Below are 54,558 nucleotides of genomic sequence, written 5' to 3'. Positions count from 1 at the left end.
CGCTTGGTGTCGAGACTGAGAGATATCCTTTGAAGAAATAAAAGTTTTGCACCGGCTTCGAGCTGGTGCCTGTTCTGCATACATTGTGAAGAGAAGATTGATCTGGAGGCTTCCAGGTGTTGTGGGTTTTGCCCATGATGTCCGAGCCCAGTTCCTGTGAAACCATGGATGGCCTAGCCGGCCGGATGTGGTGGAGGGATTGGAGGTAGGTAGGAAGCTTGTCGCTCTGGATCGTCAGCGTAAACCGCGTAGCGGTTTATCGCGTGTTGTTCGTTGCCTTTGGGCAACGTCTGACGGACGATCGGATTACCGTTGCCTGACCGCGCGGTATCGGATCCAATCTCGAGAAGCTGGTCTTAAGACAGGCTGCAAGCGAGCTGCTCGGCGTAGCTCCAATAAAGCAGACCTGTCGAACACGTTAATGGCATTGTTAGAAAGCGTGATTGTAAAAGGTAATCACGCATGTTTGGCCCGACTGCACGGCAATCGCAAGGTTGTCCGGATGGTCGGATTTGGCACCCCGCGAGGCGAAAGCGAAGCGGACAAGGTCTGCCAAATCAAACAAAGACGATGAGCATTGGCAATGAGAACGATTAAGTGTCGTAAGGGCATTTGGTGGATGCCTTGGCATGCACAGGCGATGAAGGACGTGATACGCTGCGAAAAGCCGTGGGGAGCTGCGAATGAGCTTTGATCCATGGATCTCCGAATGGGGCAACCCACCTTAAATACCTAGAAAATCTGTTTTGTTGCTTTGGCTGCGAGGGACTTCCTTCGTAGCGCAAAGCGCGTCGCCGGTTATCCGGCGCGCCGTCCGCAGGCCTTTGGCCGTGAGGACAAAACAGGTTTCTAGGTATTGTGATAAGGTATCTACACCTGAATACATAGGGTGTAAGAAGCGAACGCAGGGAACTGAAACATCTAAGTACCTGCAGGAAAGGACATCAACCGAGACTCCGCAAGTAGTGGCGAGCGAACGCGGACCAGGCCAGTGGCAATTGTGATTAAAGTGGAACGCTCTGGAAAGTGCGGCCGTAGTGGGTGACAGCCCCGTACGCGTAGATATCATGATTGTCCTAGAGTAGGGCGGGACACGAGAAATCCTGTCTGAACATGGGGAGACCACTCTCCAAGCCTAAGTACTCGTGCATGACCGATAGCGAACAAGTACCGTGAGGGAAAGGTGAAAAGCACCCCGACAAGGGGAGTGAAATAGAACCTGAAACCGGATGCCTACAAACAGTCGGAGCCCGCAAGGGTGACGGCGTACCTTTTGTATAATGGGTCAACGACTTAGTGTAACAAGCAAGCTTAAGCCGGTAGGTGTAGGCGAAGCGAAAGCGAGTCTGAATAGGGCGATTTAGTTTGTTGCATTAGACCCGAAACCGAGTGATCTAGCCATGAGCAGGTTGAAGGTTGGGTAACACCAACTGGAGGACCGAACCCGCATCTGTTGCAATAGATTGGGATGACTTGTGGCTAGGGGTGAAAGGCCAATCAAACTCGGAAATAGCTGGTTCTCCGCGAAATCTATTTAGGTAGAGCGTCGAGCGAATACCCCCGGGGGTAGAGCACTGGATGGGCTATGGGGACTCACCGTCTTACTGATCCTAACCAAACTCCGAATACCGGGGAGTACTACTCGGCAGACACACGGCGGGTGCTAACGTCCGTCGTGAAAAGGGCAACAACCCTAACCTCCAGCTAAGGTCCCCAAGTCATGGCTAAGTGGGAAAGGATGTGAGGATCCCAAAACAACCAGGATGTTGGCTTAGAAGCAGCCATCATTTAAAGAAAGCGTAACAGCTCACTGGTCTAAATAAGGGTCTTTGCGCCGAAAATGTAACGGGGCTGAAGCCATGCACCGAAGCTGAGGATTTGCGAGCAATCGCAAGTGGTAGCGGAGCGTTCCGTAAGCTGATGAAGGGAGACCCGTGAGGGCTCCTGGAGGTATCGGAAGTGCGAATGTTGACATGAGTAACGATAAAGAGGGTGAGAGACCCTCTCGCCGAAAGACCAAGGGTTCCTGCTTAAAGTTAATCTGAGCAGGGTTAGCCGGCCCCTAAGGCGAGGCAGAAATGCGTAGTCGATGGGAACCACGTTAATATTCGTGGGCCTGGTGGTAGTGACGGATTGCACAAGTTGTTCATTCTAATTGGATTGGATGGGCAGCGGAGCGGTTCCAGGAAATAGCTCCACCGTATAGACCGTACCCGAAACCGACACAGGTGGTCAGGTAGAGTATACCAAGGCGCTTGAGAGAACTATGTTGAAGGAACTCGGCAAATTGCACGCGTAACTTCGGAAGAAGCGTGACCCCATGCTAGGCAACTATTATGGGGTGGCACAGACCAGGGGGTAGCGACTGTTTATCAAAAACACAGGGCTCTGCGAAGTCGCAAGACGACGTATAGGGTCTGACGCCTGCCCGGTGCTGGAAGGTTAAGAGGAGAGGTGCAAGCTTTGAATCGAAGCCCCAGTAAACGGCGGCCGTAACTATAACGGTCCTAAGGTAGCGAAATTCCTTGTCGGGTAAGTTCCGACCTGCACGAATGGCGTAACGACTTCCCCGCTGTCTCCAACATAGACTCAGTGAAATTGAATTCCCCGTGAAGATGCGGGGTTCCTGCGGTCAGACGGAAAGACCCCGTGCACCTTTACTATAGCTTTACACTGGCATTCGTGTCGGCATGTGTAGGATAGGTGGTAGGCTTTGAAGCGGGGACGCCAGTTTCCGTGGAGCCATCCTTGAAATACCACCCTTATCGTCATGGATGTCTAACCGCGGCCCGTTATCCGGGTCCGGGACAGTGTATGGTGGGTAGTTTGACTGGGGCGGTCGCCTCCGAAAGAGTAACGGAGGCGCGCGATGGTGGGCTCAGACCGGTCGGAAATCGGTCGTCGAGTGCAATGGCATAAGCCCGCCTGACTGCGAGACTGACAAGTCGAGCAGAGACGAAAGTCGGTCATAGTGATCCGGTGGTCCCGCGTGGAAGGGCCATCGCTCAACGGATAAAAGGTACGCCGGGGATAACAGGCTGATGACCCCCAAGAGTCCATATCGACGGGGTTGTTTGGCACCTCGATGTCGGCTCATCGCATCCTGGGGCTGGAGCAGGTCCCAAGGGTTTGGCTGTTCGCCAATTAAAGCGGTACGTGAGCTGGGTTCAGAACGTCGTGAGACAGTTCGGTCCCTATCTGCCGTGGGTGTAGGAATATTGACAGGATCTGTCCCTAGTACGAGAGGACCGGGATGGACATATCTCTGGTGGACCTGTTGTCCTGCCAAGGGCATAGCAGGGTAGCTATATATGGACGGGATAACCGCTGAAGGCATCTAAGCGGGAAACCCACCTGAAAACGAGTATTCCCTATCAGAGCCGTGGAAGACGACCACGTTGATAGGCCGGGTGTGGAAGTGCGGCAACGCATGAAGCTTACCGGTACTAATAGCTCGATCGGCTTGATCGTTCTCATTGACTATGCTCATCTCAAGGCGACCGCAAAGCGGTCGTCCGGATCGATGTGCCAGAAGGGAATAGGCAGTCGGCAATAGCCACTCCGCATTCGCTTCAAAGACGTGTTCAAAATGCGATGACAATATCACTTCTGCCTGTTGGCAGATGCCTATTGCCTCATCCTCCAGCTTCTCAAAACATATAGTTGCGCTTTGCCGACCTGGTGGTTATGGCGGGGTGGCTGCACCCGTTCCCTTTCCGAACACGGCCGTGAAACGCCCCTGCGCCCATGGTACTTCGTCTTAAGACGCGGGAGAGTAGGTCGCTGCCAGGTCTGCAAAGCGCAACTAATCAATCTTCTCATCACTAAACAAACGGCCCAAAGCCGAAACAAAAGGGCCGCTCACAAAGCGGCCTTTCGTGTTATAATACACCAGCAAATCCCAGCGATTTGCTCATGGCGCGGGGTGGAGCAGCCCGTTCGGCCTGAAATCGATCCACCGGATCGATTCCTTCACGGCCTCACCTCGTCAGGCTACGCCTGACAGCGCTCCCGGGCTCAAACAGCTCGGAATACATTAACGCGGGGTGGAGCAGCCCGGTAGCTCGTCAGGCTCATAACCTGAAGGCCGCAGGTTCAAATCCTGCCCCCGCAACCAAATCCTTTCCTTCGATACTCCAAAGTCCCTGTTACGCATGGGCTTTTTGCGTTTCTGCTGGGTGTCCAGCTCCCCGGACGCCAGCTGACCTGCCACGGACTTTCATCAGGCGGCGATGAGAGCCTCGGCGGTTTTGGTACGCAAAGTGGCGCGATGCAACCGGCGGAAACGCGAAGCTTTCATCTTGCACAGCGAAACCACTCGTCTCAAAACGTCCTGAGGCCGGACACATCATTAGCCAGCGACGACATAACTGCGACGGCATTGTATGAGGTGCGTCGCCGTTGTACCATGTAGTCTGACAAGTGCGCGCAGTGCTCATTGTATAGCCGGAGCCAAAGTCTGGTCGTGCGCTTCAACCCGATGAATAAGTAGCCGGGATCATGGAACTTATCGTCGCCCTTGGCCTGATCGTCTTGAAGGTCGCGTTGCTGATTGCGATCCTGCTGTTGCTACCCTTGCCGCTAACCTGGCTGGAACGCAAGATCGCCGGGCACATGCAGCAGCGGATGGGGCCGATGCGCGTGGGATGGCACGGGCTGTTGCAGCCGGTGGCGGACGGAATCAAGCTCCTGACCAAAGAGGATCACATCCCGGCCGAGGCCGACCGGTTCCTGTTCAAACTGGCGCCAATCCTGGCGCTCGCCCCGCCCTTTGTGGTGTTCGTCGCGATCCCCTTCGGCGAAACTGTCTCGGTCCTCGGCCACGAGATCACGCTCTACGTCTCCAACATGAATGTGGCGCTCCTTTTTGTTTTCTCGGTGATCGGGATCGAGGTCTATGGCGTCATCTTCGGCGGCTGGGCCTCCAACAGCAAGTACGCTGTTCTGGGCAGCCTCAGGACCTGCGCGCAGATGATCAGCTACGAGATCCCGATGGGGTTCGCGGTCATCGGCGTGGTCATGCTGGCGCAATCCATGAGCCTGGTCGAGATCGTGCGGGCGCAGGCCGATGTCTGGAACATCGTCTACCAACCGGTCGGATTCTTCGTGTTCTTCGTCGCCGGGCTCGCCGAAGCGCAGCGCATTCCCTTCGACCTGGCGGAGGCGGAGGGTGATCTGGGGGCCGGGTTCCATACCGAATACAGCGGTATCCGCTTTGCCTTCTTCATGGTCAGCGAATATGCCATCGTATTGCTTGTGTCGGTCCTGGTGGTGATCCTGTTCTTCGGCGGTTGGAACGGAGTTCTGATTCCCTTGCCACCGCTCCTGTGGTTTGTGCTGAAGATCGCGTTCTTCGTCTATGTGTTTATCTGGTTCCGCTTCACTTTCCCCCGCTACCGCTACGACCAACTGATGGCGATCGGATGGAAAGTCTTGCTTCCTCTCTCAATGGCGAACATAATTATAACCGGTGTACTTTTAGGGGTCGTAGCGGCTCCGTAGCGAGGCGGCGATGTCGCGCGCGCAGGACAGAGTTGGAACATGGATTGGTTGGGCGTTCTTTGCCGATCTGGCGAGCGCCTTGGCTCTGACCTTCGGCTACATGTTCTCCAGATCCGTGACCATGCAGTATCCGGACAAGGAAAAATGGCTGCCCTACTCCCGCTATCGCGGGCATCACTTCCTGACGCGTGATGAAGAGGGCGAGATCAAGTGCGTGGCCTGCGAACTCTGCGCGCGGATCTGTCCCTGCGACTGTATCGAAGTCGTCCCCTACGAGGACGAGAAGGGCAAGCGGCACCCGGCCAAATTCGAGATCGACACGGCCCGCTGCCTGTTCTGCGGGCTGTGCGAGGACGCCTGCCCGGCGGACGCGATCGCGCTTGGCCAACAATACGAATTCTCGAGTTTTTCCTCAGCTGACCTGGTGATCGGGCGCGATGATCTGCTCGCCAAGCCGGGTAAGGCGGCGACCGGCGGCGGCGTGGTTGCCGCGCGCCTGAATACGAAGAAGGACGTACTTGTCGAGACGAAAGAGACGCAGGGCTACAACTGGTGGCGGAATATCCGGCGAACATGAACGCGTGCCAGCTGTCAAACCGAAGCGCTCGGAAAGAGAGGCTCAGATGTTTGTCGGTGAAATCATGAAAAACAAGGGTGTCGGGGTCATCGCAGTTGCTCCCGATCAGACGATGGTGGAGGTACTGCGGCTGTTTCGAGACAACAATATCGGCTTCGTCGTCGTCAGGCGATCGAACGGCAAATACCTCGGTACGCTGTCGGAGCGGGACTGCTGCAATGCGGTGGCGGAATACGGGGCCGAGGCGGCGGCAAAGCGGGTCGCGGACATCATGAACCGCAATGTGGCGACGTGTTCGACACAGGATTTGCTGCCCGTCGCGATGGGGATCATGACCCAGCGGCGTACACGCCATGTGCTGGTCACGGATGGAGGCGACGTTGTCGGCGTGGTCAGCATCGGCGACGTGGTTAAACACAGGCTCGACGAAGCGCAGCGTACAGAGCAGGATCTGCAGGATTACATATGCGGGACCAGGTATCACTGAAGACGCCAGGGCGGGCAGCTTGCCCCGACCCCAAATCTTCAGACCCCACGCCAGATCCGGCCGGGGCGGTCGACCTCAAGAGTGGCATGCGCCTTCTGAACTTCCACCGCGCATGGATATTCGCCCCGCCGCAGCAGGCTGTTGAGACGCAAGGCTCTATAGTTTTCCGGAACGAAGACGAGGCCCTTGGGAAACTGCCTGTCGACCTTGAGCTGCGCCGTCAGTTCGCCCTGGCCGGAACGCACGATTACCTGATCGCCATCCGAAAGGCCAAGCTCCGCGGTATCCTGCGCGCTCATCGCGACATAGGGATCGTTGGCGACCGTGTTCAGGATGTCCGACCGTTCGGAAAGATATCCGTTGTGGAACAGGCAGTCGCCGGTGATCAGCATGAGCCGGTCGGCTGCTGTCGGGACGGGCGGCGGCGCAGGGAGCATGCCAGCCGATAGTGTCGGCACCGCCTTGGTGAAAGCGCCGTCGGCGCCAAGCCCGTCCTGCGTCAACCCCTGATAGGCCGGAACCAGCCGGGCAATCTCGTCGAAAATTTCGGGTTGCGTCGATGGCCGCAGCGCCTGGTTGCGTAGCGCCGCGACGAAGTCGACAATCGCCAGATTGCCTCGCGCCTCGAAAACGGGCTCACGGAATTTGCGAACATTCTGGATCCGACCCTCGTTGTTGGTGAACGTTCCGGATTCCTCGCCGTAGCCCGCCGCGGGCAAGACGACCTCGGCCATGCCCGCCGTATCCGTGAGGAACGCGTCCTGCACGATCAGGAGATCGGCGGCGCCAAGCGCCCGCGTCACAAAGTTCCGGTCGGGATAGGCGACCAGGGGGTCGGTTCCGACGATGTAGAGCGCGCCCATCCGCCCACCGACACAGAGGTCCAGCATGGCGTCGAGATCCGCGCCGGGTTCAGACGGGATTTCGGCGCCCCAGTTTCGCGCAAGAGTTGCGCGCGCCGCGTCATCGGCGACCGCCCGCAGCCCCGGCAGAGCCGCCGGCAGGACCCCCATGTCCCAGGCGCCCATCTGGTTGGCACGGTCGAAGAGAAACTGCATCGCCGGGCCTTTGCCGAGCAGGCGGAGAACGTACAGCAGGTTGTTGAGCTGCTGCAGCGTCGCGCGCGCTTCGGGTGATCTCAGGAGGTCGACGCTGACAAGCACGGTGACGCTGCGGCCTTCCTTGAGCGCGGCGGCCAGGCGATCCGGCCCGTCACTGCCGGCGCCCGCCGCAGGCCTGTCGATGTCCGCAAAAGCGCCGCCCGGCAAGGCCTGACCAGCTGCCGCCACAAGACCGGCCACCACCGCCGCAAGGCTTGCCGCTTCTCCGCCCGGAGGCACACGAACCACCACCCTTGCATCGGCGTCCAGACGCGATGGCCGCGCCGATAGCATGAGCAATCCGGTCTGCCGCCGCCGCGCCCCGTCCCGCAGCAGGTATTCGGTGACTGGGTTCTCCTCGGTTATATTGCCTCCGACGACGAGCACGCAGTCGTTGCCGATTACGTCGTCCAGCGGCGTGCGGCTGTAGAAAGTTCCCAATAGCGGGCCGAGCGTATCGAAGGGTGCGGCCCAGCGTGACGAACAATCAATGTTGTTGGTCCGGAATACCGTTCGCATCAGCTTCTGGAACTGATAAAGCACCTCGTTGGGCAGGCGAGGCGAGGCTAGCCCGCCGGCATCCTTGCTCTCGACGGCCAACAGTCGCCGACGCAGATAGTCCCCCGCTTCGTCCCAGGAAACCGGAACCAGGGCGCCATCCTGACGGATCATTGGCTGCTTGATCCGGTCCCGGCTTGCAACGAAATCGAGGCCGAAGCGTCCTCGCACGCAGAGAGTTTCGTGGTTGACACCTTCGTCCCACTTCGAGCGCACCCGCATGAACTCGCCCTTGCGCGTGCCCACCGTCAGCTGGCAACCGGTGCCACAATGCGGGCAGACCGTGTCGGTCTCTACGAGGTCCCAGGGGCGCGCCTTGTAGCGGTAGGGGAAGCTCATCAGCGCGCCGACCGGGCAGACCTCGACGCAATTGCCGCACTGGTCGCAACTCGCCAGACTGCCCTCGAAGCCGGTGACGGCGGTATCCATGCCTTTTTCGACGGTGCCTAGCGCCACCGCACCGACGACCTCCTCACACATCCGGACGCAGCGCTGGCACTGGATGCAGCGGTTGACGTTCATGATGATGACCGGGCTCAGACGAATGTCCTCGGAGTGAAACACACGTTTGTCATCGCGGAATTGGCTTTCGCGTGGCCCGTAGGCCATTACCATGTCCTGAAGCTCGCATTCGCCGCCCTTGTCGCAGATCGGGCAGTCGAGGGGGTGGTTGGCGAGCAGCATGTCGAGCATGGAAGAGCGCGTTTCCTCGATCAGAGGCGTGTTCGTCCGCACGACCATGCCATCGGTGGCCGCAGTGGCGCAGGACGGCTGCAACCGCCGCACGCCCTCGATCTCCACCAGGCACATGCGGCACGAAGCCAGCGGCGGCAGCCGCTTCAGATAGCAGAAGGTCGGGACGTCGATGCCCAAACCCTGGGCGGCCTGCAGCACTGTCGAGCCAGCCTCAACTTCCAGCGTTTGTTCGTCGATCGTGACTTTAAGCATGGTTTCCTCACAACCCTGATCCAGCACACTTCTTCAGTGAAACGGGCACCTCCGCTCCTCGACATGGGCGACGAATTCATCTCGGAAATGCGCGAGTGCTGCACGCAATCCCATCGCTGCACCGTCACCCAAGGCACAAAACGTATTGCCGAAAATGCCCTTGCAGAGCATCTCCAACTGCTCCAGATCGCCGGGTGCGCCATCCCCGCCTTCAACCCGGCGCAGGACCTTCACGACCCAGTTCAATCCTTCCCGGCAGGGCGTGCACTTGCCGCAGGACTCATGGTGGAAGAACTCGATGATCCTGGTGGCGACCTTAACCATGCAGGTGCTATCGTCGATCACGATAACGCCAGCCGAACCGAGCATCGAGCCGGCGGCAGCCAGCGAGTCAAAATCCATCCTCACGTCCAGCCCGTGCTCAGGGATGACCGGCGCTGAGACCCCGCCCGGGATCACCGCCTTGATCTTGCGTCCCGGCAACGCCCCGCCGGCATGCTCCTCGACCAGTTCGCGTAGCGGTATGCCCATTGGCAACTCGTAGAGGCCGGGTTTGCGCACCTGCCCGCTGAGGCAGTAGAGCTTCGGGCCGGGGCTTTTGTCCGGGCCGATGTTCCGAAACCAGTCCGGCCCTCGGACAACGATATGCGGCACGCAGGCCAGCGTCTCGACATTGTTGATCACAGTCGGGCTGGCGTAGAGCCCGGCCACGGCCGGAAACGGTGGCTTCAATCGCGGCTGCGCCCGCTTGCCCTCGAGCGACTCGAGCATCGCAGTCTCCTCGCCGCAGATATAGGCGCCTGCGCCGCAGTGGATGTGGACGGCGAAATCGAAATTCGAGCCCAGAATGCCCGTTCCCAGATAACCCTTTTCGTGTGCCTCGGCGATCGCCTTCTCCAGGCGACGGATCGCCGTCACATATTCTCCGCGGATGTAGACATAGGCGGTTTTGGCCCCAATCGCATAGGCGCTTACCGCCAGCCCCTCGATGAGTTGATGCGGATCGCGCTCCATGATGATCCGGTCCTTGAAGGTGCCTGGCTCGCCCTCATCGGCGTTGCAGCAAAGATATTTCGGCTTGTCGACCTGCTTCGGCACGAAACTCCATTTCATGCCCGTCGGGAATCCGGCACCGCCGCGACCGCGCAGGTTGGACTGTTTGACGAGGTTAACGACCTCGTCAGGCGTGTATTCGCGCAGCGCCTTCGCCAGTGCCTGGTAGCCGCCGCCAGCCTCGTAGGTCGACAGCAGGTGACTGTCCGGCACGGCGACATTCTTCAGGAGAACCGGCTCGAACATAGCGCTACTCTCCCTGCGGTCGCGCAGAGGGCTCGATGCTCGCGACCCGTTCCGTCGTAGCCCGCAGGTTGTCCAAAAGTGCATCTATCCGCGCGACATCAAGGGCACCATGGTAATCGTCGCCGACCTGCATCACCGGAGCCATCTCGCAGGCACCGAGGCACTCGACGGAGGAAAGCGTGAACAGCCCGTCCGGCGTGGTGTCGCCCTTCCTAATCGCCAGCGCCGTTTCCAGATGCTTCAGCAGGTCCTCGGCTCCGCACAGCATGCAGGAAACATTGTCACAGAGTTGAAGGTGGAACATGCCCACCGGCTCGGTATGGAAGAGCGTATAAAAGGTCGCCAGCTCGTAGACCCAGATCCGTTCGACTCCGAGAATGTCGGCGACTTCTTCCAGCACCTGACCAGGCAGATGGCCATGCTCCCTCTGCGCGATCAGAAGCGCGGGCATGATCGCAGAGCGCTGGTCGGGATACCGCGCCGCTGCCTCTTTTATCCTTTCGCGCATGGTCATTGCATTCAAATCCCTGCTACTTGTCCACCTCCGCCATCACTGGGTCGAGACTGCCGAGCACGGCGATCATGTCCGCCAGATAGCGGGCGTTGGTCACCCCGAACAGTCCCTGAAGGTTGACGAACGAGGGTGCCCGCACCTTCATCCGGAATGGTTTTGGCGACCCGTCGCTGATGATATAGAAGCCAAGCTCGCCCTTTGGCGCCTCGATCGCCGAATAGACCTCGCCCTTCGGCACCTTGAAGCCATAGGCCGACAGGTCGAAATGCTGGATCAGCGCTTCCATCGAGCAATGCACCTTGTCCTTGTCCACCGGGAAGGCGATTGTTGGCATGTCGATCTGAAACGGCCCCTCGGGCATCTGGTCGAGGCATTGCTCGATGATCCGGACGCTCTCGCGCATTTCCTCGACCCGACATTGCCAGCGCGCATAGCAGTCGCCCTCGTCGCGCGTGATGACGTTGAAGTCGAGCCGGTCATAGATCTCATAGGGCTCGTCGCGACGGATGTCCCAGCCGACGCCCGAAGCGCGCAGGTTCGGACCGCTCAGGCCAAGATCGATGGCGTCCTCGGCGGAGATCACGCCGATCCCCTGCGTGCGCTTCAGGAACACCCGGTTGTTTTCGAGCAACCGCTCATAGTCGCGGATCCGGTTCGGGAAGATGTCGCAGAACTCCCTGATCTTGGGAAGGAAACCGTCAGGCAGGTCCTCGCGCACTCCGCCAACCCTGCAGAAGGACGTGTGCATGCGTGCACCGCTGATCATTTCCAGGAGGTCCATGATCATTTCGCGCTCCCGCATGGCGTAAAGCAAGGCGGTCATGGCGCCGAGGTCCATCGGCAGCGCGCCGGTGATCAAGACATGGCCGGAGATCCGCGCCAGCTCGGCCATCATCACGCGGATATATTGTGCGCGGATCGGTGCTTCAATGCCGAGGAGTTTCTCCACCGCCAGCGCGAAGGCGAGGTTGTTCGACGGTGGACAGAGGTAGTCGAGCCGGTCGGTGAGCGGAAAAATCTGGGTGTAGGTGAAGCTCTCCGCCAGTTTTTCGGTGCCGCGATGGAGGTAGCCGATATGCGGGTCCACGCGCTTGACGTACTCGCCGTCCAATTCCAGGACGAGCCGAAGAACCCCATGCGTGCTGGGGTGCTGGGGGCCGAGATTGAGAAGCACCTCCTTGGTGTCGAACGCTTCGCCTTGCGGCCTGATCAGTTCGGTGACTTCGGTCATTTTAAGTTCCCGGCGTGGAGCGGCCTCCCTTATGGAATGTTCTTGGTGGCGAGGTCGGGCTGCGTCGGTGGCGTGCCTTCGGCGCCAAACGGGTTCAGCTTGTCCTTGTAGCCACGGAGCGGAAAATCCTTGCGCTGTGGGAAGCCCTCGAACCCTTCCCACATGTAGATCCGGCGCAAATCGGGGTGGCCCTCGAACCTGATCCCGTACATATCCCAGGCTTCGCGCTCATGCCAATTGGCGGTTCGCCAGATCCCCGTCACCGACGGGACCCGCGGCGGATCGGCGAGGCGGCATTTGATGCGAACGCGCAATTTGTTCGGTAGCGAATAGAGGTGGTACACCGTCTCGTAGCGTGGCATCTCAGGATAATGATCGACCCCGCAGATGTCCGACAGGAAGTTGAACCGCAACGCCGGGTCTTCCTTCAGAAACCGGCAAAGCTCGACGATCATGTCAGGCGGAGCGGCGAAGGCATGTACACCATGCGCGAAGCCAAGATCGTCGATTGCCTCGCCGAAACGCTCCGTGATCGTAGTGCGGATGAGGGGCGTCTCCACACTCATGACGCTGCAACCCGATCCAGAGGAGTCCCGGCCAGTGCTCGGGATTTTTTGATCTTCTCCTGAAGTAGCAGGAATCCATGCATCAGCGCCTCGGGCCGCGGCGGGCAGCCGGGCACATGCACGTCCACCGGCACGAAGGTTTCCGCTCCCTGCACCACCGCGTAGGTGTTGTAGACCCCGCCCGAGATGGCGCAGGTGCCCATGGCGATGACCCAGCGGGGCTCCGGCATCTGGTCATAGAGGCGGCGTACCACGGGCGCGAACTTCCGCGTTACTGTGCCGGCGATGATCATCACATCGGACTGGCGCGGCGAAGGCCGGAACACCACGCCGAACCGGTCGAGATCATAGCGGGCGCACCCCGCCGAGATCATCTCGATGGCGCAGCAGGCAATTCCGAAGGTCTCGGGCCACAGCGCCGAGCTCCGGCTCCAGTTGATAACGCTCTCGGCCGTGGTGAACAGCACGCTGTCGCGGATCGCGTTGTTTACGCCTCCCATTCGAGTGCTCCCTTCAGCCAGGCATAGGCGAAGCCCACAAGAAGCAGCACTATGAAGACGAACATCTCGACAAAGCCGACCAGCCCGATGTCTTTCAGGACGGCGGCCCAGGGAAACAGGAACATCGTCTCGACATCGAAGACGACCAGCAGGATCGCAAGGATAAAGAACGGCACTCTGAAGCGCCCCGCGGCGGCCTCACCCGCGGCGTCCATGCCGCACTCATAGGGCATGTTCTTTTCGGGATAGGGATTGGACGGACGCAGCAGCGAAGAGACAAAAAGCGTCGCGCCCGTCACCAGAACGACTCCGACGATCATAAAAAGAACCGGCAAGAATTCCATCGCAGCCATATCGCACTGCACCGGTTACCCACTGAGTGCTTTCCTCAGGCCGCGACCGTCCTGTTCAGGACCGTAATGCAGTCGCCCCGGGAAGCAACTTGGGCAATCCTTTCTTGAGCTTTGAGTTTATTCCGTCGGACAGATCATTGCAAATTCAATCGGTCAGCCGCCAACACGGAATGCTGGGCAAGTCTTAAAAACCAGGCGGGAAACAGGCCGATGCCGATGGTGCCCGCAGCAGTGAAGGCGAGCGTCGCGCGCACCAAGGGCGTCAGCGCCGGGTCGAACGTCCTTTCCGGCTCGCGCATGTAGATCACCATGACGATGCGGATATAAAAGTAGGCGGCAACAGCACTCAGCAGCACTGCGATCACCGCCAGCATGACGAACCCTCGCTCGACGAGCGCGACCAGCACGTAGAACTTGGCGAAGAACCCGGCCGTTGGCGGAATGCCGGCGAGCGAGAACAGATAGAGCAGCATCAGAAGCGCGAGCCCGGGACGGGACTTGGCGAAACCCGAGTAGTCTTCGATAACCTCGCCCGAGAAATTGCCGTTCCGCATCATGATGACAGTGGCGAAAATGCCGAGATTCATCAAAGAGTATATCAGCAGGTAGAGCATCACGCTGGCGATCCCGTCGGCACCGCCGGCCACCACGCCGAAAAGGGCGAACCCGGCATGGGCGATGCTGGAATAAGCGAGGAGCCGCTTGAAATTATCCTGCACCAGCGCCACGAAACTGCCGAGCGCCATCGTGACCACGGCAATGACCGCGACGATGATCCAAACGTCCGAGGCTGCTACCAGCGGGTTGAGGAACACCCGCAGGATCACTGCGAACCCCGCCGCCTTGGGGCCGACTGACATGAAGGCGGTGATCGTCGTCGGCGCGCCTTCATAGACGTCCGGCAACCACATATGGAACGGCACCGCGCCGACCTTGAAGACCAGCCCCGCGACGATGAAGACCACCGCCAGCAGCAATCCGGGATCGAGCGGATCGCCGGTGACCGCCGCAGCCATCCCGTCCAGCTGCGTCGTGCCGGTGAGCCCGTAGACCAGCGAAACGCCGTAAAGGAAAATCCCGGTCGAGACCGCGCCAAGGATCACGTATTTCAGCGCCGCTTCGTTTGACCGCCGCTCTCGCCGCAGGAATCCGGTCAGCACATAGGTGCAGAGCACCATCAGTTCGAGGCCCACATAGATCGAGAGGAGATCGGTCGCCGAGGCCATGACCATCATTCCCGAAAGCGCAAAGAGCAGCAGGACATAGTATTCGCTGCTCCCGATCCCCTCGATATCCGCATATTTTCGCGAAAGGAGGAATGTCAGGATGGTGGCCAGGTAGAACACGAACTTGAAGAAGACCGCGAAGCGGTCGGCGACGAACATGCCCGTATAGGCCGGCCGCACCTCGCTCGAAAGAATGAGTGTCGCCAAGGCGGCAATCAGCACGATCGCGACGGAAGCCCAGACCAGGAAATATTCCTGCCCCCTGCGCACAAGCTGTCCCAGGATCAGCAGGATGCAGGCTCCAGTGATCACCACGATCTCGGGCAGGCTTGCGAGAGCCGACTGGAAAAGTGCTGCGGCGGTCATGGGCCGCTCCCCTTATCGTGCACCTGAGCCAGCAGATGCTTCACCGAGACGTCGATGATGCCGAGAAAGGGTTTCGGATAGAGCCCGACCCACAGCACTAACACGGCCAGCGGCAGGGTCGCTGCCAGCTCGCGGGCGTTCACGTCGCGTATCTTGAACCGGACGCCGACGCTGGCCGGACCAAGCGCGACTTTCCTATACATGCCAAGCAGATAGGCCGCGCCAAGCAACGCGCCCAAAACGGCGGCCGCGCCGATGGCCAGGTTGGCCGCAAACCCGCCCGACAGGACCAGCAATTCGCCGACGAACGAATTTGTTCCCGGCAGCGCCATCGACGACAGAGTGAACAGCGCAAGAAACGCGGTATAGACGGGTGCTGCCTTCATCAGCCCGCCATAATCAGCGATGCTGCGGGTATGGGTCCGCTCGTAAATCAAGCCGACGAACAGGAACAGGGCGCCCGTCGTCACGCCATGATTGAACATTTGCAGGATACCTCCTTGGAGTCCGCGGAGGTTCAGCGCAAAAATCCCCATGGTCACGAAGCCCATGTGGCTGATGCTGGAATAGGCCACCAGTTTCTTCAGATCGTCCTGTGCCAGCGCGAGCAACCCGCCATAGACGATCGCAAGCGCTGAAAGCGAAAGCATCAGTGTCGAATAATATACCGACGCCTCCGGCAGCATCGGCAGCGAGAACCGCAGGAACCCATAGGCGCCCATCTTCAGGAGTACGCCCGCGAGGATGATGCTGCCCGCGGTCGGCGCTTGCACATGGGCGTCCGGCAGCCAGGTATGGACCGGCACCATCGGCACTTTGACGGCGAAGGCGATCAGGAAGGCGAAGAACAGCCAGGACTGGACCGGGAACGGCAAATCCTGCGCTGTCAGCGCGAGGATGTCGAAGGTCTCGCCGCCGTTGAAATAGAGCACGATGACACCGATGAGGAACAGGAGGCTGCCCGCCAGCGTGTAGAGGAAGAACTTGAACGCCGCATAGATCCGGCCTTCGCCACCCCAGACGCCGATGATCAGGTACATCGGGATCAGCATCGCTTCCCAGAAAACGTAGAACAAGAACAGGTCGAGCGCGCAGAACACCCCCAGCATCAGCGCCTGCATGGAGAGCAGACTGACCATGAACGCCTTGACCTTGCGGTCGATCGCAACCCACGAGGCGAGCACACAGATCGAACCCAGCAACGCGGTCAGGAACACGAAGAGCGCGCTTATCCCGTCGATACCAAGCGCATAAGTGATCCCGAGCGCGGGCACCCAAGGGCGCTTCTCTGTGAACTGCATCTCGTGGGTCGTGGTGTCGAATCCGGCCAGCATGGCGATGCAGAGGGCGAGGTCAAGGATTGTGACACCCAGCGCTGTCCAGCGCACCGCATCGTCGCCGCGGAGAAACATCAGAACCGCTGCCCCGGCGACGGGCGTGAAAATTATGAAGCTCAGAAGCGGCAATCCCATCGCGCCCCCTACCGCCATACCACGGCGAAGACCACGGCGGCTGCGATCACACCAGCGATCATCGCCAGCGCGTAATGGGTCACGACGCCGGTCTGGAGCCGCCGGAGCCCCCCGCCGCCGCGCAGGATCGAGCGGGCGACGCCGTTCACGATGGCGTCAACGCCGGTGACATCGATCCGCAGTCCCATTCGCGCCGCCCCATGCAGGAAAGGCAACACAGCAGTCTCGGACACGTCGCTCACCGCCTTCTCGTAGCGCGCCAGCGGTTTTCCGGCGATCCACATGAAGACCCGTGCGCCCTTGCGGTAGAACCAATCGGTGTCGATGCTGATCGTGTTCTCGGGGTCGAGCGCCCTGAGGAATATGACAAAACCCAAGGCGGTGAACATCAGCACGCCAAGGCTCTCGGTGACATGGACGCCGGTGTAAGGTTCGTAGTCCACCGGATAGGGCAGAAGATCGTAAAGCGGCTGAGGGAACACCCCGATCGCGATGCAGAGCACCGCCGCCATGCCCATCGCAACCAGCATGTTGCGGGGCGGCTCCCGCGCCTCCAGCCCACGGTCGGTGCCAAAGAACATGTAGTACGGCAGCTTCAGTCCGGTGTGCAGGAACGTCCCCGCCGACGCCATCGTCAGCGCGAGCACCATCACAGCGCGGTGATCCTGTCCGGCGGCGGCCACCACCATCGACTTGGTGACGAAGCCCGAGAAGAATGGAAATGCCGAAATCGCGAAAGCGCCAACCATGTAGAGCGCCACGGTCACCGGCATGGTCTTGTAAAGCCCACCAAGCTCGGTGAGCTTGCGCCGGCCGGTGACGTAAATCACCGCCCCAGCACCCATGAACAAGAGCGCCTTGTAGAGGATATGTGCGAAGGCATGACTGGTGGCCCCGTTCACCGCCATCTCGGTGCCGATGCCGACGCCCGCCACCATGTAGCCCACCTGGCTAACGATGTGATAGGCCAGTAGCCGCCGGCAGTCGTTCTCCAGCACCGCGTAGACGACGCCGTAGAGCGCCATCGCGGTGCCGAGCCAAACGAGAAGTTCAGTTCCCGGAAACGCCCGCGCCAGCACATAGACGGCGGTCTTGGTGGTGAAGGCGCTCATGAACACCGCGCCGGTGACAGTCGCCTCCGGGTAAGCGTCGGTCAGCCAGGCGTTGAGCGGCGGCACAGCGGCGTTGAGCATGAACCCGGCAAGGATCAGGTACGCGCCGACGCCCATCTCGCCTGCGATCGGGCCGAAGAGCAGCGAGCCAGTCGAGAGCCCGTAGAGAATGACGCCGCCAAGTAGGACGACGCCGCCAGTGATATGGACTATGAGATACCGGAACCCGGCGGCGATCGCCTGTCGGCCGCCCTGGGCGAAAACCAGATAGGCAGAGGCAAACGCCATGCCTTCCCAGAACAGGTACAAGGTCAGGTAGTCGCCGGCGAAAACCACGCCAAGCGCGCTGCCGACATAGACGAACGCAGCGACATGCTGGCCGGGGCGCGTCAGGTGCAGAGCATAGACCGTTCCGATCAGCGCCATAATGGTGAAGACCGTTGCGAAGACGATGCTCAGCTTGTCGACCTTCGCGATGAGGATTTCCTGCCCGATGAACGATGCCGCGCCGTAGCTGCCTGACTGCATCGTGAGCACGGTGAGGATCGCAAGTATCGGGATCAGCAGCAGATAGGCCTTGCGGATCGATCCGTTCAGAAAGGGGATCGGCAGGGCACCGAGAATGAACAGCAGGGCGGGATGGACGAAGTCAGTCATAATAGTCCTCGTGCCGCATGAACCCAGCCCGATGGCCGAGGAACTTGGAAACGAAAATCAGCAGCACGCAGGATAAGAAGCCGTAGACGGCCGACCAGCCCGGCAGACGGTCCCACGGGTATTCGGCGTGCTCGCGCGGCACCAGGAAGTCGGCGATGACGATCAGTACGAGCACCAGATAGAAAAGCCGACGCCGTTCGGTCGCATACTTTCCGTCGCCAAAGAAATCGACCAAGCGCTTTATCACCTGACAACTCCTTCCGCCAAGGCGACGAAATAGTCGGGGAAGATGCCCATCGCCACCGACAGGATGGCGGTCGCAACTAGCGGGATCGTCACCATCGGAATTTCACGGACCGTTGCCGGGCTCCCTTGCGCCTCCGTCCCGAAAAAGGCGACATAGCTCACCGGCAGGAAATAAGCGGCGTTGAGGACCGAACTCGCTAGGAGCACGATCAGGAACGCGATTTCCCCCGCCTCCACCGCGCCTCGCGCCAGATACCACTTGCTCACGAACCCCGCAGTCGGTGGCACGCCGATCATGCTGAGTGAGCCGACGAAGAACGCCCCCATCGTCCAGGGCAACCGGCGGCCGATACCAGCCATGTCGCTGATGTTGCGCTTGCCAGACGCGCAATAGATCGACCCGGCGCAGAAAAACAGTGTGATCTTTGAGAATGCATGCGCCGCGATGTGGATGATCCCGCCGACCATCGCGACCGGCGAGAGCAGAACCGCGCCCAGCACGATGTAGGAGAGCTGGCTGACCGTCGAATAGGCGAGCCGCGCCTTTAGGTCGTCCCGCGTCAGGGCGTAGACCGACGCCATCAGAATCGTGAAGGAGACCAGATAGGCCGTGGCGATGCCCAGTCCTAGCCCGTCCACCAGCCCCGTGCCGAACACATGGAACACCAACCGCAGCACGCAAAACACGCCCATCTTGACCACGGCCACGGCATGCAGGAGCGCACTGACCGGTGTCGGCGCCACCATCGCGGCAGGCAGCCATGCGTGCATCGGCATCACCGCAGCCTTGGCGAAGCCGAAGAGGTAGCAGAAATAGACGACGGTCAGCAGCGCCGCCGAAGCATCGCTCCCTGCCAGCAGGCCCCCCGTGACAAAGTCGAGCGATCCCGCAATGTGGTAGGTCAGCGCCAGCGCGGCGAGAAGCAGGCTTTTCGACGCGCCCATCAAATAGACCAGGTACTTGCGGCTGCCCGTCCATCCCTCTTCGTCTTCGTGGTGGTAAACGAGCGGATAGGTAACGAGGGTGAGCATCTCGTAGAAGATCACCAGCGTGAACAGATTGGCGGAGAAGGCGCCTCCGACCGCTGCCGCGAGACTGGCGGCAAAGCAGGCGAAGAACCGGGTCTGTGCATGCTCGTTCAGGTGCCGCATGTAGCCGATGGAATAGATCGCCGCGACAATCCACAGCAGCGACGAGACGGTGGCAAACACCATGCCGAGCGCATCGACCCGGAAAGCCAAGTCAATCCCCGGCAGAACCTCAAACAGGCGCAATTCGACCGTCCCGCCCGCCAGCACCGTGGGCGCCATCGAGGCGACAATTGCGAACATGGCGATTGCCGCCAATGGCGAGACGATATCGCGGAGTTTCTCGCGGTTGTTCAGGAGAAGAACTGCAAGGGCCGCCAGGCCCGCGACGGCGACGGCAAGTAGCGGCCGGATCGATACCACCGGGTCCAAGCCTCTATCCTTTCATCATGGTCACGTCGTCGACCTTGAGGGTAGATTTGTTCCTCACGAGGGCGACCAGGATTCCGAGGGCGACGGCAACCTCCGCCGCGGTGATTGCGATGACGAAGATCGCGAAAATCTGACCGCGGAAATCGGCGTAGTAACGTCCGAAAGCGATGAAATTGATGTTGACCGAGTTGAGCAACAGCTCCAGCGACATCAGCACGACCAGAATGTTGCGCCTGAGCAGCACGCCCGCCGCTCCGATCACGAACAGCGCCACTCCGAGCAAAATATACCACCAGAGCGGAACCATCACCGCTGCTCCTTCTGCGCCAGCACGATGGCCCCGATCAGGGCGGCCAGCAGGATGACGGACGCAACTTCAAACGGCAGGAGATAGTCGGCGAACAGCGTTGTGCTGAGCTGCCTGACCTGATCGCCACCGCGCACGGTGACGGGCTGCGTGAGCGAAAAGCGGCCGCTCCAGAGCACCAGCGCAACCATCTCGATCCCAAGCAGGACGAGCAACACCAGAGCCGCCATGTTGCCGCCCGGCAAGAACCGTTGCAAGACCGCTTCGCGCACATCGATCATCATGATCACGAAGACGAACAGGACCATAATCGCGCCGACATAGACAAAGATCTGGATGACCGCGAGCAGCGGCGCCTCGAGCAAGACGAAGATTGCCGATATCTGCAGGAAGCACGCCATCAACGCCAATGCGCTGTGAACCGGATTGCGCGCCATGACCAGCGTCAAGGCGGTGATCACGGACACCGTAGCGAACAGAAGAAAGAACCCCTGATCCATCGACGCCGACCCTCCGACGCGAACTGCTACCCGGCGCGAGACGGCCGGATTTGAGATTGCGCCGCAACTTCCGATGCGTTCAAAAATTGTGCCCTAAAATCGGATTTTTCACAAGATTATTGTCATTGGCGGAGCAAGACCGGGTCGGTCCGGATGTGGCGAAGGTCGCTTGCGAAGCGCGCGCTTTCGATAGCGCCGTACCGATTTCATTGTTCCATAGGCAAATGGCTTGAGCCGGTCGGTACCGACGTTTTGTTACGGCGTAGTGGGAAATTTCTTCCAAATAACACCGGCTGTTCCGCCGAAGTTACAAGTCTCTGTGGCTTCAGGCCCCCGCACCCAAATCTTTCCCTCCAAAAAACAAAACGCTCCTCGTGGAGCAGCCCGCTCGGCGGGCAATCGAGTCACTGGATCGATTGCTTATTGGAAGCCGCTGGCAAACACGCATGCCCGTAGGGCCGCCGGCAATGAGATCGAGGACGAACATCGCTCCGCCGCTGCGGCCCGACTCTCGGAGATCAATCTCGCGAACTGCCGCGTCTTTGCCTAGCCAGCCGTCCGGGCGGCCATTACGCCGCCGGTGGCCGATGCGGCATCCCCACCCCTTGCGCCTCGGCTACGAAAGTCGTGCCAGCGCAGGTCGATTGACGCTGGCTGGGTTCAAGACGATGATGCGAGAACAGTATTTCGTCCTCTTGATCGACGAGCCCGGGTCCTTGGGACAATTCCGGCACTCCTGCCGGCGGACATGGACGAGCGCCGAAAGGCCTTCGAGGCCCTGCGCGAGCTGCTGGTGTCGTCGGGCGTTGGAAGCCGGCGGGAGCCGATTGCCTCGATCGTGTGGCCGAGCTGTTCAGCCTCGGCAAGGAGGAATTCGGCAGCAACCCAGTCCGCGGACCGGCAAGCAAGAGCGCTCGCGTTCGCAACGCATCCTGATCGAAGCAGAGGGAGCTTCCCAATGACCGACCTTTCCACGACCAAACCTGAACAATCAAAATACGACCGACTGATTGCCGCTGCACGGGAGGTTGCGCCTGCCGTCACGATCGTGGCGCATCCCTGCGACGAGACGTCATTGCAGGGCGCGCTTGACGCCGAGAACAGACTGATCGTACCGGTCCTGGTGGAGCCCGCCGCAAGAATTCAGACGGTGGCCGCGGAGAATGGGCTTGATCTGAAAGAGCACGAAATCGTCGACGTTCCAAATAGCCACGCCGCTGCGGCGAAGGCAGTCGTCCTGGTACGAGAGGGAAAGGGCGAGTTCCTCATGAAGGGCAGCCTCCATACGGACGAACTGATGCGCGACGTCACGGCCCCCGCCACCGGCCTGCGCACCGAACGCCGCGTCAGCCATATCTTCGTGATGGATCTGCCTGACCACGCCGACACGCTCTTCATCACCGACGCGGCGATCAACATCTCTCCCGACCTCGATGTTAAACGCGACATCGTGCAGAATGCAATCGACCTCTGGACGACGGTCGGGCTCGGTCAGCCCCGTGTGGTGATCCATTCCGCCGCCCGGCGGCGTGTGACACAAGTGGCGGCCTGAACCATGGACGCGATCCTTGTCGTCAACGCCGGCTCGTCAAGCCTAAAGTTCCAGATCTTCGAGATCGCCGACACCGGCCCCAAATGCGGCATTCGCGGCCAGATGGATGGCATCGGAGTACGGCCCCGTCTCGCGGCGAGCGCCGCCGACGGGACGGTCCTGGTTGATCGTCGATATGCGCCGGAGGTAGTCGACCACCTGCCGGCGGCAATCGCTGAAATCCGTGCGTGGTTGCTGACCCTTAAGGGTTTCACGCTCCGTGCCACTGGTCATCGCGTCGTTCATGGCGGCCCGGACTATGCGAAACCGATCCTCATAGACCGCGACACACTCGACAAGCTTGCGACTTTCCAGGAGCTTGCTCCGCTGCACCAGCCGAACAACCTCGCGCCGATCCGCCTCGCGATGGAAATCAATCCGGATGTGCCGCAGGTCGCCTGTTTCGACACCGCTTTCCATCGCGGCCACGCCCCGCATACGGATTGCTACGCCTTGCCCTGGGACTACTACGAGCACGGAGTACGACGATACGGCTTTCATGGCCTGTCCTACGAATACATTGCCGAGCGGTTGGCCGAAGTCGCGCCCGGAATCGCCGGTGGACGCATCATAGTTGCCCACCTCGGCAGCGGTGCGTCCATGTGCGCGCTGATGGACGGACGCAGCCTTGAGACTACGATGGGCTTCACTGCACTCGATGGCTTGCCGATGAGCACCCGCCCGGGCCAGATGGATCCCGGCATCGTGCTATACCTGCTCGATCACAGAGGAATGACCATGGGGGAGGTTACGGACCTTCTCTACAGGGCGTCCGGTCTGAAGGGGCTGTCAGGCATTTCGGCCGACATGCGCGATCTTCTTGCCAGCGATGACCCGCGTGCGGCCCTCGCCATCAATCACTTCGTCCATCGCTGTGCGCTCAGTGCCGGCATGCTTGCCGCCGCGCTTGGAGGTCTTGACGCTTTCGTCTTTACGGCTGGCGTCGGGGAGAATTCGCCGCCAATCCGCGCTCGCATCGCCGAACGGCTTGCCTGGCTGGGAGCCGAACTCGATCCCGCGGCCAACGAAGCAGGCGCGGTGCTCATTTCCACTTCTGCGAGCCGCGTCGCGCTCTACGTCCTGCCGACGGATGAGGAACTGATGATCGCCCGCCACACGCTTGCACTCATAGCAGCACCCTGAAACCAATGTAATGCGCATGATCAACCCTTTCGGCCCGAACAAAACAGCCGCCGACCCCTTGATCCCGCCAAGTTGAAGTAATCCAGCTCGCCTTCGCATTCCCGGAAGAAACCAATTGACAACGAAGGCGAGAGTTGGCATCCGCGGGCGTGAGGCGATAGAATCCAAGCGGCATCCAATCTAAAGCCAGCCCCCTGAAAATCCCGCACGTCTCAACCCGGTCACGATGGGCTTGCATTGGCGCATGATGTTCCAGAGCAAGCCGGTCCGATAGTTTTCGATCATCAGCACCACCGGTCCTTGGTCGATGCCGAAGTGATAAGGGCTTACCCACCATCCGGCTTGACTGTTTTCCACCGCATATGTCTGGTTAAACGACGGTTTGAAGCCGTAAAGCCGCGTCATACCGAGCTTCATCCGCGCAAAGTTGCGGACAGTTGGCACGACAATCTCCGGCGCGAACGGCAGCGAGGCGACAACGACCCATGGCGCGATAGTCCCATCGTCAGGTCCGAAAGGAGCCCCGCGGGCAACGTAGTCGAAGAACTCCCGATCGACCCCAGCTATCGTCCGCTTGCCCCAACCCGGGCCGTCGCATGCGGTGAACCCCCAACAATGTTCGCCATACCCTACAAAGTTCATCGGGTTGCGGATTGCGTATTGTTGCTGGATATATGTCGCATGCCGACTGTTTTCGAAATAGTCGGTGCCATGGTGGCGCATGAACGCATCGCGGATGCCTCGAAAGTCTATCCACATGTGCGACAGTTGATGGGTAAAAAGCGGTCCTGAATACAACAATTCGCGGCCGTAGATATTCCGCCATTCGTAGGTTTCGGTGTAGGCGGCATAGCACTCGGGCGGCAAAGGGTGAGTTGGGGATCCCAGACCAATGATGTAGAGCAGCAGGCCTTCATCATAGCCACGCCACCGATAGGGGATGAAGCCACTCTCTGGACGCCAGCCATGCGTTAAAGTTGCACCGCCATCGCAGGCCCAATTCCAGTCGGCGCGCTCGTAAAGCGCCATCGCGAGCTGGCGGATTTCAGCCTCAGCGGCCGTGTCGCCATCAAAGTAGGTGGCAACGGTCAAGGCACCTGCGAACAGGAAAGCCGAGTCGATTGTCGACAACTCGCATTGCCAAACCCGGCGCCCCGTTTCGATGTCTAGGAAGTGATAAAAAAACCCTTTGTAGCCGGATGAATCCGGCTCCGGCCCCTGCGGGCATGCCATCAGGTATCTCAAGCGATTGCGGGTGATCTTTGCCGCAAATTCGCGTATGAGGACGCCGCGTTCTACAACCACGGGGATGGTCGCCAACGCCATGCCGATCGCCGCGATGCTTGCCGGGGCGTTCGGTTCTGTCTTGTCGCGCACCAGGCCGTTGTCCGGGTTTGTGCATTGGAGATAGTACAAAAGAGTGGTGAATTGCAGCCGAGCGAGGTCCTGGTCCGTTGGCATGCGGTCGAGATCAGCGTCGGTTGAGAGCATTTCGGGCATGGCCGCTAACCAACTATGATGTGGACGTTATGTATGCGTCCGTCATCCACGAGCGAGACGGCTTCGTTCGCGACTGGTTCACCGTCCAGGGTGACGGAGTGCACGCCTCGGCCGATGCCCTTCGCGTTGTCGAAACGGATGCGGTAGGTCGCTGATCCATATCGGTATGCGATCTCATAGGCCGGCCAGCCTGCCGGAACGCACGGCTCGAACCGCAGAAACGGCCCTTGCTGGCGAAAGCCGAGGATCGCCTCGAGCGCTACGCGGTAGAGCCAGCTGGCCGATCCGGTGTACCAGGTCCATCCACCGCGCCCAGTGTGTGGCGGCGCGCCATAGATATCGGCGCTGACCGCATATGGTTCCACCTTGTAGCGTTCGACTTGATCTCGCGTGGCGCCATGACAAATCGGATTGATCAGGTTCCAAAGCTTTAAGGTGAGATCGCCGTCGCCTTGCAAAGCGGTCGCCCAGACAACCCAGGTTGCCGCATGCGTGTATTGGCCGCCATTTTCACGGATGCCGGGGACATAGCCCTTGATGTAGCCGGGCTGTAGCAAGCCTTCGTCAAAAGGCGGGTCGAAGAGTTTGATCAGCTTGTCCTCTTGGAGGACCAGCCGGTCGTGGACCGCACGCATCGCGTTTGAAGCTCGTCCAGCATCGGCTTCGCCCGAAATGACGGCCCAGGCCTGCGGGATGGCGTCGATCTGGCATTCGTCGTTCAGGTCCGACCCGAGCGGCGTGCCATCGTCAAAATAGGCCCGGCGATACCAACCACCGTCCCAGGCGTTGGCCTCAAGGGCTGTGCGCAGCGCCTCGACTCGCTCGCGGCACCAGGCGGCTCTGCTTTGATCTCCACGCGACACTGAAATCTCGGCAAATGATTTCAGGACCGTGAGGAAGAACCAGCCGTTCCAGACGCTCTCTCCCTTGCCTTCGGCGCCGACCTTGTTCATGCCGTCGTTCCAGTCACCGGTTCCCATGAGAGGAAGGTCGTGGCTGCCCAATCGATAGCCATGCCCCAGCGCACGGATGCAATGCTCGTAGATAGAGCCGGACTGTTCGCTGGTCGCCGGCTGGTTGAAGTCTTCCTCCTGGTCTTCTTTCAACACCGGCGACGTGATGAAGGGAACCATCTCACCAAGCAGTTGAACGTCGCCCGTCGTGGACACGTAGTGGTGAACGACCAGAGGCAAGAAATAGAGGTCATCGGTGATCCGGGTACGCACGCCGATACCGGATGGAGGATGCCACCAGTGCTGGACGTCCCCCTCCTCAAATTGCCGTGCTGCCGATCGCAGGATCTGGGAGCGGGCCTCGCTCGGAGCGCTGTAGACCAGAGCCATCACGTCCTGGAGCTGATCCCTGAAGCCGTAAGCGCCTCCGGACTGATAATTGGATGTACGCGCCCAGACACGGCACGCCAGAACCTGGTACAGCAACCAGCGGTTCATCATCAAGTTCATCCCGACATCGGGCGTGGTCACCTGGATCGAGTTTAGAATATCGTCCCACTGGCGGACAACAGCCGACAGGCTACTGACCGCACGCTCGGAGTCGGCATGCTCGTGGACCAGCTTGCGGACTTCATCGAGGTCGGTAGTCTCTCCCAAGACAAAGACGATTTCTCTGCTTTCGCCGGGTGACAAGGAGATATCCACCATCAGCGCAGCGCAGGGATCCAGCAATGGACCGAACCGTTCTGCAAGATTGGTTCGCAGCATAGCCGCTGGCTGAAATACGGAACCATAGTTGCCAAGAAACTCCGCGCGGTCAGATGTCGCCGAGCGCGCCGGCTGACTGGCGGCTGCGAAAGCCAGCTTCCCGGCAAAGGCTCCGCCCCAGGGGTTTCTGGCGACGATGGCGCCCGACCGCGTATCCCGCGTGCAGACAATCCGCGTCGCCGCGTCTTCGCGGTGGGTCCCAAGTACCCACTCAGCGAAATAGGTTGCTGTGACGTGCCGAGCCCGAACATCATTGTTAGTAAGCCTGAGACGAATGATCTTGACCGGATCGTTGAGTGAAACGGAGACCGTCAGCTCTTGATCGAGGTGACGGCAGTGACCGATATAACGGCTGTAGCCTTGGCCGTGACGAACGGTCACCGCCGCACCAGGACCGATAGGCAGGGGTGTCGGCGTCCAGATATCTCCGGTTTCCTCATCCCGCAAATAGAGGACTTCGCCCGGCGCATCCGTAACCGGGTCGTTCGACCACGGTGTTAGCCGGTTCATCTGGCTATTCTCCGACCATGTGTAGCCGAGACCGGCTTCAGTCGTCAGACAGCCAAAATGCGGGTTTGCGATCACGTTGCTCCAAGGCGCCGGCGGCAGGGCGGCGGCTTGGGGTTTGAGCGCGCTCACGTGCACCACATACTCCTGTCCATCGGCTGTGAAGCCGCCGAACCCATTCCAGTATTGCAAATCCTCGGCTGGTTTAGGCGGAGGGGCTGTGGGTTGCTCGCTCAGCCCAGTGGTGATGTTGGGCGAAAGAGGTGACGTGGCCGGGAAGGGCCGGTTGAGTTGATCGCTGAGTTCACCGCCGGTTCCCAGCAGGACGATGCGCGCCGCCGCGGCGATGGTAGCCAGGTGGTCGCTTTCGGTACCGGGCTCGGAAAGGATAAAGATTCCGCCGGGTTTGCCGATCATGTCCGCTTGCGGGCCCGATTGCAGCTTTTCGGCCAGCCGCTTGGCGCTTTCTGCACCGCCCCCGTCAAGCAGGATCAGGTCAAATCTCAAGCCCCTCCGTCGAGCGAAATCATGGCCCATCGTCACCTGGCGAACGAGCGCATGATCCCCATCGCCATCCGCGCGGACCAGCACGATCGGGAGGTCGCCGGAGATACCTTGAGCCCAGAGGGCCGCTTGATCCCATCGATCTCTCGGGATAACGGGCGCCTGCCGCATGGCCTGGTTCGCAAATGCGACGCTCCCGGCCAGCCGATTGAACAGCGAGATATCGTCGGGCTTCAGGTTCAGTGTCCGGAGCTCGCTTTCGTATTTCCTTGACGCATCGGAGAAAGCTCGTTCGACCGCGTCGAACTTGGCGTATCTCTCGGCGATGCGCTGCACGGCCGACTGATCGTCTGCCGCTCCTGTGACGAAGGCGACGCGCGCGTCGGCGCCTCGCGCCAGACGAACCGTTCGCCGCAGACAGAAAATCGGGTCGAGGACAGGGCCGGTTGTTCCGGAGAGCGATGCGCCCACGCCGAATACCGAGGGGTTGGTTATCGTCCGGCCTCGGCCAAGAAATCTCAGCCGATCGGTTTCATATTCGGCCGCTTCGGCAGACGGCACGTTCGATGAGGAAACGTGAACTGCCCAAGTGGCTTTCTCCCCGGCAGCACGTGGCCTGCGGCGGGCAAACAGAGCGCCTGTCGCCTCGTCAAACCGGGTTTCTATAAATAGCTTGGCAAAACCCGGATGCGCCATATCCGCGCGACGATTGATCAGGCAGACCTCGGCATAGCTTGTCAGTTCGAGGGTTCGTTCCCGTGTACCATGATTCATGATCATGAGCACACGCACCTCCGCGTCCACATCGGACGCGACACAGATCTTCGAGACGATTTCAATGTCACCGGCGTGACAGACAAATTCGGCCCTGTCTCCGTGAAAGGCGTGCTTGTAGACATTTAAAGGGCGAAATATTGGCTGCTTTCCGATGGACCAGAGATCGTTGTCCGTCAGATCCCTGATATAACAAAATTGGCCCCAGCAATCGCGGGTGCTGTCCTCGCGCCACCGGGTAATGTCAAGGCCTTGCCACATTCCGTAACCGGCCCCGGCGGCCGTGACCAGCACACTATACCGATCGTTGGAAAGCAAGGCGACCGCGGAGCCGGGATTCGCCGGCTCCGCGATATTGTCATGTCGTGCTGCGTCGGACGTGCTCGTTGCCACTGGAACCTCCGTTCGATTGGACGCCGCCGCTCAAGCATTATCCCCTTCGGTCGAGGTTCTTTGGGACCTTCCCGGCTGGCCTTTCGAGCCCCATTTCCAGCCGCTGATTGCTGGCATGTCGTCGCCGTATTTCTCGATGTATTGCCTGTGTTCGATCAGCTTCTCGCGAATTGCCTGTTTGAAATAGGCAGCGCGCGCACCGAGTTGCGGCAGCCGGTCGATGACGTCCTCGACCAGATGGAAACGGTCCATCTCATTCAGGACCACCATGTCGAACGGCGTCGTCGTCGTTCCTTCTTCCTTGTAGCCGCGGACGTGTAGATTGCCGTGATTGGTACGGCGGTAGGTGAGTCGGTGAATGAGCCACGGATAGCCGTGGAAGGCGAAGATGATCGGCTTGTTCTTGGTGAACAGTGCATCGAAATCGCGATCCGGCAGCCCGTGTGGATGCTCGGATGGCGGTTGAAGTTTCATCAGGTTCACCACGTTGATGACGCGGACTTTCAGTTCCGGCAGGTGCTCCCGGATCAGCTCGACTGCCGCCAGCGTCTCAACTGTTGGAACATCGCCACAACATGCCATCACGACGTCTGGCTCACTTCCCTTGTCGTTGCTTGCCCATTCCCAAATGCCGAGACCCTCGCTGCAATGCTTGATGGCCTGATCCATCGTGAGCCACTGCGGGGCGGGCTGCTTGCCTGCGACAACGACGTTGACGTAGTTGCGGCTGCGCAAGCAGTGATCCGTCACCGAGAGCAATGTATTGGCGTCCGGCGGCAGATAGACCCGGACAACCTCCGCCTTCTTGTTGACCACGTGATCGATGAACCCCGGGTCCTGATGGCTAAAGCCATTGTGGTCTTGCCGCCAGACGTGGGAACTCAGGAAGTAGTTAAGCGAGGCGACCGATCGCCGCCATGGAATGTCGTTGCACACCTTCAGCCATTTGGCGTGCTGGTTGAACATCGAGTCGATGATATGGATGAAAGCTTCATAGCAGGAAAAGAAGCCATGCCGGCCGGTCAGCAGGTAACCTTCCAGCCAACCTTGGCATTGATGCTCGCTGAGCACCTCCATCACTCTGCCATCGGGCGACAGATGATCATCTTCCGGATAGATCTCCGCCATGTAGCAGCGGTCGGTGACCTCCAATACATCCTGCCAGCGATTGGAGTTGTTCTCATCGGGGCTGAACAGTCGGAAGTTCTTGCTGTCCATGTTCATCTTCATGATATCACGGAGAAACTTACCCATCACCCGCGCCGCCTCGGTGTGGGTTTGCCCGGGCCTTGGAACGGAGACTGCGTAGTCGCGGAAGTCGGGCATCTTCAGGTCCCGCAACAGCAATCCACCATTGGCATGCGGATTGTCGCTCATCCGACGATGCCCCACGGGGGCCAGCGCCGCCAGCTCTGGCTTGAAGCGGCCATTGTCGTCAAACAGTTCCTCTGGGCGGTAGCTCTTCATCCATTCCTGCAGAATTTGGATGTGCTCCAACTTGTCCATGTCGCCCATCGGCACCTGGTGCGCCCGCCAATAGTCCTCGCACTTCTTACCGTCGATCTCGGGGGGGCAGGTCCAGCCTTTCGGCGTGCGGAAAACGATCATCGGCCACATCGGACGTTTCACGTTGCCCTTGGTGCGGGCTGCTGCCCATATTTCCTGGATATCCGTCACTGCTGTGTCGAGCACGCCGGCCAATTGCTGGTGCACGCTTTCTGGGTCACTGCCTTCGACGAAATATGGCGTGTAGCCCATGCCTTCGAAGAATTTCCTTAGCTCTTCACGGGGAATGCGGGCCAGGAAGCACGGGTTGGCGATCTTGTAGCCGTTCAGATGCAGGATCGGCAGCACGCAGCCGTCGCGAGCCGGATTGAGGAACTTGTTGCCGTGCCATCCCGTCGCAAGCGGCCCCGTTTCGGCTTCCCCGTCGCCGACGACGCAAGCGACAATCAGATCCGGGTTGTCGAACGCCGCCCCGTAGGCGTGGCTAAGGGCATAGCCCAGCTCGCCGCCCTCGTGGATGCTGCCGGGGGTTTCCGGCGCAACATGGCTGGGGATGCCGCCGGGGAAGCTGAACTGCTTGAACAGCTTCTTCATGCCTTCGTCGTCTTGGCCGATATTGGGATAGACTTCGCTGTAGGTGCCTTCGAGATAGGCGTGCGCAACCAGCGACGGTCCGCCATGTCCCGGTCCGATGACGTAGATCATTTCAAGGTCATCGCGTTTGATCACGCGGTTGAGGTGCACGTAAAGCATGTTCAAGCCCGGCGAGGTGCCCCAATGGCCAAGCAGCCGTGGCTTTATATGCTCGCGTTTCAATGGTTTTTTCAGCAGCGGATTGTCGAGAAGATAGATCTGACCCACCGACAGATAGTTCGATGCCCGCCAATAGGCGTCCATCGACTGTAATTCTTTTTTCGAAAGGGGGCCGCCCGTTGCTATCTTCTTGTGTATGGCGACCTTTGCGTCTCCAGTCGTCTTGAGCGAAACCATGGTATCTCCTCCTCTGAGCCCAGATTGCTACGGTAAGATCTTCCAAGGCGAGAAATCATCGAGTTTTTAAATGCCAGGAGTTTTTAAATGCCAGCGATTGAAGAGGGCGGTGCGATGCTTGGCGGAAGGAATGCTAAGCGCGAGGCATAGTCTGCCCCGCGATCGTTATCGACCGAATATGCGATTGGTGCCCGTTTCAATCAGCCTAAGGCGCTGGCACGCCGTTGCGGCGGTCCATCACCCATGCCTCCTGCTCCTATGTATCGCCCTGCCGTCAAAAAACGGCTTCGTGCCAGGCTGTCTATGCGTAAGAGCTAATACTCTCACGAAACGCGTCTGAAGCACAGTCAAATTCGAAGGTGTCTGAGGTTTAATCCGAAGCCGATGGCAAAGAGCCTGCTGACTCTCACGGACGATCGCCGGAGAAGTGTTCAACCACTCGCGTCACGCCCCTGACACTTTCGGCAGCGACGCGCGCTGCCCTCTTGCATTCCTCCGTGTCGATGCTTCCCCACAGGTGGGCCACGCCGTCAGTAACCGTTACGGCCATGTCTTTTCCTAGAAGACTTGAATTTTCGCTGAGGCGTATCGCAATGCTGCGACGGATGGCCTCGTCACCTGGTGCGGTTTCATCACGATCGGCAGCAACGATCGCCTTCAGCAGATCTGCACGACTGATGATGCCAATCGGCACGCCATCTCTCATCACGGGAATACGTTTTATCCGGTGTTTCTGCATCAAGGCTGAGACCTGGCCCAGAGACGTGTCCTCGCCTACGACGACCGGGTCGCGGCTCATGACGTCGGCAACTTTCCACGCGTTGCTCTTGACGTAAGCCGTGGCTTTCTCTTCGGCGGTAAGGGCAAACGTTCCGAGTTCGGCGGCGGCTGCCCCTCCTAACTCCGTTCTCCGCAGCAGATCACCTTCACTGAGGATCCCGATCAGGCGACCCGCATCGTCGATGACCGGGACGCCACTAACCTGATTTGCGAGCATGATTTCGGCGGCTCGCCGAACGCTGTTATCCGGTGATACACCGACAAGCTTCGTGGTCATCACATCTTTGACTAGCATCTCCGCACGACCTTCCCCCAAAGAGGGCAACGAGGATTTGCTAAATTAAACCTGTTGCGGGTGTACGACAACCAAATTAACGGCGTTGCCGCGCCCTGTCTCAGGCGCGGTTCACCGTCCATGTCCAGCTGCCATCCTCACCGCATTCCAACACCGCATCGTGGCAATCGCGCAGGACGTCAGTTTCCGCGTTGTTGATGCAGGTGATCGAATTTTCAGAAAGTATCTGCAGGATCCTGGGAAATTGTTCGAGACCAAGCGTCGTGTCGATTCGATCCAGGAAGACGAACTGCGGGGCCGCGAGAAGAATATTGACGAGCGCGAGGAGTTGCTGCTCCTGCAGCGAAAGCAACTTTTCCCAATCCTTCTCGGCATCTAGCCCGCCCGCTTGTGCTAGCACCCGTTCGAGATTGAGCTCGTGCAGGAGCTGGATGATGCGGTCGTCGGGGATTTTGCTCGAGCGTACGTTGCGTACGAGAATCTGGTGCAGCGTGCTTGTCGGAAGATAAGGCCGCTGAGGGAGAAAGAGTATATCGTCGGGACCTGGGCGAATGATGCGCCCGGAGCCCTTGAAGGAAATGCCGGCTGTCGCTCTAAACAGCGCGACGCGTGCAGCTTGAGCCGGCCCCGTGATCAAGACACGCATCCCGATGGGGATCGAAACCGACAAGTCTTTGACGACAGGAACTTCGCTCGCCGATGACAGCAGAGTCAACCTCTCATAGGCCAGACGCCCTTTTTCTTCGACAATCGCGATACCTGATCCTGCGGGTGCTCGTACCTGTTCTATAGCCTCCATCAGCGAGCTAAGCCGCGCCACGACCGCAGCGAACGTCGAGATGGACTGGAACTGGGTTATGATCAGCGAAAAAGCCCCCACCAGCATTGCGAAAGCTGCGCCGGACTGGGTGATCACGCCGAAGTCGATGTCCCCTCTCATGTAGGCAGGAGCAATGATTAAGGCGGGAATGATTTGGATCAGCCAGTTGTAACCCGTGGTGAAGAATCCCACGTTGCGATTGATCGCGGTGACTTTGCGAAAATTGGTGACCGCATCCTCGAGTCGCTGCAGTAGACGAAAGCTCTGCTGTTCTTCGCAATGTGCCAGCACAATGGATTCGGCGTTTTCTCGAACTTGAATTAGGCCGGAGCGGAAGCTGGCCTCCTTGTCGAGCTGATCGTAGTTCAGTTTGATGAGAGGTCGCCCAAGCGCGATCGTCAGGTACGACCCGCAAGCGGCATACAGAACGGCCACCACAAACAGCAGGGGACTTATCGACCACAGCACACCGGAAAAGGCTATGATTGTGAGGCTGCTGTTGAGTACCATCAGGACGAAGGACAGCGTAGTGACCGTGAATACACGCATGTCCTCAGTGATCCGCTGGTCGGGGTGGCTAAGCTGTCCCGACACATCCAGCTGATAATAAGCCCTGTCGGCGAGATAGAGATTGATGGCCCGCCGGGTGAGGAATTCCCGCCAGAGCAGCGCAAGGCGTTCCTCAATGAACCGGGAGACGACCGCGACGATGGTGAATGCCGCAAAGACCCCGATATAGAATATTGCCTGCCGGATGAATTCGGGCGTTTCGCGATTGGCGATCGCGGTCATGAAGTTACGGCCGACGTAACTGTTGACGACGTTCAGGCTGCTGAGCGCGAACAAGAGCGCCACGAGCCCGGCAAACATCAAGCCAGCTTTGCTGCCGACCTCCGATGTCATGAAGACCCTGACCGCTCGTACGAAGCGAACGGCGGTTACCTTGAAGGGAATTTGTCGCGTGTCCATGGCATCCCTTTTGGCAAGCTCGAGTTAAAAGTAGGAATGGCCTCTTAGTCGTTGGGCAGCGCCAAAACCGAACGTCTATGAGAAGGCCGTAAAGTGAAGATCTGCCGGATAATCTGACCAATATACTCCCTCAACCGGCGGCCTGCTCACACTTCCTGTGACGTCGTCGGCGATGAATCGGCAATGAGGATCGCCTCCACGGCGAGGTCGCGCATCAACAGACATACGCGGAGCGTGCAGCCAGCCATAGCTGGGCGAATAAGCCCCTTAGACAATCGATACCAACTACGTCCTCGTAGAGCGGGTGCATTGCCTGTTCAGCGCAGACGACAAGGAGGGCTTTTTGCGTTTCCAGAAGTTCCTCAGCAGGGGCGCTTATGATGAATACCCGATCTGCTTACATGCTTGTTCGAGTGTCTGAACCACGCCCTTCTCCCCGATAGGCGAAGCGTGCATGGTCCTCGGATCAACCCATTTATCGGTTCTTAAGCAAAGAATGACAGCTTAGCTGCAATCGGTGGTGAGGGTGCATTCGTGGTAAATGGCTTGATGTCGCGGGTTCGCATTCAGACGAAGGTGCTCGTACTTTTGGCACCATTCGTCATTAGTCTATGCGCAGTGGGACTGACGGGGTACTACGCGTCCAGCCTCCTCGAGGGACGGATGGAGATCTCCAACCATGTCTTGCAGTCCCTGAACGGGTTCAAACATGTTTCTTCCAGCATGACCGGCTTTCTGATGAAACCGTCGCAGGAAGCTCGTGATACCGCGCTTGCGGACGCCCGAGAGCAACTGGCAAACCTGAAGCAGACGATCGAGAGGCTAAGGCCGACGACCGATGTGGGGCTTCTTGACCGGGCGCTTGATCAGTCGCAAATCATCCCGCAAAAGATCGAAGCGATCTGGCAAATCGAAACGGGACAGCAGAAAATTCTCAGTGATGTGGACGCTGCTTCCGCTGCACTACTTGACCTGCAAGGGCAGGTTGGCAAGCGCTCGTTCATGCTGATGGCCAGTGCGAAAAAGATGGAAAATGCCAACAAGAGCGGCCTGAGCAATTCCGTCTCCATCAGCGCCGCCGCCAGTGTCGCGACAAAACTTCGCAATGACTATACGAACGCGACGACGCCGGCTGACAAAGTTAGCCTGCTAGCCAAATATGCGCCCGATTTGCAAAAGGCAAAGGAGCAGCTTTCGCCTGCTGTAGCGACCGAAGCCCTCGCCGCGCAGTATGCCGCTGCTGTGGATGCCATCGCCAACGCTTCGAAGGTGTCGCCTGACATTTTGGATGTCCCAGCAACGGATACCGCCGTCGCCAATCTTGCTGCAACTGGCGACAGTCTCAAGACGATTGGCGACGATCTGATGCGGACCTCCGTGCTTGCGCTTGCCGCGTCGGACAAGGATATCTCTCAAGCGACGAATGTCGGCAACGAACTGCGCGCCATCGTTAACAGCAATAACGAGATCCGCGTCGGCTTCGCCGAACTCGCCGGCAATCCAGATGACGCGCGAGTGAAGAAAGTCCAGCAGTCGATCTACATGTATCAGACCGAGCTCGGCCGTCTCGCCGGCGTGGTGAACGACGATCCGGTCTTTGCCGAAATTCCGAAGAAGGCTCAACCCGTCCTCGATCTGCTTGCGGCGAACGCGGCAGCGCTCTCCGAAGGCGCGATGCGCAAGCTGGCTGAGTTCGACAGCGCTGCGGGGCAGATCGACAACACCTGGAACCTGCTTGCTCAATTCGCCGAGACGCAGAGGCAAAATGCTGGCCAGGATCGTCAACAGGCCAATAGGATATCCGGCGGCGCGATTGTCATTGGCATACTGATTGCTATGACCGCAGGTGCCGCGCTGGTCGTCACCCTGAAGGGACCGATCACCCAGATTACCGCAGCGATGCGCAAGATCGCAGAGGGAAGGCTCGATACCACAATCACCGGCGAGGCGCGGGGCGACGAAATCGGGGAAATGGCCCGTGCGCTCTCCGTCTTCAAACAAAATGCGCTGTCGAATGTCGAAATGGAACAACAGGCCGAGATCGCGCGTAGTGATGCGGAATCTGAGCGCGCCCACAACGAACTCGAGCGACGTAGCGCCAAGGCCCAGGTTGACGCCGCAATTGAGGCGCTTGCAGACGGACTCACACGGCTGTCGCGCGGGGAGTTGAATTTTTCGATCGATACGCCCTTTGCCGCCGAACTCGACCGGATCCGTATCGATTTCAACATGTCGGTGGCGGGTCTCAGGGAGACGCTCTTCGATATCCGCGAGACGTCTTCCCTCATTAGCGACAATGGCCGACAGATGGCGGAAGCCGTTGATGACCTGGCCAGTCGAACGGAAAAGCAGGCGGCTGCACTTGAAGAAACCGCAGCGGCAGTGGAGGAGATTTCTTCCGCCGTCAACACCTCTTCAGGACTGGCAGCAGCAGCGCTTGCGCTTGTCCAACGCGCCAAACAGGGCGCCGACGCCTCGGCTTCAGTGGTCCAAGACGCGGTTTCGGCCATGGGACGGATTGAGGACGCGTCGGGCAAGATCGTTCAGATTGTCAGCGCCATCGACTCCATCGCTTTCCAGACCAATCTCTTGGCCCTGAACGCGGGAGTCGAAGCGGCGAGAGCCGGTGAGGCCGGCAAGGGCTTTGCTGTCGTGGCGCAGGAGGTGCGGGAGCTGGCGCAGCGATCGGCTCGCGCAGCCAAGGAAATCGGCGAGCTCATCAATAATTCCGTTCGAGAGGTTGCGTCCGGCTCCGAATTCGTCGGCCGCACGGGCGATGCGCTGACAGAGATTTCCAGCGAGATCGTCCACATCGTCGGCCATATTGAACTCATCGCCTCGTCAAGCCGCGAACAGGCAACGACACTTCATTCGATCAACGCGTCGGTGAACGATATTGATCGTATGACGCAGCAAAATGCGGCGATGGTGGAAGAGACGAATGCTGCCACCCAACAGCTATCGTCCGAGGCGCTTGCACTTACCGACATGATTGCACGCTTTCGGCTTGAAGGCCGCGAGAGCCCGGCTTCAAGAGGATACGAGGCTGCGGCATGACGGCAGCACGTATTCGCAGAGCCTGTTAACTTGCTTTGATATGCATGGTTTCCGATCAGAAAGCTGATGAGTGATACGTTTCCCTTGATCAGTTTTCAGGCGCACGATCGTTGCTAAAATAGCAATATTCTAATATACGTGGAGCCGGCGCTTTAATATTTTCGCAACGGCAAGCAACGTCCCACCGAATGGCGGGCGTTTATTATCCTATTCACCAGGCGTTCGATTTCATGAAGTAGATCAGGGATTTATAGGGGGAGGAATAAATGCGGCAATGGGCACCTTCTTTACAGACGGCTCCGCATGGAAGGCGTCGTCTTTGGTTTGCTGTCTTGGGATTGACAGCGCTCTGTGTAGCGGTGTTCTCAGCTGGAGTCGCGTCCGCGCAGGCGCCGACTGAAGAGCAGCGCAATGCGATCAGGGCGGAATGCCGATCCGATTTCATAGCGCAATGTTCAGGGGTGACGCCGGGCGGCATCGAGGCGCTCACTTGTCTGCAACAGCATGATGCCACACTGTCGGCTGGCTGCCGGAAGGCGGTGTCGGCGCTGAGCAAACCCAAGTCGACATCCGCGGAGCCGGCTCCGGCTGCGCCCGCGACCACTGGGTCGACCACCCCAGCGCCGGCGACGGGCGCACCGGCACATCAGCCGACGCAGGCGCAGCGCAATGCCGTCAAATCGGCCTGCCAACGCGATTTCATGACGCAATGCTCGGGCGTCACACCGGGCGGCACGGAGGCACTCAGCTGCTTGCAACAGCACAATGCCGCTCTATCGGCGCCGTGCCAACAAGCCGTTGCGGCCTTAGGAGGATCAACTGGGGGAGGATCAGCCGGATCAACCCCAGCCGTCGGGGGTGCTGCTGCGACGGTTGCGACCACGCCTGCTCCTCGGGCCATGATGCCGGCCTTCTCGCCACGCGAGGAACTGATGATCCTGCGCGAAACCTGCGGATCGGATTTCCAGGCCCTGTGCCGCATGGTGCCTTTGGGTGGAGGGCGGGGGATCGCTTGCCTGCGGGACAATCTGCAACGTGTGTCGCCTGCCTGCCACAGGGTCCTGACCTCGGGATTATAGCGTCTGTTCGAAACTCGCGCTGTGAAGTGCCGCCAACAACCTGCCCCGGCGCGAAACCGCAGGTGATCGCGCAACAGGTTGTTGCAACAGCCTTACTGAACCTTCGGCATCTCCGCCTCTGCGACGCCTGCGGCCTTTGCGCGGCCTTTCCAATATTCCTCGAGGCGCTGCAACACGACGTAAAAGGACGGTACGAAGAGCACAGCGAGGCAGGTCGAGGCGATCATGCCGCTGAAGACCGATATGCCGATCGACTTGCGGGCCGATGCGCCGGCGCCGGTCGCCAGCACCAGCGGCAGGACGCCGAGGATAAAGGCGAAGGAGGTCATCAGAATTGGCCGGAAGCGCAGGCGGGCGGCCTCGACGGCCGCGTCCAGGATTTCCATGCCCTCCGCCCGCTTTTCCCGCGCATATTCGACGATCAGGATGGCATTCTTCGATGCAAGCGCGATCAGCAGAATAAGGCCGATCTGCGTATAGAGATTGTTGGCAACGCCGGCTGCCGTGAGTGCTGCCACCGTGCCGAGGAGGGCGAGCGGCACGGCGAGAATGACGGCGAAAGGCAAGATCCAGCTTTCATACTGGCCCGCGAGCACGAAATAGACGAGGAGCATGGCGAGCGCGAAGATGAAATAGATCTGCCCTCCCACGGCCTTCTCCTGATAGGACAGCGCCGTCCACTCGAAACCTGTGCCCGGCGGCAGTGTGCGATCGGCAATCTGCTCCATGACGTCGAGCGACTGGCCGGAACTGAAGCCGGCGGCAGGCCCGCCAACGATGGTTGCTGTGGGGTAGAGATTGTAGAGGCTGATCAGAGACGGGCCTTGCGTCGTCGAGACATCGACGACCGTGCCGAGTGGCACCATCGTCCCGTCACCGGCTTTGACCTTCAGATTGCGGATGTCTTCGGCGCTGACCCGGAAATCGGAAGCGGCTTGCGCATAGACCTGGAAGGTGCGGCCAAATTTGTTGAACTGGGTCACATAGCTCGATCCGACATAGCCGGAGAGAGCGGAGAAGACCTGCCCCACCGTAATTCCCAGCGTCTCCGCCTTGATGCGATCGACGGAAACGGCGAGTTGCGGCACGTTCGAGCGAAAAGGCGTGCTCAGCCTTTGCAGAGACGATTGGGCACTGCCGTTCTTGACGATCGTATCGGCAAGCGATTGCAGCAGCGGGTAGTCGGAAATGCCGTTCCTGATTTCGACCTGCATGGTAAAGCCGCTGGCATTGCCGACGCCCTGGATCGGAGGCGGGACAACCACCAGCGTCTTGGCGGCCAGCAAACTTTGCAGCGCGCTATTCAGATGCTGGTAGATCGACAGCAGATCCTGCCCCTTCTGCTTGCCGCGCTCGTCCCAATCTTTCAGCACGACATAGGCAACGCCGGCATTCTGCAGGCTGGCATTGTTATCGAGAACGGAAATGCCGCTGATGGTCAGCACCTGATCGACGCCCGGTGTGGCTTCGGCGATCTTGCCGACCTCTTCCATCACCGCGTCGGTGCGCTCTTTCGAGGCGCCGTCGGGCAACTGTGCGCTGATCAGCACATAGCCTTGATCCTCGATGGGCAGAAACGCAGTCGGTAGGCGGGCGAGCCCCCAGACGGCGACCCCGATCAGCGCAAATGCTGCTATGACCATGATACCGCTGTGGCGGGTCATCGATCCGATCAGCCCGGCATAGCTGCGTTCACCCCTGTTATAGACCCTGTTGAAGCCGCGATAGAAGACGTTGCGTCTCTCTGGTGGGACTGGCGGTCGCAGCCAAAGCGCGCATTGCGTCGGTTTCAGGGTGACGGCATTGATCGCACTGATCAGCGCCGTGGCGGCGATGACGAGGGCGAACTGCCGATAGAGCTGCCCCGTCAGGCCAGGCAGGAAGGCGGCCGGAATGAAAACGGCCATCAGCACCAGCGTAATGCCGATGACCGGGCCGAGCAGTTCCTCCATCGCCTTCTCGGCCGCCTGTCGGCCGGACATGCCCGCCTCGATGTGCCGGGCAACCCCTTCGACGATGACGATGGCATCATCGACGACGATGCCGATGGCGAGAACGATGGCAAACAGCGTCGACAGGTTGACGGTGAAGCCCAATGCCGCCATGGCCGCGAAGGCGCCGATGATGGTAACCGGAACGGTGGTTGCCGGCACGAGCATCGCCCGCCAATCCTGCAGGAAGACGAGAATGACGATGAGAACGAGAACACCCGCCTCGATCAAGGTGACGTAAACCTCGTTGATAGAGGCCTCGACGAATTTCGTCGTGTCGAACGGCACGTGATATTCGAGGCCCTGCGGGAAGCTCTTCGAGAGCTCCTGCATTTTCGTGTTCACCGCCTGGGCCACCGCGATGGCATTCGCCTCCGGCAGCTGAAAAATGCCGATACCGGCCGCCGGTCGACCGTTCTGCATGAAGGACTGGCTGTAGGTTTGGGCGCCGAGTTCGACGCGGCCGATATCGCGGATGCGGGTAACGCGGCCGCCCTGTCCGCTCTCGACCTTGACGATGATGTTTTCGTAGTCTGCCGCCTCGTTCAGCCGGCCATTGACGTTCAGCGTGTATTGGAAGACCTGCCCTTTCGGCACCGGCGGAATGCCGATCTGGCCGGCGGCGACCTCCTGGCTTTGCTGCTGCACGACGCTGACGACATCCTGCGGTGTCAGGCCGCGCGCCTGCAGCAGGTTCGGATCCATCCAGATTCGCATGGCATACTGGCCGGCGCCGAACACGGTAACGTTGCCGACACCCGGAAGGCGGGCAAGTTCATTCTGCAGGTTGATGACGGCATAGTTCGACAGGAACAGGCTGTCATAGCGGCTATCGGGCGAGGTCAGGGTGACGAAGCCGAGGATCGCCGTCGATTTCTTTTGCGTCGTCACGCCCTGAAGCTGCACCGCTTCGGGAAGCGATGACATCGCTATGGCAACGCGGTTTTGTACCAGAACCTGGGCCTGGTCCGGATCCGTTCCGATGGCAAAGGTCACGGTCAGCGAATAAGTGCCGTCGCTGGCGCTCGTCGACTGCATGTAGAGCATGTCCTGCACGCCGTTGACCTGTTGCTCGATCGGCAGCGCGACGGTGTCAACGAGGGTTTGGGCGTTGGCGCCCGGAAAGCGTGTCGTCACCTGTACCGTCGGCGGGACGACATTCGGATATTGCGCCACAGGCAGTTGGAAAAGGGCCACCGCGCCGATGAGCACGAAAACCAACGCCAGAACGTTGGCGAGTATCGGTCGCTCGATGAAGAAGCGCGAGATCATGCTGTTGTCCTTAGACGTTCAGATGAACCATGGTGGCGAATTCATTGCGTGGTGGTCTTGGCTTTGGCATCGCCGGCGGCAGCTGCCGGCGGGTTCATTTCTATTTTCTCGGGCGTGACCTTGCTGCCGGGGATGGCCTGCTGGATACCTTGGGTCACGACCCAGTCGGCCGGATCGAGGCCGGAGTCGATGACGCGGAGCGCACCTTCACGCTGGCCGGTCTTGACCTGCTTCTGCTCGATGACGTCGTCCTTGCCGAGGACAAGCAGGTAGCTGCCCAACTGGTTCGTTCCGATGGCGTCGTCGCGCACCAGCAGAGCCTTGTCGTTATGGCCGACCGGCACCCGAACCCGCACGAAGAGACCGGGCAGCATGGCGCGGTCCTTGTTGTCGAACAGCGCGCGCACTTGAAGCGTGCCTGTGGAGGCATCGAGCTGCGGCGAGACGTAGTCGAGATGGCCCTTGTGCGGATAACCTTGTTCCGTCTGCAGGCCGATCTCCGCAGGAATGCTGGGAAGGTCCGTCTGCTTGAAGGTATGACCCTGCTTCGCCAGGCTTTCCTTGATCATCAGCACCTGAGTTTCGCTGACGTTGAAATAGGCATAAAGCGGATCCGTCTGCACGATGCTGGCGAGTTTGGTGGGACCGGATACGCCGACAAGCGCGCCGATATCGACGAGGTGATCGGTGACGGTGCCGTCGAACGGGGCAAGCACTTCCGTATATCCGAGATTGATCGTCGCGAGATCGAGATTGGCCTGGGCATTGAGGATGGACGCATTCGCCTCGTCGAGCGTTGCCTTGGCGCTGTCGACGGCGGTCTGCGTGGTGACCTGTTGCTTCGACAGATTGAGCTGGCGGTCATACTCCTGCTTGGCGCCGACTTGGGAAGCCTGCTGCGAAGCGAGTGACGCCTTCGCCTGATCCAGTTGCGCCTGGTAGGTGTCGCGCTCGATGCCGAAGAGCTTGGTGCCCTTCATCACCGTCATGCCGTCCTGGTAGTCGATCGATTGGATATAGCCCTGGACGCGCGCCTCGATATCGACAGCATTGAGCGGCGCGGTATTGCCGGTGAGTTCGAAATAGAGCGTTACCGGTTGCTGGAGCGGCTGAGCGACGCGAACCGGAGGTGGCGGAGGGGGAACGTAGGTGTTGCCACTTTCCTCACAGCCAGCGAGAATTACCATGCCGGCAAGCACCACGGACAGGTGCAGACCCTGATACAATCTCACACGCATTGCCGCCGCCCCGATGTTTACGAGCCCCAGTCTTCATGCGTGCCTCGGCGGAGACGACCCCTCTCCGAAAAGTTCCGGGCATGCGATATTATGTCGCGGCATTGCTGCAAATTGCAATAGCGGCTGGCGCACAATTAAGCTGTGTCGAAGCTCACTCTCGACGGACGCCATGACGTGGCTCTAGGGCTTCCCGAGGCGTTCGATGGCAGACTGCAAAGGTGCATCCGAAACATGGACCAGCCCGACATAGGGATTGGCCATATCCGAAATCAGGAAAATCGCGCCCGCAACGGACAGGGCGCAAACAAGCAGAATTGACAGCACCGTCGGATTGACCGGTGCCTGCAGCCCGAAGGTCGCGAAAAGCAGCGCGAGCCAACAGACGAGAACGGTAAGGAAGGCCCAGGGCAAACCCTCCTTACCGGATTCGACCAGCAGCCAGTGGGTTTCGGCTACCATGCCGCTCACCTCCAGAGCACGCGCCTGGAGAGAGCGCTGCGCCGCATCCTTCGGCGCCAGGGATCGAAGGTCGGCCTGAACCGACTCTATATCCTGATATTCTCCCAGCGCTTTGGCGGATGGCTCGTCGGTGGTTTCGGCAGTCCAGCCGCGGCTCAGTCGTTTCTCGATGAGTTCACGCAGCAATTGCCGCGCCTTGTCAGTTTCCGGCCCGTATTGCGCCATGACGCGGTCAAGCAGCAGTACCCGTGCAGCCGCCGTTCTCATCTCCACTTCGGCGTTGTCGTAGGTCGACTTGGCGGATGCTATCAGAAGGCCGAGCGCCAGGGCCGACAGCGTTCCCACCACTGCGGTTGCCAGCCTGATGACGTCCTTGGATTCCGCATTGAGATGGTGATCGGGCAAGCGGGCACGCACGATCAATCCTATCGACGTCGCCATCGACAGACATAGAAATACAAGCCCGCCAACCACTAGTGAGCCCAAGTCCGGTCTCCGTATCGCCACTTAAGTCGTGCAGCCATCTTGCTAGCTGTGCAATAGCTCCCGTCATCATAGCGGAAGACAGACCAAGCGCGGGAATCTTTACTTGCTTGCCCTCGCGCGGTCGCCATCGGGCGGTTTCATTGCTGGAAAATGAGCAGCACGTAAGCCAGGAAAAGCACCAGATGTACAGCGCCTTGCATGAGATGCGTGCGGCCGCTGGCAAAGGTGATGATGCTGACGGCAAGAGTGAGCAGGAGCATCACCAGATCTCCATGCTCCAGGCCGAGTGTCACGGGGTGTCCATAAAGCTGACTGACAACAAGCATCGCCGGCACCGTCAGCCCGATCGTCGACAGCACCGAACCAAGGAAGATATTGACGGAACGCTGAAGATTATTGGCGATGGACGCACGCACGGCGCTGATTGCCTCAGGCGTCGCGACCAGGATGGCCATGACAACACCGCCAAGTGCGGTTGGAGCATGCAGGGTTTCGATAATGTAATCGATCGGCAGGGCAAGCTGTTCGACGAGAAAGACGACGGGAGCCATATAGGCGAAAAGCAGAATGGCATGAGGCCAGACCGGTCCGTGGCGAGGGACACGTTCGCTGATGGGCTCGTGGCGGTTGCTGTCGTCAGTGAAATAGTCCCGATGGCGGCCGGCCTGAAGAAACAGAAACGTAGCGTAAAGGCCGACCGATATTATACCCAGTATCAGTTGTCTCGGTGCGGATGGATGCTGTCCGTCCGGGCCTGCAAGAAATGTCGGCATCACCAGGCTCAGGGTCGCCAGCGGTACGATGACCCCGAGATAGGCGTTGGCGCCCTGCAGATTATGTTGCTGTTCCGGTCGCCGCCATGCGCCCAGCAGCAAGGACAGACCGACCATGCCGTTCAGGATGATCATGACGACGGCGAACAGGGTGTCGCGCGCAAGCGTGGGATTGTTCTCGCCGTGAAGCATGACGGCTGATATTGCCATCACCTCGATCGAGGTGATGGCAAGCGTCAGAATGAGCGTGCCGTAGGGTTCCTTCAGCCGCTCAGCCAAATGATCCGCGTGCCGGACAACCGACAGAGCGGAGCCGAGGACGGCAGCGAACAGCCACGCGAAAACGACAGTGAACCAAAGCGGATCGGAAAGCTGCCCGAAGAGCTGCTCCTGGAAAACAAGAAACGCCAAGCTCGTTGCGACGCTGACGCCCAGGAACCATTCCTCGCGTAGCAGGCTGTTTGCGCCGACAGCGCGCAATGCCGGACCGTCTGTCATCGAAACCACCCGCCTTCTGGCAAATGCCGCCGCAATGCGATCCTCACGACCATTGTGTCCGCCCGCTGTCTTGTGCCCGTCGCATGAGCGGGCGGAGACGAGGCTGCCTTAAGGCGAACCGAACCTCAAGCCAGATCGTGTGTCACTGATTAAAACTCGCAGGTCTCTGTAGTCTCATCACCCATTGCTCACGACAAACGGACTGCCGCCGAAACGGAAGGCAAGGCGAGGCCGGCCAAAGCTCGGCGCGGCTGTTGAAGCGCGTTTCGACGGCGGCTCACGCCGCGTCTTCCACTATTCGCGGCCGGCCGCGGGGATTGCTGCGCCAGTGACGACGGCTGCGGCCGGCGAAATCAGGAAGGCGATGAGGCGGGCGATCGATTGCGGCGACACCCAGCCATCGGTCTTCGCATCGGGCATGGCCGCGCGATTCTCAGGTGTGTCGATTGTCCCGGGCAGGATGCAGTTGGCGGTGATGCGGTCGTCGCGGCATTCGGCAGCGATCGCCTCGGTCAGACGGATGACAGCGGCTTTCGAGGCGGCGTAAGCGGCCTGCTTGGCGCCGGCCTTCAGGCCGGGCGCGGCGGCGATATGAACGATGCGGCCGTAGCCCGCAGCCTTCATGGTCGGGAGAACCGCGGCGCTGATCGTCAGCGCAGTGCGGGCGTTTGCGGTCATCATCGTCTCCCACTGCGCGGGGGCCTCCGGCCCGACCGGCCCCATCTGGAAACCGCCGACGGTATTGACCAATGCGCTGACACCGCCGAAGCGCTTTACGGCCCGGGCGACGGCGGCGGCGCAGGAAGCATAATCGGTGAGATCCGTTCCGGCGATCGACAGAAACTCGGTGGCGGCAGGAAGATCACCGGCCAAGGCTTCCAGCTCACTGCTCGAACGGTTCATGCAGACGAGTTTTGCGCCGGCGTTGGCAAGCTCGCGGACAACGGCGCTGCCGAGGTTGCCGCCGGCTCCGGTGACGATCACGGCTTTCTGGTCGTTCATGGCAATCGATCTCCTGACGGTGCCGGTGCTGGATGATGCCGCGCATTGTTGATCCAGGCTGGCCGGCAGCGCAAGCCCGCTGGGGAAGACAAGGTCAGACATCTTGCGGAACTGCCCGAGGAGTTATCCGCGGGCAGTTCCGTCCGTCATTGTCCGATGGTCCGGTCGGACCGGCTTTCAGTGATACTTCGCCCGTTCCCGGCCGAGAATTCCAGGGGCGTCGAGACCGGAGATCGGGCGGGTGACGTCGGCCGGGATGTCACCTGCGAGCTGCAGGTCGAGATAGCGGGCGCAGCAGACCCGCAGGAAGGATGTGAAGTTTCCAAGATCATGGCCGGCATCGATCGATTCATGATGCAGCCGGGTGATCAGCTGGACGACATTCATGCCGTCGCGGCGGGCGATCTCCTCGAGCTTCGACCAGAAGAAATTCTCCAGCCTGACGCTGGTGACCATGCCGTCGATGCGCAGCGACCGGGTGGCGCTTTCCCAGAGCCGCGCATCCGCCTTGATGAACAATTCACACATGTCGTCCTCCCGGTGCCGCCCTTCTTAGGCGGCGTTGGTTTCCAGCAGTGCTGCGGCATCGAGCACGGCCATGAACTGACGCAGCCACGAGGGATGGGCGGGCCAGGCGGGTGCCGTGACCAGATTGCCGTCCGAGACTGCATCGCTGATAGCGATGTCGGCATAGATGCCGCCGGCAAGTTCGACTTCCGGCCGGCAGGCGGGATAGGCCGAGCAGGTGCGGCCCTTCAAAACCCCGGCAGCGGCAAGCAGCTGTGCGCCGTGGCAGATGGCGGCGACGGGTTTTCCCGCGTCGAAGAAGTGCCGCACGGATTTGATGACGTCGGCATTGAGGCGCAGATATTCGGGCGCCCGCCCGCCGGGGATGACGAGCGCATCGTAATCTTCGGCGCGCACGCTGTCGAAGGTGGCATTCAGAGCGAAATTATGGCCGCGTTTTTCGGAATAGGTTTGGTCGCCTTCGAAATCGTGGATGGCAGTGGCGATGGTGTCGCCGGCCTTCTTGCCGGGGCAGACGGCGTCGACTGTGTAGCCGCAGGCGAGCAGCGTCTGGAACGGCACCATCGTTTCGTAATCTTCGGTGAAATCACCGGTGATCATCAGGATCTTTGAGGCTGGCATCGTTTCCTCCCTTTGAAACCAACTGGCGGAGAGTAGCAAACAGCGACAGAGTGCAGGTACTATGGGAATACTACAGGCAAAATTCGTACCCGATAAGGCGACGGCATTAAACCGCCCTGACCTTCACATCAGGCACTGTGCAAGCCTCGCCGCCGCCAAAGAGGCGGGAGCGGGTCAGGAAGCGTTTCTCCCGGCCATTGTCGAGCGAGAACATGCCGCCGCGGCCCGGTACGACGTCGATGATCAGCTGCGTATGCTTCCATGCCTCGAACTGGCTGGCGCTGATGTAGACCGGTACGCCGCCGATCTCGCCGAGCTTGACGTCGTTGTCGCCGATCATGAATTCATTAGTCGGATAACACATCGGCGAGGAGCCGTCGCAGCAGCCGCCGGACTGGTGGAAGAGGATATCGGTATGATCCCGCTTGATTTCTGCGATCAAATCGAGAGCTGTGTCGGTTGCGAGAACACGCGCTTCGCCGTTGACGGTGGTTTCCATGGCTGCCTCCTCCGGCGGATAACCCCGAAAATCGGATCGATTTTCGGAAATTTGTTATACGCAAATTCAAAGCGTTAGAGCGTCCCACGGGATGCGTGGCGCTCTAAAGACAACGCCTTCTCCCCGTGTCGGAGAGAAGGCTTTTATCATAACATCATCGGCTGCTCTCAGAAGAAGCCGAGTGCTTTCGGGCTGTAGCTCACCAGCATGTTCTTGGTCTGCTGGTAGTGGTCGAGCATCATCTTGTGGGTTTCACGACCGATGCCCGACTGCTTGTAGCCGCCGAAGGCGGCATGGGCCGGGTAGGCGTGGTAGCAGTTGGTCCAGACGCGGCCGGCCTGGATCTCGCGGCCGAAACGATAGCAGCGATTGGCGTCTCGGCTCCAGACACCGGCGCCGAGACCGTAGAGTGTGTCGTTGGCGATTTCGAGCGCTTCCTTCTCGTTCTTGAAGGTCGTGACCGAAACCACCGGTCCGAAGATCTCCTCCTGGAACACACGCATCTTGTTGTGGCCCTTGAAGATCGTCGGCATGACATAATAGCCGTTCGCCAACTCGCCGCCGAGATCGTTACGCGAGCCGCCGGTCAGTACCTCGGCGCCTTCCTGCTTGCCGATGTCGAGATAGGCGAGGATCTTTTCCAGCTGCTCCGTCGAAGCCTGGGCGCCGACCATCGTCGCGGTGTCGAGCGGGTTGCCCTGCTTGATCGCCTCGACGCGTTTCACGGCCTTTTCCATGAAGCGGTCGTAGATCGATTCCTGGACGAGGGCGCGGCTCGGGCAAGTGCAGACTTCGCCCTGGTTGAGGGCAAACATCGCAAAGCCTTCGAGCGCCTTGTCGAGGAAGTCGTCGTCCTCGGCCATCACATCGGCGAAGAAGATGTTCGGCGACTTGCCGCCGAGCTCCAATGTCACCGGAATGAGGTTCTGGCTGGCATATTGCATGATCAGCCGGCCGGTCGTCGTCTCGCCGGTGAAGGCGATCTTGGCGACGCGCGGGCTGGTCGCCAGCGGCTTGCCGGCTTCTATGCCGAAGCCGTTGACGATGTTGAGCACGCCGGGCGGCAGCAGATCGCCGACGATCTCGGCCCAGAGCAGGATCGAGGCCGGTGTCTGCTCGGCGGGCTTCAGCACGACGCAGTTGCCGGCGGCAAGTGCAGGTGCCAGCTTCCAGGTGGCCATCAGGATCGGGAAGTTCCACGGGATGATCTGACCGACGACGCCGAGTGGCTCATGGAAGTGATAGGCGACGGTATCGTGGTCGATCTCGCCGATCGAACCCTCCTGGGCGCGAATGCAGGAGGCGAAGTAGCGGAAGTGGTCGATCGCCAGCGGAATGTCGGCCGCCATGGTTTCGCGGATCGGCTTGCCATTGTCCCAGGTCTCGGCCTGGGCGAGCAATTCCAGCTTGTCTTCCATGCGCTGGGCAATCTTCATGAGGATATTGGAGCGCTCGGCAGCGGAGGTGCGGCCCCATTTTTCCTTTGCCGCATGGGCGGCGTCGAGCGCGAGATTGATGTCCTTTTCATTGGAGCGGGGAATGTCGCAGAGCTTGCCGCCGGTGACGGGCGTTAGGTTTTCGAAGTATTTGCCTTCGACCGGCTCGCGCCATTCGCCGCCGATATAGTTGCCGTATTTCAGCTTGAACGGCGACTCGACGATTTTCTGATGAAGCATGTCATCCTCCCTTGATGATCCAGGTTCCCAAGCGAACCAGTGAGAGGAAAATGAGCATGTTTTGGCGGAAGGAACAGGGCGGGTCTTCCATACCGCAGTGCACAGTGTCGCAGACCTGCGACAGCATCGGGTCACGATTGCTCCAGGAGCGGGACCTTTGCTCCGATCAGTGGAGATCGAGCTTCTTCATCTTCCTGTGTAGTGTGGCGCGGCTGATGCCGAGCGCGATCGCCGCCTGCGAAACATTGCCGCCGGCGCGCGACAGCGCCCGCAGCAGTGCCGCCTTCTCCGCCTCGACCATCTCGTCCTGCTGGGAAACGCCAGCCTCGTGCAGAGCATCGGCTGCCGGAATGCCGGCGGCGATGCGTTTGTCGTCCAGCTGCAACGCGACGCGGGCGGCGCGCGTCGCCCCGAGCACCAAATCGTGCCTGTCGACGGCCAGCAAAGCGGCGGCGGAATTGGTGCCGGCCGGGACCATCAGGAAACGGGCGCCGGCAAAGGCCGAGCGGAAGAGGTTGAGCTCGATGCGCATCGCTGCATCGCGCACGGTCTGCGTTAGGATCGCCAGCGTCATCTCGTTGACGTCCTCGCGACATGCGGAGATGTCGAGGGCTGCGGCCACTCGGCCACGATGATCGCGGATCGGCGCCGTCGTGCAGCTGAGGCTGGTATTCGAGCTGAAAAAATGCTGATCGCGGAAGATGGCGACGGCACGCTCGTCGGCAAGTGCAGTGCCGATACCGTTGGTGCCGATGCTGGCCTCTGTCCAGACCGAGCCGGTCCAGAGGCCGAGTTCGCGGAATTCCTTGTCGTCGCCGGCAGCGCCCCGGCGCTCCAGCGCGATGCCGTTCTTGTCGGTCAGAAGCAGGCAACAGCCGGCCCTGCCAACGGTGGTAAAGAGACGATCGAGCTCTTCCGTCGCGCTGGCGATCAGCTGATCGGACTGCTCGCGCGCACGGCGGAATTCCAGGTCGGTGAGGCGGATTGGAGCCCGCTGGTCCTCGGGGGCGAGCTGGTGCATGGTCATGCACCGCCGCCATGAGGCGACAACAGGAGAACTGGCTGCCGCAGATTCGCGCTGGGCAGACGTGTAGACGTACTCGGCGTGCGCTGAGTGTTCGTGCATCGGCTCCTCCCACCGAATTTCAGCACACTCTGATGGAAAAGCGGCTGGTTTGCAATCGGCCGGCGCTGGCGCTCGTCAGCGTGCGGCGCCTCCTGACGAAAGTGGCTGAAATCACATTTCGGTGTTTGGGCAGCCATGGCGTAACAAATGCCCCCTCTCCCTCGTAGTTCTGTACAGAAGCAAGGTTTGCCAGATGAGGAGATCCGACCATGCTGAACAGACGATTGTTGCTGATGGGCGCTGCTTTTGGGGCGCTTGCGGTTCGCTCAGGCCTGGCCGGCAAGGCAATCGCCGGCGAGAGGTTTGCGGTGACCCACACCGAGGAGGAATGGCGCAAGCTGCTGACGCCGGATCAATATGTCATCCTGCGCCAGGCGGGGACGGAACATCCCTTCACCAGTGCCTTGCTGCATGAGGAGCGAAAGGGCAATTTCGCCTGCGCCGGCTGCGACCAGGACCTCTTTTCCTCGACCACCAAATTCGACAGCGGCACTGGCTGGCCGAGCTTCTGGGCGCCGCTTGAAAATGCCGTCGGCACAACCGGCGACACGACCTTCAGCATGGCACGTACCGCCGTGCACTGCAGCCGTTGCGGCGGTCACCTCGGCCATGTCTTCGATGACGGCCCGAAGCCAACCGGGCTTCGCTACTGCATGAATGGTCTCGCCATGACCTTCCATCCGGCCTCGGTCTGATTGATGATGATCTTGTTGTTTTGCCTCAAGGCTGACAGCTTCCAGCGCTCTAGCGCTGCAGCCAGGCCTCGATGCCACGGGCTGCCGCCCGGCCGGTCGCCAGGCAGGCGGTGAGGAGATAGCCACCAGTCGGCGCCTCCCAGTCGAGCATTTCGCCGGCGACGAAGGTGCCCGGCAGTGCCTTCAACATGTAGCTCTCGTCGACGCCGCTCCAGCGGATGCCGCCGGCTGAGGAGATCGCTTCGGCGATCGGGCGGGTTTCGATCACCGGCACCGGCAGGGCCTTGATCATGCGTGCGAGACGCTCCGGATCGGTTCGGTCGCGCTCGGGAGCGAGTTCGCGGAGCAGCGCCGTCTTGACGCCGTCGAGGCCGGCGCCCTTGCGCAGGCGGTTTGAAAAGCTCGATTTGGCGTCCTGCCGCGCAAGGTCGCGGCTCAGCCTCTCGATGGCGCGGCCCGGTGCGAGGTCGAGCGTCAGGACGGCGCTGCCATGGTTCGGCAGCCGGTCGCGCAACGCGGCCGTATGGGTATAGACGAGGCTGCCTTCGATGCCGCTGCCGGTGATGACGAATTCGCCGGGAAAAGTGCCGGCCTCGGACGTGGCGGTGACTGATTTTACCGGCTCGCCGGCGAAACGCTCGCTGAAGTTCCTGCTCCAGCCGACGACGAAGCCGCAATTGGCGGGTTGAAAAGTGTCAATTTCCACACCCCTGCCGGCCAGCCAAGGTACCCAGGTAGCATCCGAGCCGAGGCGCGGCCAGCTTGCGCCGCCGAGCGCCAGCAGGGCTGCGTCGCAATGGACGAGGCCGCGCCCTTCTGGCGTTTCGAAAACATAGCCGTCTTCGGCAAAACCGGTCCAGCGGTGGCGGGTGCGCAGCGTGGCGCCCTGTGCCTCCAGCCGCCTGAGCCAGGCGCGCAGCAAAGGCGAGGCCTTCATCACCTTCGGAAAAACCCGGCCGGACGAGCCGATGAAGGTTTCCGTCCCGAGCTCGCTTGCCCAATTCCTGATATCATCAGGGGTAAAGGCATCAAGAGCGGGGCGCAGACGGGCGGAGGCCGCTCCGAAGCGCGTGGTGAAACGGGCATAATCCTCGGAATGGGTGATGTTGAGACCGGACTTGCCGGCCAGCAGAAACTTGCGGGCAAAGGTCGGCATGGCGTCATAGACGGTCACCGCATGACCGGAACGGGAAAGCAGTTCGGCAGCCGCTAGACCCGCCGGGCCGCCGCCGATGATTGCAATCCGCTTCTGGTTCATTGATGTCTTCGCCCGATTCTGTCTCGTTCAGTTTTGGCGCGGGCGCGGATCGCCTGCAAGGGCGGAGATCAGTGGTGGGGATGCGTGCACTGGCCGTGGTCGGCGAGAACCTCGATGACGCGGCATTGGTCGACGCGGCCGTGGCCGCAGCCTTCCACCATGGTTTCCAGCTCGGCCTTCAGCGCCCTCAGGCTGCGGATGCGCTGCTCGACCTCGATGAGGCGGGCCTTGGCGATGGCGTCGGCCGAGGCACAGGATTGGTGCGGATCATCCTGCAGGGTGAGCAGCGTGCGGATCGCCTCGATCTCGAAGCCGAGTTCGCGGGCATGGCGGATGAAGGCGAGGCGGCTGATATCGGCGGGTTCGAAGGAGCGCTGGTTGCCCTCGCTGCGGCTCGGCGCCGCGAGCAGCCCGATGCTCTCGTAATAACGCACCGTCGGCACCTTGACGCCACTCTGGCGAGCAGCTTCGCCGATCGTGATCCTTTTCATAATTTTCCTCTTGCACCTCTAGTCGCTAGAGGATGTAGGAGGGATGCTTCTATTTGACAAGGAAGCGGTTCATGGCTGAGAGCGAAACACGATATCGGGTTGGCGGCATGGATTGCGCCGCCTGCGCAACCAAGATCGATACGGCGGTCAGACGCGTGGCGGGTGTCGCCGATGTTTCCGTCTCGGTGATGGCGGGCACGATGACCGTCCGGCATGATGGCAGCAGCGATCTCAAGACGATCGAGAAGAAGGTGACCGGGCTCGGCTATTCCGTCGCGCCGCTTGCCGGAAACGCTGCGGCTGCGCATGAACACGGCTCGCAGCACCGTCATGACCATGGACATGATCACGGTGATCACGGTGATCACGCGGGCCATGACCACGACCATGAAGGGCACGATCATGCAAGTCATGGCCACGACCATTCTCACGAACATGGCGAGAAGGAAATCGAGGGGCTGCACGGGCACGACCATGCGCCGATGGCCGGTCCCTGGTGGCAGAGTAGGAAGGGCCGGCTGACCATCCTTTCGGGTGCGGCACTCGTTGCCGCCTATGCCGTCGGCCATCTCGTGCCGGCGATTGCGTCCTATGCCTTCATCGTCGCCATGCTGATCGGGCTGGTGCCGATCGCTCGGCGCGCTGTCATGGCTGCCCTCTCAGGAACACCGTTTTCGATCGAGATGCTGATGACGATCGCCGCTGTCGGCGCCGTCATCATCAATGCCGGCGAAGAGGCGGCAACTGTCGTGTTCCTGTTCCTCGTTGGCGAGCTGCTGGAAGGGGTGGCAGCGGGCAAGGCGCGCGAAAGCATCCAGTCGCTGACGGCACTGGTGCCGAAGAGTGCGCTACTCGAAGACAATGGGCAGACACGGGAGGTGCCTGCGGAAAGCCTTTCGGTCGGCGCCATCATCATGGTTCGTCCTGGCGACCGGATCTCGGCGGACGGCATCATCATCTCAGGCGAGAGCGCGATCGACGAGGCGCCGGTGACGGGCGAGAGCACGCCGGTGCGCAAGGGCGTCGATGCCGTCGTTTTTGCCGGCACGGTGAATGGCGATGCGGTGCTCAGGGTTCGCGTCACGGCGGCTGCCGCCGACAATACCATCGCCCGCGTCGTCAAGCTGGTGGAGGAAGCTCAGGAATCGAAGGCGCCGACCGAACGCTTCATCGATCGGTTCTCGCGCTATTACACGCCCGGCGTCGTCGTGGTCGCAGCGCTTGTCGCGGTCGTTCCACCGTTGCTGTTCGCTGGGCCGTGGGGCGAATGGGTCTACAAGGGCCTTGCGATCCTTTTGATCGGCTGCCCCTGCGCGCTCGTCATCTCGACGCCG

At 60.3% G+C, this 54,558-nt stretch carries 39 protein-coding genes, 1 tRNA gene, 2 rRNA genes and 1 pseudogene (1 of these 43 cut by a window edge); 12 read left to right on the top strand and 31 right to left on the bottom strand.

Annotation, left to right across the window (positions count from 1 at the left end):
* The first annotated feature begins 591 nt into the window (after positions 1 to 591).
* From U5G49_RS19630 to U5G49_RS19605, 6 genes are all read left to right on the top strand, one after another.
* Positions 592 to 3,471, top strand: a 23S ribosomal RNA gene (locus U5G49_RS19630).
* A gap of 206 nt (positions 3,472 to 3,677) precedes the next feature.
* A 5S ribosomal RNA gene (gene rrf / locus U5G49_RS19625) occupies positions 3,678 to 3,792 on the top strand.
* Between the two features lie 248 nt (positions 3,793 to 4,040).
* Positions 4,041 to 4,117 (top strand) — tRNA-Met (locus U5G49_RS19620).
* Between the two features lie 383 nt (positions 4,118 to 4,500).
* On the top strand, positions 4,501 to 5,502 hold the full coding sequence (nuoH, locus tag U5G49_RS19615) for an NADH-quinone oxidoreductase subunit NuoH (protein ID WP_047623037.1): 1,002 nt from the start codon (positions 4,501 to 4,503) through the stop codon (positions 5,500 to 5,502).
* Between the two features lie 10 nt (positions 5,503 to 5,512).
* Positions 5,513 to 6,079, top strand: coding sequence for an NADH-quinone oxidoreductase subunit I (locus U5G49_RS19610; RefSeq protein WP_017961924.1), 567 nt, complete (start codon positions 5,513 to 5,515; stop codon positions 6,077 to 6,079).
* A gap of 46 nt (positions 6,080 to 6,125) precedes the next feature.
* Positions 6,126 to 6,566 carry a CBS domain-containing protein gene (locus U5G49_RS19605; protein ID WP_018243737.1) on the top strand — a complete coding sequence of 147 codons (441 nt, stop codon included), beginning with the start codon at positions 6,126 to 6,128 and terminating at the stop codon, positions 6,564 to 6,566.
* A gap of 38 nt (positions 6,567 to 6,604) precedes the next feature.
* Here the strand turns inward: U5G49_RS19605 and nuoG are convergent, their stop codons facing one another.
* The 14 genes from nuoG to U5G49_RS19535 form a co-directional block, all read right to left on the bottom strand.
* Positions 6,605 to 9,172, bottom strand: a complete 2,568-nt coding sequence (gene nuoG / locus U5G49_RS19600) for an NADH-quinone oxidoreductase subunit NuoG (protein ID WP_193446708.1) — start codon at positions 9,170 to 9,172, stop codon at positions 6,605 to 6,607.
* A gap of 33 nt (positions 9,173 to 9,205) precedes the next feature.
* The gene (gene nuoF / locus U5G49_RS19595; RefSeq protein WP_193446709.1) at positions 9,206 to 10,471 is read right to left on the bottom strand and encodes an NADH-quinone oxidoreductase subunit NuoF; all 1,266 of its coding nucleotides are present in this window, start codon (positions 10,469 to 10,471) and stop codon (positions 9,206 to 9,208) included.
* Positions 10,472 to 10,475: 4 nt separating this feature from the next.
* Positions 10,476 to 10,985: an NADH-quinone oxidoreductase subunit NuoE gene (nuoE, locus tag U5G49_RS19590; RefSeq protein WP_018243734.1), complete on the bottom strand. Its 510-nt coding sequence runs from the start codon at positions 10,983 to 10,985 to the stop codon at positions 10,476 to 10,478.
* A 16-nt stretch (positions 10,986 to 11,001) separates the two neighbouring features.
* Positions 11,002 to 12,216, bottom strand: a complete 1,215-nt coding sequence (nuoD, locus tag U5G49_RS19585) for an NADH dehydrogenase (quinone) subunit D (RefSeq protein ID WP_193446710.1) — start codon at positions 12,214 to 12,216, stop codon at positions 11,002 to 11,004.
* Between the two features lie 29 nt (positions 12,217 to 12,245).
* Positions 12,246 to 12,782: an NADH-quinone oxidoreductase subunit C gene (locus U5G49_RS19580; protein WP_131703620.1), complete on the bottom strand. Its 537-nt coding sequence runs from the start codon at positions 12,780 to 12,782 to the stop codon at positions 12,246 to 12,248.
* Positions 12,779 to 13,282: a NuoB/complex I 20 kDa subunit family protein gene (locus U5G49_RS19575; protein WP_017961917.1), complete on the bottom strand. Its 504-nt coding sequence runs from the start codon at positions 13,280 to 13,282 to the stop codon at positions 12,779 to 12,781. The genes U5G49_RS19580 and U5G49_RS19575 overlap by 4 nt, the downstream gene beginning before the upstream one ends.
* Positions 13,270 to 13,635 carry an NADH-quinone oxidoreductase subunit A gene (locus U5G49_RS19570; protein WP_018243731.1) on the bottom strand — a complete coding sequence of 122 codons (366 nt, stop codon included), beginning with the start codon at positions 13,633 to 13,635 and terminating at the stop codon, positions 13,270 to 13,272. The genes U5G49_RS19575 and U5G49_RS19570 overlap by 13 nt, the downstream gene beginning before the upstream one ends.
* Positions 13,636 to 13,769: 134 nt before the next feature.
* Positions 13,770 to 15,227, bottom strand: coding sequence for an NADH-quinone oxidoreductase subunit N (locus U5G49_RS19565; protein WP_193446711.1), 1,458 nt, complete (start codon positions 15,225 to 15,227; stop codon positions 13,770 to 13,772).
* Entirely contained in the window at positions 15,224 to 16,699 is a 1,476-nt protein-coding gene (locus tag U5G49_RS19560) for an NADH-quinone oxidoreductase subunit M (RefSeq protein WP_018446421.1), read from the bottom strand. The genes U5G49_RS19565 and U5G49_RS19560 overlap by 4 nt, the downstream gene beginning before the upstream one ends.
* An 8-nt stretch (positions 16,700 to 16,707) precedes the next feature.
* Positions 16,708 to 18,468, bottom strand: a complete 1,761-nt coding sequence (locus U5G49_RS19555) for a Na(+)/H(+) antiporter subunit D (RefSeq protein ID WP_193446712.1) — start codon at positions 18,466 to 18,468, stop codon at positions 16,708 to 16,710.
* Positions 18,461 to 18,715 carry a hypothetical protein gene (locus tag U5G49_RS19550; protein ID WP_193446713.1) on the bottom strand — a complete coding sequence of 85 codons (255 nt, stop codon included), beginning with the start codon at positions 18,713 to 18,715 and terminating at the stop codon, positions 18,461 to 18,463. The genes U5G49_RS19555 and U5G49_RS19550 overlap by 8 nt, the downstream gene beginning before the upstream one ends.
* Positions 18,712 to 20,175 (bottom strand): monovalent cation/H+ antiporter subunit D family protein, encoded by a 1,464-nt coding sequence (locus U5G49_RS19545; protein WP_193446714.1) that lies wholly within the window; start codon positions 20,173 to 20,175, stop codon positions 18,712 to 18,714. The genes U5G49_RS19550 and U5G49_RS19545 overlap by 4 nt, the downstream gene beginning before the upstream one ends.
* A gap of 4 nt (positions 20,176 to 20,179) precedes the next feature.
* Entirely contained in the window at positions 20,180 to 20,482 is a 303-nt protein-coding gene (gene nuoK / locus U5G49_RS19540; protein WP_017961910.1) for an NADH-quinone oxidoreductase subunit NuoK, read from the bottom strand.
* Complete coding sequence (locus U5G49_RS19535) at positions 20,482 to 20,982, bottom strand: NADH-quinone oxidoreductase subunit J family protein (RefSeq protein WP_017961909.1); 501 nt, start codon at positions 20,980 to 20,982, stop codon at positions 20,482 to 20,484. The genes nuoK and U5G49_RS19535 overlap by 1 nt, the downstream gene beginning before the upstream one ends.
* Before the next feature lie 958 nt (positions 20,983 to 21,940).
* Here U5G49_RS19535 and U5G49_RS19530 point away from each other — a divergent pair.
* A pseudogene (locus tag U5G49_RS19530) lies at positions 21,941 to 22,501 on the top strand (phosphate acyltransferase); the annotation flags it as partial.
* 36 nt (positions 22,502 to 22,537) lie between these two features.
* Complete coding sequence (locus U5G49_RS19525) at positions 22,538 to 23,716, top strand: acetate/propionate family kinase (RefSeq protein WP_193446716.1); 1,179 nt, start codon at positions 22,538 to 22,540, stop codon at positions 23,714 to 23,716.
* A gap of 180 nt (positions 23,717 to 23,896) precedes the next feature.
* Here U5G49_RS19525 and U5G49_RS19520 read toward each other — a convergent pair whose 3' ends face one another.
* The 5 genes from U5G49_RS19520 to U5G49_RS19500 all read right to left on the bottom strand — a co-directional run bounded on the left by U5G49_RS19520 (position 23,897) and on the right by U5G49_RS19500 (position 34,475).
* A complete protein-coding gene (locus U5G49_RS19520) occupies positions 23,897 to 25,216 on the bottom strand; it encodes a glucoamylase family protein (protein ID WP_193446717.1) in 1,320 nt (439 codons plus the stop codon).
* A 5-nt stretch (positions 25,217 to 25,221) separates the two neighbouring features.
* Positions 25,222 to 29,115, bottom strand: coding sequence for a GH36-type glycosyl hydrolase domain-containing protein (locus U5G49_RS19515; RefSeq protein ID WP_193446718.1), 3,894 nt, complete (start codon positions 29,113 to 29,115; stop codon positions 25,222 to 25,224).
* Positions 29,116 to 29,145: 30 nt separating this feature from the next.
* The gene (locus tag U5G49_RS19510) at positions 29,146 to 31,611 is read right to left on the bottom strand and encodes a phosphoketolase family protein (protein WP_113544240.1); all 2,466 of its coding nucleotides are present in this window, start codon (positions 31,609 to 31,611) and stop codon (positions 29,146 to 29,148) included.
* A 406-nt stretch (positions 31,612 to 32,017) separates the two neighbouring features.
* Positions 32,018 to 32,686, bottom strand: a complete 669-nt coding sequence (locus U5G49_RS19505) for a CBS domain-containing protein (RefSeq protein ID WP_018446430.1) — start codon at positions 32,684 to 32,686, stop codon at positions 32,018 to 32,020.
* A 100-nt stretch (positions 32,687 to 32,786) separates the two neighbouring features.
* A complete protein-coding gene (locus tag U5G49_RS19500) occupies positions 32,787 to 34,475 on the bottom strand; it encodes an ABC transporter ATP-binding protein/permease (RefSeq protein ID WP_193446719.1) in 1,689 nt (562 codons plus the stop codon).
* Between the two features lie 534 nt (positions 34,476 to 35,009).
* On the opposite strand from U5G49_RS19500, the gene U5G49_RS19495 reads away from it, so the two are divergent.
* Positions 35,010 to 37,532: a methyl-accepting chemotaxis protein gene (locus U5G49_RS19495; protein WP_193446720.1), complete on the top strand. Its 2,523-nt coding sequence runs from the start codon at positions 35,010 to 35,012 to the stop codon at positions 37,530 to 37,532.
* A 266-nt stretch (positions 37,533 to 37,798) separates the two neighbouring features.
* Positions 37,799 to 38,611, top strand: coding sequence for a hypothetical protein (locus tag U5G49_RS19490; RefSeq protein WP_246289447.1), 813 nt, complete (start codon positions 37,799 to 37,801; stop codon positions 38,609 to 38,611).
* 92 nt (positions 38,612 to 38,703) lie between these two features.
* Here U5G49_RS19490 and U5G49_RS19485 read toward each other — a convergent pair whose 3' ends face one another.
* The 10 genes from U5G49_RS19485 to U5G49_RS19440 all read right to left on the bottom strand — a co-directional run bounded on the left by U5G49_RS19485 (position 38,704) and on the right by U5G49_RS19440 (position 50,780).
* Positions 38,704 to 41,874, bottom strand: coding sequence for an efflux RND transporter permease subunit (locus U5G49_RS19485; protein ID WP_193446721.1), 3,171 nt, complete (start codon positions 41,872 to 41,874; stop codon positions 38,704 to 38,706).
* A 41-nt stretch (positions 41,875 to 41,915) separates the two neighbouring features.
* Positions 41,916 to 43,112 (bottom strand): efflux RND transporter periplasmic adaptor subunit, encoded by a 1,197-nt coding sequence (locus U5G49_RS19480; protein WP_166480744.1) that lies wholly within the window; start codon positions 43,110 to 43,112, stop codon positions 41,916 to 41,918.
* A gap of 180 nt (positions 43,113 to 43,292) precedes the next feature.
* The gene (locus U5G49_RS19475; RefSeq protein WP_166480745.1) at positions 43,293 to 44,057 is read right to left on the bottom strand and encodes a bestrophin-like domain; all 765 of its coding nucleotides are present in this window, start codon (positions 44,055 to 44,057) and stop codon (positions 43,293 to 43,295) included.
* A gap of 137 nt (positions 44,058 to 44,194) precedes the next feature.
* A complete protein-coding gene (locus tag U5G49_RS19470) occupies positions 44,195 to 45,328 on the bottom strand; it encodes a calcium:proton antiporter (protein WP_047623019.1) in 1,134 nt (377 codons plus the stop codon).
* 294 nt (positions 45,329 to 45,622) lie between these two features.
* On the bottom strand, positions 45,623 to 46,330 hold the full coding sequence (locus U5G49_RS19465; protein WP_166480746.1) for an SDR family NAD(P)-dependent oxidoreductase: 708 nt from the start codon (positions 46,328 to 46,330) through the stop codon (positions 45,623 to 45,625).
* 177 nt (positions 46,331 to 46,507) lie between these two features.
* On the bottom strand, positions 46,508 to 46,858 hold the full coding sequence (locus tag U5G49_RS19460; protein ID WP_018243709.1) for a ribbon-helix-helix domain-containing protein: 351 nt from the start codon (positions 46,856 to 46,858) through the stop codon (positions 46,508 to 46,510).
* 24 nt (positions 46,859 to 46,882) lie between these two features.
* Positions 46,883 to 47,479: a DJ-1/PfpI family protein gene (locus tag U5G49_RS19455; protein WP_112905321.1), complete on the bottom strand. Its 597-nt coding sequence runs from the start codon at positions 47,477 to 47,479 to the stop codon at positions 46,883 to 46,885.
* Between the two features lie 106 nt (positions 47,480 to 47,585).
* Positions 47,586 to 47,978 (bottom strand): DUF779 domain-containing protein, encoded by a 393-nt coding sequence (locus tag U5G49_RS19450; protein WP_193446722.1) that lies wholly within the window; start codon positions 47,976 to 47,978, stop codon positions 47,586 to 47,588.
* Between the two features lie 167 nt (positions 47,979 to 48,145).
* Positions 48,146 to 49,654, bottom strand: a complete 1,509-nt coding sequence (gene adh / locus U5G49_RS19445) for an aldehyde dehydrogenase (protein ID WP_193446723.1) — start codon at positions 49,652 to 49,654, stop codon at positions 48,146 to 48,148.
* Between the two features lie 166 nt (positions 49,655 to 49,820).
* Entirely contained in the window at positions 49,821 to 50,780 is a 960-nt protein-coding gene (locus U5G49_RS19440) for a helix-turn-helix domain-containing protein (protein ID WP_047623016.1), read from the bottom strand.
* Between the two features lie 209 nt (positions 50,781 to 50,989).
* Here U5G49_RS19440 and msrB point away from each other — a divergent pair, with 209 nt between their 5' ends.
* Entirely contained in the window at positions 50,990 to 51,475 is a 486-nt protein-coding gene (gene msrB / locus U5G49_RS19435; protein WP_130653115.1) for a peptide-methionine (R)-S-oxide reductase MsrB, read from the top strand.
* Between the two features lie 49 nt (positions 51,476 to 51,524).
* On the opposite strand, the gene U5G49_RS19430 is transcribed toward msrB, so the two are convergent.
* Both U5G49_RS19430 and U5G49_RS19425 read right to left on the bottom strand, forming a co-directional pair.
* Positions 51,525 to 52,733, bottom strand: coding sequence for a TIGR03862 family flavoprotein (locus U5G49_RS19430; RefSeq protein WP_193446724.1), 1,209 nt, complete (start codon positions 52,731 to 52,733; stop codon positions 51,525 to 51,527).
* A 68-nt stretch (positions 52,734 to 52,801) separates the two neighbouring features.
* Complete coding sequence (locus U5G49_RS19425; protein WP_018243702.1) at positions 52,802 to 53,224, bottom strand: MerR family transcriptional regulator; 423 nt, start codon at positions 53,222 to 53,224, stop codon at positions 52,802 to 52,804.
* A 71-nt stretch (positions 53,225 to 53,295) separates the two neighbouring features.
* On the opposite strand from U5G49_RS19425, the gene U5G49_RS19420 reads away from it, so the two are divergent.
* Positions 53,296 to 54,558, top strand: the 5' portion of a protein-coding gene (locus U5G49_RS19420; protein WP_193446725.1) for a heavy metal translocating P-type ATPase. It continues 1,014 nt past the right edge of the window; 1,263 of the gene's 2,277 nt are visible here — the first part of the coding sequence; it begins with the start codon at positions 53,296 to 53,298; its stop codon lies beyond the right edge, outside the window.

The organism is Rhizobium indigoferae (assembly GCF_034554815.1).
GTDB classification, from domain to species: Bacteria; Pseudomonadota; Alphaproteobacteria; order Rhizobiales; family Rhizobiaceae; genus Rhizobium; species Rhizobium leguminosarum.
The sequence above is the reverse complement of the archived record's forward strand: the minus strand, read 5'-3'. Positions and strand labels throughout refer to the sequence as shown.

Bases quoted from the DNA above. Each gene is read 5' to 3' on its own strand.
- nuoH (WP_047623037.1), top strand. From the start codon at position 4,501: ATGGAACTTATCGTCGCCCTTGGCCTGATCGTCTTGAAGGTCGCGTTG.
- U5G49_RS19610 (WP_017961924.1), top strand. From the start codon at position 5,513: ATGTCGCGCGCGCAGGACAGAGTTGGAACATGGATTGGTTGGGCGTTC.
- U5G49_RS19605 (WP_018243737.1), top strand. From the start codon at position 6,126: ATGTTTGTCGGTGAAATCATGAAAAACAAGGGTGTCGGGGTCATCGCA.
- nuoG (WP_193446708.1), bottom strand. From the start codon at position 9,172: ATGCTTAAAGTCACGATCGACGAACAAACGCTGGAAGTTGAGGCTGGC.
- nuoF (WP_193446709.1), bottom strand. From the start codon at position 10,471: ATGTTCGAGCCGGTTCTCCTGAAGAATGTCGCCGTGCCGGACAGTCAC.
- nuoE (WP_018243734.1), bottom strand. From the start codon at position 10,985: ATGACCATGCGCGAAAGGATAAAAGAGGCAGCGGCGCGGTATCCCGAC.
- nuoD (WP_193446710.1), bottom strand. From the start codon at position 12,216: ATGACCGAAGTCACCGAACTGATCAGGCCGCAAGGCGAAGCGTTCGAC.
- U5G49_RS19580 (WP_131703620.1), bottom strand. From the start codon at position 12,782: ATGAGTGTGGAGACGCCCCTCATCCGCACTACGATCACGGAGCGTTTC.
- U5G49_RS19575 (WP_017961917.1), bottom strand. From the start codon at position 13,282: ATGGGAGGCGTAAACAACGCGATCCGCGACAGCGTGCTGTTCACCACG.
- U5G49_RS19570 (WP_018243731.1), bottom strand. From the start codon at position 13,635: ATGGCTGCGATGGAATTCTTGCCGGTTCTTTTTATGATCGTCGGAGTC.
- U5G49_RS19565 (WP_193446711.1), bottom strand. From the start codon at position 15,227: ATGACCGCCGCAGCACTTTTCCAGTCGGCTCTCGCAAGCCTGCCCGAG.
- U5G49_RS19560 (WP_018446421.1), bottom strand. From the start codon at position 16,699: ATGGGATTGCCGCTTCTGAGCTTCATAATTTTCACGCCCGTCGCCGGG.
- U5G49_RS19555 (WP_193446712.1), bottom strand. From the start codon at position 18,468: ATGACTGACTTCGTCCATCCCGCCCTGCTGTTCATTCTCGGTGCCCTG.
- nuoK (WP_017961910.1), bottom strand. From the start codon at position 20,482: ATGGTTCCGCTCTGGTGGTATATTTTGCTCGGAGTGGCGCTGTTCGTG.
- U5G49_RS19535 (WP_017961909.1), bottom strand. From the start codon at position 20,982: ATGGATCAGGGGTTCTTTCTTCTGTTCGCTACGGTGTCCGTGATCACC.
- U5G49_RS19525 (WP_193446716.1), top strand. From the start codon at position 22,538: ATGGACGCGATCCTTGTCGTCAACGCCGGCTCGTCAAGCCTAAAGTTC.
- U5G49_RS19520 (WP_193446717.1), bottom strand. From the start codon at position 25,216: ATGCCCGAAATGCTCTCAACCGACGCTGATCTCGACCGCATGCCAACG.
- U5G49_RS19510 (WP_113544240.1), bottom strand. From the start codon at position 31,611: ATGGTTTCGCTCAAGACGACTGGAGACGCAAAGGTCGCCATACACAAG.
- U5G49_RS19505 (WP_018446430.1), bottom strand. From the start codon at position 32,686: ATGCTAGTCAAAGATGTGATGACCACGAAGCTTGTCGGTGTATCACCG.
- U5G49_RS19500 (WP_193446719.1), bottom strand. From the start codon at position 34,475: ATGGACACGCGACAAATTCCCTTCAAGGTAACCGCCGTTCGCTTCGTA.
- U5G49_RS19490 (WP_246289447.1), top strand. From the start codon at position 37,799: ATGCGGCAATGGGCACCTTCTTTACAGACGGCTCCGCATGGAAGGCGT.
- U5G49_RS19485 (WP_193446721.1), bottom strand. From the start codon at position 41,874: ATGATCTCGCGCTTCTTCATCGAGCGACCGATACTCGCCAACGTTCTG.
- U5G49_RS19480 (WP_166480744.1), bottom strand. From the start codon at position 43,112: ATGCGTGTGAGATTGTATCAGGGTCTGCACCTGTCCGTGGTGCTTGCC.
- U5G49_RS19470 (WP_047623019.1), bottom strand. From the start codon at position 45,328: ATGACAGACGGTCCGGCATTGCGCGCTGTCGGCGCAAACAGCCTGCTA.
- U5G49_RS19465 (WP_166480746.1), bottom strand. From the start codon at position 46,330: ATGAACGACCAGAAAGCCGTGATCGTCACCGGAGCCGGCGGCAACCTC.
- U5G49_RS19460 (WP_018243709.1), bottom strand. From the start codon at position 46,858: ATGTGTGAATTGTTCATCAAGGCGGATGCGCGGCTCTGGGAAAGCGCC.
- U5G49_RS19455 (WP_112905321.1), bottom strand. From the start codon at position 47,479: ATGCCAGCCTCAAAGATCCTGATGATCACCGGTGATTTCACCGAAGAT.
- U5G49_RS19450 (WP_193446722.1), bottom strand. From the start codon at position 47,978: ATGGAAACCACCGTCAACGGCGAAGCGCGTGTTCTCGCAACCGACACA.
- adh (WP_193446723.1), bottom strand. From the start codon at position 49,654: ATGCTTCATCAGAAAATCGTCGAGTCGCCGTTCAAGCTGAAATACGGC.
- U5G49_RS19440 (WP_047623016.1), bottom strand. From the start codon at position 50,780: ATGCACGAACACTCAGCGCACGCCGAGTACGTCTACACGTCTGCCCAG.
- msrB (WP_130653115.1), top strand. From the start codon at position 50,990: ATGCTGAACAGACGATTGTTGCTGATGGGCGCTGCTTTTGGGGCGCTT.
- U5G49_RS19430 (WP_193446724.1), bottom strand. From the start codon at position 52,733: ATGAACCAGAAGCGGATTGCAATCATCGGCGGCGGCCCGGCGGGTCTA.
- U5G49_RS19425 (WP_018243702.1), bottom strand. From the start codon at position 53,224: ATGAAAAGGATCACGATCGGCGAAGCTGCTCGCCAGAGTGGCGTCAAG.